The sequence below is a fragment of the Ottowia thiooxydans DSM 14619 genome (assembly GCF_000422885.1).
Taxonomy (GTDB): domain Bacteria; phylum Pseudomonadota; class Gammaproteobacteria; order Burkholderiales; family Burkholderiaceae_C; genus Ottowia; species Ottowia thiooxydans.
On record NZ_AUGX01000010.1, the window covers coordinates 345,717 to 387,079 of the forward strand.

39 protein-coding genes and 1 pseudogene (1 of these 40 only partly in view) are annotated in these 41,363 nt (G+C 57.5%); 14 read left to right on the forward strand and 26 right to left on the reverse strand.

Features of this window, described 5'->3' with window-relative positions:
* Nucleotides 1-140, forward strand: partial view of a transglutaminase TgpA family protein gene (locus tag G518_RS0109180; protein WP_028602284.1) — the end only. Its footprint begins 1,900 nt before the window's first position; the window shows 140 of its 2,040 coding nt (coding positions 1,901-2,040); its start codon lies off the left edge, out of view; its stop codon occupies nt 138-140.
* A 69-nt stretch (nt 141-209) separates the two neighbouring features.
* Nucleotides 210-1,298: a lytic murein transglycosylase B gene (mltB, locus tag G518_RS0109185; protein WP_051236280.1), complete on the forward strand. Its 1,089-nt coding sequence runs from the start codon at nt 210-212 to the stop codon at nt 1,296-1,298.
* Between the two features lie 188 nt (nt 1,299-1,486).
* On the opposite strand, the gene G518_RS0109190 is transcribed toward mltB, so the two are convergent.
* From G518_RS0109190 to G518_RS0109215, 5 genes are all read right to left on the reverse strand, one after another.
* Nucleotides 1,487-3,043: a DHA2 family efflux MFS transporter permease subunit gene (locus G518_RS0109190; protein ID WP_028602286.1), complete on the reverse strand. Its 1,557-nt coding sequence runs from the start codon at nt 3,041-3,043 to the stop codon at nt 1,487-1,489.
* 29 nt (nt 3,044-3,072) lie between these two features.
* Complete coding sequence (locus tag G518_RS34485) at nt 3,073-4,446, reverse strand: HlyD/EmrA/EmrK family protein (RefSeq protein ID WP_084651616.1); 1,374 nt, start codon at nt 4,444-4,446, stop codon at nt 3,073-3,075.
* 34 nt (nt 4,447-4,480) lie between these two features.
* Nucleotides 4,481-5,923 carry an efflux transporter outer membrane subunit gene (locus G518_RS0109200; RefSeq protein WP_028602287.1) on the reverse strand — a complete coding sequence of 481 codons (1,443 nt, stop codon included), beginning with the start codon at nt 5,921-5,923 and terminating at the stop codon, nt 4,481-4,483.
* On the reverse strand, nt 5,920-6,513 hold the full coding sequence (locus G518_RS34490) for a MarR family winged helix-turn-helix transcriptional regulator (protein ID WP_051236282.1): 594 nt from the start codon (nt 6,511-6,513) through the stop codon (nt 5,920-5,922). The genes G518_RS0109200 and G518_RS34490 overlap by 4 nt, the downstream gene beginning before the upstream one ends.
* A 333-nt stretch (nt 6,514-6,846) precedes the next feature.
* Entirely contained in the window at nt 6,847-7,458 is a 612-nt protein-coding gene (locus tag G518_RS0109215; RefSeq protein WP_051236284.1) for a cupin domain-containing protein, read from the reverse strand.
* Nucleotides 7,459-7,504: 46 nt separating this feature from the next.
* On the opposite strand from G518_RS0109215, the gene G518_RS0109220 reads away from it, so the two are divergent.
* Genes G518_RS0109220 through G518_RS0109230 form a run of 3 tightly spaced genes read left to right on the forward strand, consistent with a single transcriptional unit; the run spans nt 7,505 to nt 9,806 of the window.
* Nucleotides 7,505-8,491: a Bug family tripartite tricarboxylate transporter substrate binding protein gene (locus G518_RS0109220; protein WP_051236286.1), complete on the forward strand. Its 987-nt coding sequence runs from the start codon at nt 7,505-7,507 to the stop codon at nt 8,489-8,491.
* A 5-nt stretch (nt 8,492-8,496) separates the two neighbouring features.
* On the forward strand, nt 8,497-9,465 hold the full coding sequence (locus G518_RS0109225; RefSeq protein ID WP_036594163.1) for an alpha/beta hydrolase: 969 nt from the start codon (nt 8,497-8,499) through the stop codon (nt 9,463-9,465).
* Complete coding sequence (locus tag G518_RS0109230; protein ID WP_028602292.1) at nt 9,462-9,806, forward strand: cupin domain-containing protein; 345 nt, start codon at nt 9,462-9,464, stop codon at nt 9,804-9,806. Before G518_RS0109225 ends, G518_RS0109230 begins: the two co-directional genes overlap by 4 nt.
* A 169-nt stretch (nt 9,807-9,975) precedes the next feature.
* On the opposite strand, the gene G518_RS0109235 is transcribed toward G518_RS0109230, so the two are convergent.
* From G518_RS0109235 to G518_RS0109250, 4 genes are all read right to left on the reverse strand, one after another.
* Complete coding sequence (locus tag G518_RS0109235; protein WP_028602293.1) at nt 9,976-10,833, reverse strand: alpha/beta fold hydrolase; 858 nt, start codon at nt 10,831-10,833, stop codon at nt 9,976-9,978.
* A gap of 88 nt (nt 10,834-10,921) precedes the next feature.
* The gene (locus G518_RS34495) at nt 10,922-11,530 is read right to left on the reverse strand and encodes a cysteine dioxygenase family protein (protein WP_051236289.1); all 609 of its coding nucleotides are present in this window, start codon (nt 11,528-11,530) and stop codon (nt 10,922-10,924) included.
* Nucleotides 11,530-12,525: a Bug family tripartite tricarboxylate transporter substrate binding protein gene (locus G518_RS0109245; RefSeq protein WP_028602294.1), complete on the reverse strand. Its 996-nt coding sequence runs from the start codon at nt 12,523-12,525 to the stop codon at nt 11,530-11,532. Before G518_RS0109245 ends, G518_RS34495 begins: the two co-directional genes overlap by 1 nt.
* 49 nt (nt 12,526-12,574) lie before the next feature.
* Nucleotides 12,575-12,976 (reverse strand): RidA family protein, encoded by a 402-nt coding sequence (locus tag G518_RS0109250; RefSeq protein WP_051236290.1) that lies wholly within the window; start codon nt 12,974-12,976, stop codon nt 12,575-12,577.
* A 418-nt stretch (nt 12,977-13,394) separates the two neighbouring features.
* Between G518_RS0109250 and G518_RS0109255 the strand changes: the two genes are divergently transcribed.
* Together G518_RS0109255 and G518_RS0109260 are read left to right on the forward strand one after the other, a co-directional pair.
* On the forward strand, nt 13,395-13,649 hold the full coding sequence (locus G518_RS0109255) for an AbrB/MazE/SpoVT family DNA-binding domain-containing protein (protein WP_028602296.1): 255 nt from the start codon (nt 13,395-13,397) through the stop codon (nt 13,647-13,649).
* Entirely contained in the window at nt 13,643-13,963 is a 321-nt protein-coding gene (locus G518_RS0109260; RefSeq protein ID WP_028602297.1) for a type II toxin-antitoxin system PemK/MazF family toxin, read from the forward strand. Before G518_RS0109255 ends, G518_RS0109260 begins: the two co-directional genes overlap by 7 nt.
* 20 nt (nt 13,964-13,983) lie before the next feature.
* Here the strand turns inward: G518_RS0109260 and G518_RS38370 are convergent, their stop codons facing one another.
* The 7 genes from G518_RS38370 to G518_RS0109310 form a co-directional block, all read right to left on the reverse strand.
* Nucleotides 13,984-14,940, reverse strand: a complete 957-nt coding sequence (locus tag G518_RS38370; RefSeq protein WP_051236292.1) for a LysR family transcriptional regulator — start codon at nt 14,938-14,940, stop codon at nt 13,984-13,986.
* A 295-nt stretch (nt 14,941-15,235) separates the two neighbouring features.
* Complete coding sequence (locus tag G518_RS0109270) at nt 15,236-17,011, reverse strand: ShlB/FhaC/HecB family hemolysin secretion/activation protein (RefSeq protein ID WP_211231691.1); 1,776 nt, start codon at nt 17,009-17,011, stop codon at nt 15,236-15,238.
* Nucleotides 17,012-17,582: 571 nt separating this feature from the next.
* On the reverse strand, nt 17,583-18,638 hold the full coding sequence (locus tag G518_RS0109285) for a 2-oxoacid:ferredoxin oxidoreductase subunit beta (protein WP_028602299.1): 1,056 nt from the start codon (nt 18,636-18,638) through the stop codon (nt 17,583-17,585).
* 235 nt (nt 18,639-18,873) lie between these two features.
* Nucleotides 18,874-20,703, reverse strand: a complete 1,830-nt coding sequence (locus G518_RS0109295; protein ID WP_028602301.1) for a 2-oxoacid:acceptor oxidoreductase subunit alpha — start codon at nt 20,701-20,703, stop codon at nt 18,874-18,876.
* Entirely contained in the window at nt 20,700-22,529 is a 1,830-nt protein-coding gene (locus G518_RS0109300) for an FAD-dependent oxidoreductase (protein WP_028602302.1), read from the reverse strand. The genes G518_RS0109295 and G518_RS0109300 overlap by 4 nt, the downstream gene beginning before the upstream one ends.
* Nucleotides 22,530-22,679: 150 nt before the next feature.
* Nucleotides 22,680-23,156: a VOC family protein gene (locus G518_RS0109305; RefSeq protein WP_028602303.1), complete on the reverse strand. Its 477-nt coding sequence runs from the start codon at nt 23,154-23,156 to the stop codon at nt 22,680-22,682.
* A gap of 126 nt (nt 23,157-23,282) precedes the next feature.
* A complete protein-coding gene (locus G518_RS0109310; protein ID WP_028602304.1) occupies nt 23,283-24,155 on the reverse strand; it encodes a LysR family transcriptional regulator in 873 nt (290 codons plus the stop codon).
* A gap of 92 nt (nt 24,156-24,247) precedes the next feature.
* On the opposite strand from G518_RS0109310, the gene G518_RS34505 reads away from it, so the two are divergent.
* The 3 genes from G518_RS34505 to G518_RS0109325 all read left to right on the forward strand — a co-directional run bounded on the left by G518_RS34505 (nt 24,248) and on the right by G518_RS0109325 (nt 26,883).
* Nucleotides 24,248-24,619, forward strand: a complete 372-nt coding sequence (locus G518_RS34505) for a DMT family transporter (RefSeq protein WP_084651618.1) — start codon at nt 24,248-24,250, stop codon at nt 24,617-24,619.
* A gap of 2 nt (nt 24,620-24,621) precedes the next feature.
* Entirely contained in the window at nt 24,622-24,951 is a 330-nt protein-coding gene (mdtI, locus tag G518_RS0109320) for a multidrug/spermidine efflux SMR transporter subunit MdtI (protein WP_028602305.1), read from the forward strand.
* A 189-nt stretch (nt 24,952-25,140) separates the two neighbouring features.
* Nucleotides 25,141-26,883: a dipeptidase gene (locus G518_RS0109325; protein ID WP_028602306.1), complete on the forward strand. Its 1,743-nt coding sequence runs from the start codon at nt 25,141-25,143 to the stop codon at nt 26,881-26,883.
* Between the two features lie 21 nt (nt 26,884-26,904).
* On the opposite strand, the gene pncA is transcribed toward G518_RS0109325, so the two are convergent.
* From pncA to scpA, 8 genes are all read right to left on the reverse strand, one after another.
* A complete protein-coding gene (gene pncA, locus G518_RS0109330) occupies nt 26,905-27,531 on the reverse strand; it encodes a bifunctional nicotinamidase/pyrazinamidase (protein ID WP_028602307.1) in 627 nt (208 codons plus the stop codon).
* A gap of 291 nt (nt 27,532-27,822) precedes the next feature.
* On the reverse strand, nt 27,823-28,113 hold the full coding sequence (locus tag G518_RS0109335) for a DUF167 domain-containing protein (protein WP_084651620.1): 291 nt from the start codon (nt 28,111-28,113) through the stop codon (nt 27,823-27,825).
* An 83-nt stretch (nt 28,114-28,196) separates the two neighbouring features.
* On the reverse strand, nt 28,197-30,257 hold the full coding sequence (locus G518_RS0109340; protein ID WP_028602309.1) for an acetyl-CoA carboxylase biotin carboxylase subunit: 2,061 nt from the start codon (nt 30,255-30,257) through the stop codon (nt 28,197-28,199).
* 168 nt (nt 30,258-30,425) lie between these two features.
* On the reverse strand, nt 30,426-31,592 hold the full coding sequence (locus G518_RS0109345; protein ID WP_028602310.1) for a hypothetical protein: 1,167 nt from the start codon (nt 31,590-31,592) through the stop codon (nt 30,426-30,428).
* Between the two features lie 151 nt (nt 31,593-31,743).
* Nucleotides 31,744-32,166 carry a PH domain-containing protein gene (locus G518_RS0109350; RefSeq protein WP_036594090.1) on the reverse strand — a complete coding sequence of 141 codons (423 nt, stop codon included), beginning with the start codon at nt 32,164-32,166 and terminating at the stop codon, nt 31,744-31,746.
* A gap of 8 nt (nt 32,167-32,174) precedes the next feature.
* Complete coding sequence (locus G518_RS0109355; RefSeq protein WP_028602312.1) at nt 32,175-33,707, reverse strand: acyl-CoA carboxylase subunit beta; 1,533 nt, start codon at nt 33,705-33,707, stop codon at nt 32,175-32,177.
* 40 nt (nt 33,708-33,747) lie between these two features.
* Nucleotides 33,748-34,755, reverse strand: coding sequence for a methylmalonyl Co-A mutase-associated GTPase MeaB (meaB, locus tag G518_RS0109360; protein ID WP_425414279.1), 1,008 nt, complete (start codon nt 34,753-34,755; stop codon nt 33,748-33,750).
* Nucleotides 34,756-34,906: 151 nt separating this feature from the next.
* Complete coding sequence (gene scpA, locus G518_RS0109370) at nt 34,907-37,066, reverse strand: methylmalonyl-CoA mutase (RefSeq protein WP_028602314.1); 2,160 nt, start codon at nt 37,064-37,066, stop codon at nt 34,907-34,909.
* A 145-nt stretch (nt 37,067-37,211) separates the two neighbouring features.
* Between scpA and G518_RS0109375 the strand changes: the two genes are divergently transcribed.
* Entirely contained in the window at nt 37,212-37,853 is a 642-nt protein-coding gene (locus G518_RS0109375) for a GntR family transcriptional regulator (RefSeq protein ID WP_028602315.1), read from the forward strand.
* A gap of 57 nt (nt 37,854-37,910) precedes the next feature.
* Here G518_RS0109375 and G518_RS0109380 read toward each other — a convergent pair whose 3' ends face one another.
* The gene (locus G518_RS0109380; protein WP_028602316.1) at nt 37,911-38,417 is read right to left on the reverse strand and encodes a bacteriohemerythrin; all 507 of its coding nucleotides are present in this window, start codon (nt 38,415-38,417) and stop codon (nt 37,911-37,913) included.
* Nucleotides 38,418-38,590: 173 nt separating this feature from the next.
* Here G518_RS0109380 and G518_RS0109385 point away from each other — a divergent pair, with 173 nt between their 5' ends.
* A complete protein-coding gene (locus G518_RS0109385) occupies nt 38,591-39,409 on the forward strand; it encodes a M23 family metallopeptidase (RefSeq protein WP_051236317.1) in 819 nt (272 codons plus the stop codon).
* 22 nt (nt 39,410-39,431) lie between these two features.
* Nucleotides 39,432-40,598, forward strand: coding sequence for an acyltransferase family protein (locus G518_RS34510; RefSeq protein WP_051236296.1), 1,167 nt, complete (start codon nt 39,432-39,434; stop codon nt 40,596-40,598).
* A 202-nt stretch (nt 40,599-40,800) separates the two neighbouring features.
* On the opposite strand, the pseudogene G518_RS0109395 reads toward G518_RS34510, so the two are convergent.
* Nucleotides 40,801-41,163: pseudogene (locus tag G518_RS0109395) on the reverse strand (metal ABC transporter permease); the annotation flags it as partial.
* 63 nt (nt 41,164-41,226) lie between these two features.
* Here G518_RS0109395 and G518_RS39240 point away from each other — a divergent pair.
* Nucleotides 41,227-41,363 (forward strand): transposase (locus G518_RS39240; RefSeq protein ID WP_036594093.1); only part of this gene is annotated, 137 nt, incomplete at its 3' end.

Sequence of the window (41,363 nt, forward strand, 5' to 3'; positions counted from 1 at the left end):
CCCTGCAAGAGTGGCTTTTGGCCTTGGAGCGGGCAAGATATGCCCCCAACCCGGGCAGCATGCCCGCGCAGATCGCTAAACTGCAAAGTCAATTCAAGCAGATCGCCTGGCCGCGCCCTGCCCCACCCCGACCCGCCTGAGATAGCGTGGGTGAATCCAACATTCCGGATTCACTCGCATGTCCTGAGCAAACTCCAAAACGCACGCACATGCATCGACGTCCGTTCATCCTGTCTTCAGTGGCCGCGCTGCTCACTGCCGGCAACCCAAGCATTACATCCGCAGCCCAGCGTCAGCAAAAAAGCCGACGCACTGAAGCCAACGAGGATCCCGCGCGCCCCTACCTCTTGCGCGAAGACGCTATGCGGTTTGCCGATGACCTCGCAGAGCGGCGCGGGCTGGATCGCCAGTGGGTCAGAAGCAAAATTGGCCAGGCGCTGTTTATCCGCTCCATCCCAAGATTGATGCTGCCTCCTCCGCGCGGCACTGCAAAGAATTGGGCTGTTTACCGCAGCCGATTCATTGATCCGGTACGTATCCGCGCCGGCGTGCGTTTCTGGGCAGCCAATAGCAGCACCCTGGCCCGTGCTCAAGAGCAGTTTGGCGTTCCGCCTGAGATCATTGTTGGCATCATCGGGGTGGAAACCATCTATGGTCAAAACATGGGGAGCTTTCGCGTGATAGACGCGCTCGCCACACTGACCTTCGACTTCCCCGCTCAACACCCACGCGCCCAAGCGCGGCAAGCGTTCTTCCAGGATGAGCTGGAGCAATTTCTAAGCCTGTGTGATCGCACCGGCATGGATCCCGTCGTGCCGCTGGGAAGCTACGCAGGCGCCATGGGAATGCCGCAGTTCATGCCATCTAGCTGGGTGAAGTACGCCATTGATTTTGACGGCGATGGCCGAGTAGATCTATGGAACAGCCCTGCGGACGTCATTGGCTCCGTTGCCAGCTATTTCCAGGGTTTCGGCTGGAAGCCTGGCATGCCCACGCACTACCCGGTGCGGCTGGCTCCAGAAGCAGATATGGATGCACTGCTGGCGCCAGACATCCTTCCTTCCTTCAGCCAGGCCAGCTTTGCGGCCAAAGGCGCTGTACTGAGTGGTGCGGCACTGGATCACGTGGGGCCGCTCGCACTCATTGAGCTTCAAAACGGCAGTGCTGAGCCCACCTTTGTGGCGGGAACAGATAATTTCTACACCATCACACGCTACAACTGGAGCAGTTACTACGCCATGGCAGTGATTGATCTTGGGCGCGAAGTCATGGCGGTCAGGAACACACCTATACGGTGAGGCTCTTGCAATCTTGTTGATGTGGACTGGAGATGAATCAACCGGCCAGCCTTGGGTTCTATAGTTACTTTCAGGCGTTGAGTTACGTCGAATACTCAACACCGTTCAAGCTTGTCGAAGCTTTGCGCGGTGCTTCGACAGGCTCAGAGTGAACGGTTTATCTAAATATCCAACCTATATCTCAAGCCTCAGTGCGCTCCTGCCGCATCCGCCGAAGCCCCGCCTTTAGGCCGTTTTGCCAACCAAACAAGCGGAATCAGCAGCAGGAACAAGAACGCTGAGCCGTAGAAAATTTCCTGCGTAGAGAGCATGTAGGCCTGCTGCGTCGTCAGGCCGTTGATGTAACTCAGCGCTTGATCATGGCTCATCCCTCTGGCCTGCAACCCCTCCAGAGTAGCCATAGCCGTTTGGTTGCTGTGGCTAATACTCTCAGCCAGATTGGCATGGTGCATGGCAGCACGGTCTTCCCACATGGTGGTTGCCACTGAGGTGCCAATGGCCCCCGCAGTAATCCTCATGAAGTTAGACAGGCCCGAAGCTGCAGGAAGCCGTGAAGGCTCAATCCCTGAAAGCGTGATGGTCACCAGCGGAATGAAAAAGAACGCCATCGCAACACCCTGAATCAGGGTTGGAATCATGATGGTGCCGAAATCCGTTTGCGTGGTGAAGTGCGAGCGCATCCAGAGAATCAACGCGAACACCAGGAAGGAGAAAGTGGCGTACCTGCGTGGATCCACCTTGTGCAGCGTGAGGCCAACGATGGGCGAGAGGACAATGGCAAACAAGCCCACTGGCGCCATGATCATCCCGGCCTGCGTGGCGGTGTAGCCCATGAACTGCTGTAACCAAAGCGGCAAGATCACCACGTTGCCGAAGAACACGCCGTAACCCACCGCCGTAGCTAAAGCGGCCGACCAAAAATTGCGCCGCTTGAAAAGCGACAAATCAACGATCGGGTGCTCTTCAGTTAGCTCCCATATCAAGAAGAAGACAAAGCCCACTAACGCGACCACTGCAAAGGCAATGATCTGGCCAGAGTGGAACCAATCGAGCTCCTTGCCTTTGTCCAGCATCAGCTGCAGCGCACCTACCCATATGACCAACAAAGACAAACCAACAGCGTCTATAGGTACCTTCCTGGTCATGGTTTCGCGTTCGCGATAGAGGGCCCAGGTGGCTGCTGCGGCCAGCAAGCCCACCGGCACGTTGATATAGAAAATCCACGGCCAGCTCACGTTGTCTGTAATCCACCCGCCCAGCAATGGGCCCATGATCGGCGCCACCAGCGTGGTGATAGACCACATGGCCATGGCCAACCCCGCTTTGGCAGGCGGATAGCTTGACAGCAGCAAGGTCTGAGAAAGCGGAATCAAGGGCCCGGCGACAAAACCTTGCAGAGCGCGAAACGCAATGAGCATTCCCATGCTCGGCGCCAGGCCGCACAACCATGAGGTGAGCACGAACAGAAGCACGCTGGCCATGAAGAGCCGAACCTGCCCAACTCGCTGCGTCAACCAGCCCGTGAGCGGCACAGAAATCGCATTGGCAACCGCGAAACTGGTAATGACCCACGTGCCTTGAACAGGGCTTACGCCCAGATCGCCGGCGATCGCAGGCAGTGAGACGTTCGCGATCGAGGTGTCGAGCACGTTCATGAACGTAGCAGCGGAAAGCGCCAGCGTGCCAAGCACGCGGGCACTACCGGATAGTGGCGGATGAGCCACTGGAGCAGATGAGGAGCTCATAAAATTGCCGAGGCTGCCCTACGCCCTTTTCAGGCTGCCTTGCGAGCTGGCTTCATCTGCACATGATGCTCAGGGTTAACCTGTTGACCACGGCCTTTTACCGCCGCGGCGGATGCACCGTTTGAGTTGGCAACGGGCATTGGCCTTCCCATGTTCTTCGCGATGATTTTTCTAACCTGATCCTCAGCGCCTTCGTCGGCCTGCCCATACACCTGGGTCTGCGCAAAAGGCTCGGCACGTGTGGCTTCAGCCAGAGAGAGGCCGCTCTTATCGGCCACATCCACTTCAGCTTCCATAGACAAGCCAACACGCAGCGGATGCGCTTTGACTTGCTCTGCATTCAGTGCAATTCGCACAGGCACGCGCTGCACCACCTTGATCCAGTTACCAGTGGCATTTTGTGCCGGCAAAAGCGCTGAGGCAGACCCTGTAGCGATTCCCAAACCGGCCACCTTGCCCTCGAATTTCACCTTGCTGCCATAGGCATCAGCCGTCAGCGTGACAGGCTGGCCCACGCGGATATTGCGCAGCTGGTTTTCCTTGAAGTTGGCATCTACCCACAGCTGATCGAGCGGCACCACGGTCATCAATGGGGTGCCTGGCGCCACGCGTTGGCCTAGCTGCACATTCCGTTTGCTGACATACCCACTCACCGGCGCTGGCAAAGCCATGCGGTGTGCAGCAATCCAGGCCTCACGCACCTTTCCGGCAGCTGCCAACACGCTTGGGTGCTGGTCCACAGGCGTTCCATCGGTCAGTGCCTGGTTGCTATTGAGTTGCTCTCGGGCTGCGGAAACTGCAGCGTTGGCTCCCTGGAGCATGCTTTGCGCCGCCACGACCTGTGCGTTGGCGTGGCTAAGCTCTTCGCCAGACACCGCACCGCCTGCAACCAGTCCCTGGCGGCGTGCAAGATCTTGCTGCGCCGTCGTCAACTGTGAGCGCGCCTTGGACACATCAGACTCCCGAAGCGTGATCTGCGCGCCAAGTGAAGAATTGTTCACATACAAAGTGCGCACTTGCCGAACCGCCTGCCCCAAAGCTGCCTCCGCCTGCGCCAGCGCCACGTTGGCATCTTGCGGATCCAGCCTGATGAGCGCCTGGCCTGACTGAACACGGTCAGTTTCATCGGCCAGGATGGCAGTCACGGTGCCGCCTACTTGAGGCGTGATCTGAATCACGTTGCCCTGCACGTAGGCGTTGTCAGTTTCTTCAAAATGGCTGAGCACCAGCCAGTCGTAGGTCCCCCAGGCCAAACCGGCAAGTACGACGATGCTCGCCACCGCTATCAGCGCTGGCTTGCGTTTGGAATTCGCCGAACCCGCTTGTGGTGCGTTCTCTAGCGAAGAAGATGCGGCAGAAGCCGTTGGCGAGGGGTTGCCCTGTGCCTGATTGTGATCGGCCATGGATGTGTCCTGGAAAAAAGTCTTTGAGATGAATTCAGTGGGCGTTAACTTGGCTCTGCAGCACCGCGTGCTCAGGGCTAGGCTGCCAGCCACCGCCCATGGCTTGGGCCAGGCCCACCTGGCCAAGCAAGGCCTGCACTTCCAGATCCACCTGCTGGCGACGCTGCGCCAACACGGAGGTTTCGGCTGAAAGCACGTGGAGGTAGGTGCCCAGCCCCGCTTTGTAGCGTTGTTGGGCAATGTCGTAGGCGCCTTCGGCAGCGCGCAAGGCACGAACTTGCTCGCTTTGTTGCAAGGCAACGGCTCTCACACCTTGCGATTGATCAGAAACGTCGCGCATGGCGTCGATCACAGTGGCGTTGTAGCTCTCGATGGCACTGTCTACATCTGCGCTTTTGCCGCGCAAATTGGCACGCAACCGACCCGCTTCAAAGATTGGCAGCTTGATGGCAGGCCCCACACCCCACTGCATGCTGCCTGACTTCAACAGGTTGTCAAAGCCGATGCTCTGAACGCCCACGAAGGCCGCTAAATTAATGTTGGGGTAGAACTGCGCACGCGCCACCTGCACCTCGCCGCGCGCGGCTTCCACGCGCCAGCGGGCAGCAACGATGTCTGCCCTGCGCCCGAGCCAATCTGCAGAAAGCTCCCCCGGAATCGCCATAGGTTTGAACTGAGTCAGCTTTGGGGGCGCTATGCCGTCTGGAAGCCGCGGCTGCCCCATCAAGGCGGCCAGCGCGTTGCGGCTGGCATCGATCTGCTGGTTCAGCACAGCAATGCTGGTGCGAGTGTCTGCACGGCCCGTCTCGCTTTGCCGCACTTCGAGTTGGTTGTCCAGACCCGCCTTGACGCGGTCTTGCACCAGGCCCAGCATCTGCTGGCGCTGCGTCAGCGTACGCTCAGCCACTTCTCGCTGACCGAGCAGCCGTGCCCATTGCAAATAGGCGCGCACCACGTTGGAAGTCAGCAGTACGCGAGCAGCGTCGCGCTCAGCTTCTGCCGCCCGCACCTGCCCCAGCGCAGCCAATAACTCTCCACTGTGCTTCCCAAAGAAATCAAGCTCCCAGCCCATGCCTGCCTGAAGGTTGCCTATGTTCTGGACCGAGCCGCCCAATGGTGCGGGGTAGATGTAATTGGAAGAAAATTTCTGCCGATTCAAACTCAGCTCGCCATTGACCTGCGGCCAATCGGCTGAGCGCGCGAAAGCAACGCCTGCCTGGGCTTTATTAACCCGGGCTGCAGCCACCCGAAGGTTGGGGTTGCCGGCCAATGCCTCAGCCACGAGGCGGTCGAGTTGGGGATCTCCGAAGTTAGTCCACCAATCTGCGGCTGGGCTCAAGGCTTGTGGATCTGCAACTGCCGGTAAACCCAATTCACTGGCTCCACGCAGCTCGGCGCCAGGGCCTATGTTTTTCATATCCGCGCAGCCGGCCAACAGCAATGCGGCCACGGTTAATACGGTGAGTGTTGTTTTCATTCGGCGCGCTCCTTCGCGGTCTTGCCGCTCAATCCCTCAGCATTTCCAATCAAGCGCCCAAGCAAGTGCTGAAATGTTTTCCACTCGTCTTCGCTGAAACCTTGCAGCGCAGCGTTGTACACACGGCTGAGAACCACCGGCACTTGCTCGGCGGCCGTCACGCCTTCAGGCGTGAGTTCGATATGCACCACGCGGCGGTCGCTCTCAGAGCGCACCCTGCGACACAAGCCTTTGGCCTCCAGCCGATCCAGCAAGCGTGTCATGGCGCCCGCATCCTGTGTGCACTTGCGTGCCAGGTCAGCCACGGTATTGGCATGGCCCAGGTGCACCTTGTGCAGCGGCACCCACTGCGGAAGACTGGTTCCGCCCAGATCGGTTTGCTCGTTGACCGCTTGATTGATGCCAATCATGGCGCGGCGGAGCATGTAAAGCAGACTTTCCTGAGGCTCGTAGGTCTCTGGCGAGAAGAAACCTGGTTTCTCGTCCGTCCTCGTTCCGCTTTCAGGTAACTCACGCTCCTCCGCAGGTGAGTCAACGGCGGAAAGCCCATCGGACTTAGCGTCCGTGGGCGGGGGTATGGGAGTAGTCATTTGGAGGCCCGAGCGGCATTGAGATATTTGCCGCTAATTTATTTGCCTATGCAAACATTGTCAAAGCAGTGTTTGTAATGGCACTGTTTAAACAAGGGGTTTTCCCGGAAATTTGGGGACCGAGGGATTTTGTTGGAGGCGCTTTTTGGCACTTCTTGCGCCAAATTTCACCTGGAGCCCCCAAGCTCCTCCTCGACATGGTGACCATGAAAGAGAAGAAGATGCCGCGCGGGAGCTCGGCGATCCCAGCGACGGGGCCTGGAGTGCCCAAGTTACTCTCTCCGGGCAACGGCCAGTCTTGCTAACCGAGCCGTTCAATGCAATGCCAGAACCTCACCCCACGTTCACCCAAACAACCTCAGCAGGAATTTTTCCAACGTTTCGGAATGCGTGTGGGATAGAGCTGGAGAAGCGGAAGCTATCTCCCACCTCAAGTTGATATTCAGTGTCTGCAATACGAAGCACGATGGCCCCCACCAAAACATAGCCGGCTTCTTCGCCTTCGTGGGTATAGAGCGCATCACCGGAAGATCCACCCGGTTCGATCTGCATCACATACATCTTCAGACCGCCCTCGTTTCGAGGGGTCAGAACACGCTTGCGCGTTTGCTCCCCACGAAAAGGAATGAAGCTGCGATCCGCATCCCGGCGTACGGGGGGTTGAGGATCCGGCGAAGGGGCATCTGCCAGAAATGACACCATGTCCACGCCCAGAACTTCTGAAAACAGACTCAACTCTTTCAGCGTAGGTGATGAGATGCCCCGCTCTACCTGGCTGACGTAGCCCACAGATTTCCCGCTGGCCTTGGCGAGATCCATCAACGAAATTTTTCGTTGTTGACGAAGCGCCCTCAAGCGGGGGCCCAAAGTGATTTCCAAATTTTGGTTGATAGCCATATCTCCATTATCGCTTTCACCTACATGAAAAATATACGTCGTTTTCATGAAATTCTGCTAGACTGAATTTCACCTGCACCCACAAAGAAATGCCATGCCATTCAGCATCCAGAAGGGCTTACTGCGCGCCTTGCTCACAGTCACATTCCTGAGCATCGCGGCCATGCCGTCGCACGCGCAAGACTCCTATCCCAACAAGGCGGTACGTATCGTCGTAGGCTTTGAGCCTGGGGGCCTGACTGACATTTACGCCCGCTTGTTCGCCGCCCATCTGCAGACCAAACTGGGCCAGCCCGTCATCGTGGATAACAAGCCGGGTGCTGCCACCATCATTGGCACGCAGTTCGTGGCCAAGGCTCCGGCTGATGGCTATACGCTTTGCTTCTGTGTCAGCAACGTTTATACGAACAAGTTCTTCCGGGCACAGTTGCCTTACAAGATGGAGGACCTCACTGCAGTCGGGTTGGCGTTCCGCTCGACTTCAGTATTGATCGTGCCAGTATCTTCCCCGCTGCAAACGGCGGAGCAACTGGTTGAGTTTGCCAAGAAGAACCCTGGCAAGCTCAACTACTCCACCACGGGTGCTGGCGGCGCCACGCACATTACGGGCGAGTTGTTTTCATCGCTGGCGGGTATCCGCGCTACGCCCGTGCACTACAAAGGCGCAGCCCCAGCGTCCATGGCGGTCGCCACGCAAGAGGTTGATTTCGCCTTCTCAGCCATCGCCACCGCCAAGCCTCTGTTGCAACAGAAAAAGGTTCGCCCCTTGGGCGTCTCAAACGACGTACGAACGCCCGCATTGCCGGATGTGCCCACGCTCGCTGAAGCAGGTTTCAGCGGCATTGTGACCGGCGTGTGGTACGGATTGCTGGCGCCCACGGGAACACCCGCTTCAGTCATCAGCCTCATGAACAAAGAGCTGAATGCATTCTTTACCAGCCAGCCCATCAGAGATCGCCTTCTGGCTGGCGGCGAGACCCCGGTGGGCACGCTAACTCCGCAGCAAATGACAGATTACGTGGCGAAAGATACGGAGATGCTTCGCAAAGTCATCGAACCCTTGAACATCAAGTTGGATTGAGCACCATGAGCGTTGAATTCGAACCAGGCATCCAGGCCTATCTGGACAAGATCCGCGAAACGGTAGCCATTCACCCCACTCCCCGCAATATCGAAGAGCGGCGGCGCAACACAGACCGCACGCACTCGGTATGGCGTCGCCCTGCACCAGACACCATAGATATCGTGAACTGGTGGGTGAATTTGCCCGGGCGTGAAGTGCCCATCCGCATCTACCGCCGCAAGGACGTGAAGGGCCCAGCCCCCGTAGTGATCTATCTGCACGGGGGTGGCTTTGTCGCCAGCAGCTATGACACCCATGACACCATTACCTGGGGACTTGCGGAGGCCACCGGGGCTATTGTGGTGAGCGTTCATTACCGCCGCGCTCCTGAGAACCCCTACCCCGCAGCGCCAGACGATTGCTTTGGGGTGCTTCAGTGGGTTCATCGCAATGGCGATTGGCTTGACGCAGACGTTTCCCGGATGGCAGTGGTGGGCGACAGCGCGGGCGGCTGCCTTGCAGCTGCGCTGACCATGCAAACCCGCGATCGCGGAGGGCCTCCACTGCTCCTGCAAGCACTGCTTTATCCGGGCATAGACCCCATTAAGAACCGCCCCTCACATAAACGCGAAGCAGACCCCATGTTGCGCGCAGACATGATGGATTATTTCTGGGATGCCTACCTCCCCGGGCAGCGCCATACCCTGGACCCCATTGCGGCGCCCATACGCGCCACCCGCTTCGACGGCCTGCCTCCGGCCTTCATCGCGGTTGGTGAATATGACCCCTTGCACGACGAATCAGTTGAATACACACGCCTGCTCCGGGAAGCTGGCATTCCAACCGAGTTTCACCTGGTTCCCAAATCCATCCATGGATTCCTTCGGGCCCGTTTCGTGAGCCCAGGAGCAAGCGCTACGTTTGACGCATTGGCCACCGCCATTCGCTCCGCCTTGGGCTCCAGTGCGCCCCCAACTTCCACCACACCATGACCATCCAGCAAGTTTCCAACACCATCACAAGAGGGCTTAAAAGGATGGGGGCCGTCGGCCTGCCTCTCAGCGAGCCTGCATGCCAACTGCAAGGCGAGAAGTTTGAAATCCCAGGAAAAGAAGCTACCGACACAGGAATCTGGGAATGCTCGCCCGGCCGCTATCGTCGGCAAGTGGTGGCCGGGGAGTTCATGCACATCCTGTCAGGGCGCTGCACCTTCGCCCCGGATGACGGTCCTCAAATCACCATCGCAGCAGGTGACACCTTGTTCTTCTCCCCAAACACAACGGGTATCTGGGACATTCAGGAAACGGTCCGCAAAGTCTACGTTCTGTTGTGATTCGAAACTCGGTGGCGGGGAATTGAGCAAACTCGGTATTCACCCGGGACCACCGAGCTCTCGCTCTGCATAGCCGTGTTGGAAGAGCTCAAGCTACCGAGCAGGACCTCGGCGGCTCCAGCGTTAGCCGCTCACACGCGTTTGCAGGCAACCATAAGCGCCGAGGCATTTAAGCCGGTTCGCCCACCGAATCCAGCATCTCTACCAATGCTTTCGCCGTGAACTCTGGGTTGTCCCCCCAGATCGAGTGCCCCGCATTGGGCACGTCCACAATGCGGACGCCGCGAAACTCTTTCTTCAAGCGCTCCACGGTAGACGCGATCAACACATCGCTATCTGCGCCGCGCAAGATCGTAGTGGGCGTACGCACAGCCCGAACGGAATCCCACATATCGCGCGCAGCGCAGCGCAGGGTTTCAATGGCTGCGTCCTTCTCGTAGCGCCACTCCCAGGTGCCATTGGCATGCTGCTTCAGATCACCTTCCAAAGTACGACGATGGATCTCATCCGTAAACCGAAGGCGCTGAGGCAGAGTTTTGGAAAACGCAACGGCTTCCTCGAAGTTGGCAAAGGTACGCGGGCGCGTGACATGCGCATGCACCATGTGCTCCGATGCGGCTGTGGGCATCTCGAAACTGAGGTCGAGCAAGCCCATTGAATCCACACGCTCCGGGTGCTTGGCCGCATACAACAAGGCCACTCGCGATCCCAGTGAAGAGCCAACGATAGAGAAGTGATCCAGCTTCATGCTGTCGGCAAACGCCTCCAGATCAGCGCAGTAATAGTCGACCGTGTACTCGCCCGGTTTAGCCCGATCAGAGTCTCCGTGGGAACGCTGGTCCAGGCCAATCAAGCGGTACTCCTGCGGCAAAGCTTGCGCAAGCCAGTACCAAACCCTTCCCTGAAGCGATGTTCCATGCAAGGCAACCACAGTCTTGGGGCCATTGCCCCATTGTTCGTAATGCAGCTTCAATGCGCCAGCTTGTGCGTATCCGTCACTGTGTTGATTAATGATTGAATTTGTCATTTGGTGTCCCCATTAAAAAGTTAAACCTGTCGCAACAAGGCGGAACAGATGCCCTATCCGGGGCTCCGATTCACGCCGGCTTGAATGCCTACTTGATGCCCTGGATAGTGGGGAACGGCCTGCCCTCCCCCGATTCCAGATCAAAAATTCTTCTGTCGTTCAAATGGGCAAAGCCCTTCCCGTACAGATGAAGATGCAAGGCCTCATCAGGGCCCAGCACCTCTATGGAATGAACGTCGTCCGGGCCCATGGCGATCACCCTGCCCTGATCAACATTGATGTCGATCAAGTGCCGCACTCGAGGATGAGGCTCCGCTGGCTCACGTACATACAGCGTGTTCCGCTCGCTTCCCCTTACGCCTGCGATCGCAGCCCAGGTCGTATGGTTATGAGGAGGCTGCTGGTGACCAGGTTTCATAGCCACCGCATACATCGCATACGAGCCATCCGGGTCTTCGTGCAACTGGTAGGCTTGCCAAAGCTTGTCTTCAGGCACGGGAAAATCACCACCCACCCAAAGATCCGAATCGGCCGCTAGCCGCCCCATCAAATCGCAGATGCCTTGCGAGGTGGCGATACCGACGTCCTGGCAATCTGACACCAACGCCCTCACCTGCTCAATCGTTCGTTCTACAGCGGCCGCTCTGCGAACGGCTGGCGAGCCGGTAAGGCCGCTTGTTTCTGGCGAGCTTGCCATCACTCCACCTTCACGTTCGCGCTTTTCACGATCCGCTTCCAGGCGTCTATATCTGCGCTCACCAGTTTTTGCGTTTCTTGCGGCCCCAGATAAGCGGGAATGAAGCCCAACTGGTTCAAGTGCTTGCGGAAGTCCGGTGATGCGGCCAAGGTTTCAATAGTTTTGCTGAGGCTCCTCACCACCTCGGGATTCACTTCAGCCGGCGCGAACAGCCCCAGCCACGTGCCTTGGTGAAATGGCACCCCAGATTCAGACAAGGTGGGTACTTGCGGGAACGTGGGGTGGCGCATGGGCGCAGCCGTGGCAAGCACTCTCGCTTTACCGGCCTGCACGTGAGGCGCCATGGAAAAGGCATCCACCACACAAAAATCGAGCTGCCCACCAATGAGATCCGTGACGGCTGGTGCCGACCCCCGGTAAGGGATATGCCGCATGGGCACCCCCAGCTCGGCCTTCAGGATTTCGCCTGTCAAATGGCCGAAGGTACCTTGGCCTCCGGTTCCAAAGGTCAGCTCCTGCTTTTCCTTGGCCAGAGGGATGAGATCCTTGATCGTGCGGCAGGGGCTATTGGCTGCCACAGCCACGACCAAACCACCTTGCGCGAACACGGCAATGGGAGCCAGATCCTTCAGAGGGTTGTATTGCAAGTTCGGATTCACGGCGGTCTGCACAGAGATGGTTGCCGCAATCCCCAGTACCAGGGTCTGGCCATCCGGCTGGCTTTTCACAACGGATTGAACCCCAATCGCACCGCCAGCTCCCGCGCGGTTTTCCACAATGAAGCGATCGTTCTGTACCTTGTTCAGGGCATCCGCGAGCATGCGCGCACTCGAATCCACCGAACCGCCGGGTGCTGTAGGCACCACAATCTTCACTACTTTTCCTGTGCCCGGTTGTGCTCGAACCATGGGCGCGAAGGTAAGGGCTGCTGCAATTGCAGAAGCCTGTTTGACCCATGTGCGCCGATGAACCAACAGGTTTTTTCCGCTCTTCATGTTTTCTCTCTTCCAGTAGGTAGGGGCAAACGAGCTCGCACTGACCGGCTCATGCCGGCCAAAGCGCAGAAATGTCCACTTCAAGCCGATAGGCTGGATTGAACAACTTGGAGACAACAAGCCCGGTGGATGCAGGCCTGGCGTTGCCGAGATACTTGGCGCGAACCTTTGCGTGGGCGGGAGCTTCGGCGGGATCAACCAGGTAGGTGACCACGCGGAATATGTTGATGTAATCGAGCCCAGCCTCCCTGAGCACAATCCCTATCCGCTGCCAGACCAGCTCAGCCTGAGCCTCCATGCCTTCCGGTATGGAGCCATCTTCCCTGAGCGGCGTTTGCCCGGAGAGTTGTAGCAGTTGCCTCCCCGCGGGCACGATCACGGCCTGGGAATAGGGCCCGAGCGGAGCGCCCAGCTCCTTGGGGTTGATGCATTCAAATGGGTATGCGCTCATGGCTTTAGAAAGACTACTCTGCAACACGAATGCCACAGCTTATGCCTGTCACGCTGAATCACCATAATGCTATTTTTTGCGATCCATATGCCAAAAATGGATCACTAGGGAAAACACTCTCCTATCGTCAAGCCGTCCCTCATCGCCTTCAACGCAAAGCTTCCTCTCCCTCGATTTCTGGGAAAGTCTGAGGCGGGCGCATCGCCCGACTGGTGCCCTCCGCACCCGACGCCGTGACCCGTGAGCCGTGAGCCGTGAGTTGGTTTTACTCCTTCCCCCGCTGGGGGAAGGCTGGGATGGGGGCAAGCGGCGCATCCATAGATGCTTGCCGTTGAATGAGAAAACGTTTCAAAGTTGACACACCAACTTGGCATCCTCCCACCATGTAATAACATTGTGGCAACTAAATGAGGTTGTGATGCAAATAGCTATTCGAAGCATTGGAAACAGCAAAGGCATCGTAATTCCCAAAGCGATGCTAGCCCAGGCTGGGCTGGGTGATGTGGCATTTGCCGCTGTCGCCGTTGAAAACGGATCCATCGTGCTCAGAAAGCCCGAGAACCCCGTGCGCGAGAGTTGGGCGGCAGCGGCAGCCGCTATCGCGGCCAACGGCGACGAAGAGTTACTGATGGGTGAGTTCGGAAACGCCGACGATCAAGGAAACACTTGGTGAAGCGTGGCGAAATTTGGTTGGTCAACCTTGATCCGACAGTTGCAAGCGAAATCCAAAAGACCCGCCCCTGCGTAGTGGTGTCACCCGCTGAGCTGAATGACAACCTGCGTACCGTCATCGTGGCCCCAATGACCTCCCAAGGTTTTTCTGCTCCCTTCCGTGTACCAGTAACGCATGGTGGCACGAAGGGTTTGATCGTTCTTGATCAGCTGCGCACGGTCGACAAAGCCCGGTTGGCTAAGAAAACAGGAGCGGTTAACGCCAAAACTTTGAGCGGCATCTTAAAAACCCTGCAAGAAGTGTTTGCTGAATAAAGAGGGGGAGCTACTCACCCCTACGGTGCCGCCTGCCCCACAAGCCGCTTTAGTGTTTCCAAAAAGGCCATCATTGCAGGCGGATGGCTCGTGTCCTTGCGCACTGCCACCACGTGCGGACCCAAGGGGCTGCCCAGCGAAAGGGGAAGAATGCGCAGCACACGCCGCTGCTCATACGTTTGAGCCACCGTGCGTTGCATGAAATTCAAATACCCGTATTGCTCAATCAGCATCAGGTTGGTGGCCAGTGAAGTCGTCGATTCCACCACGTTAGAAGGTAGCCGCCCTGCGTGAGTCAGAAACACTGCACGAACATGTTCATACAGAGCGCTACCCGAATGGGGCAATACCCACGGCACATCCATGATGTCATCCCAGACGATGCTCTTCGCCTTCGCCAGCTTATTCGTACGACCACAAACCAGAACAAAGTCATCGTCGAACAACACCGTCTGCACCAGTTGTTCGGCCACGCTCTCATTGGTCACCACGCGGCACAAGATGACATCAAGGCTCCCCTCCCTCAATCTGGTAATCAAGGGAGGCTGCGGTAGTTGCTCCAGCGAAATGCGTAAATTGGGGTGCTGCCGCTTGACCTCGCCAATGGCCATGGGCAACAACTTCACCGCAGACGATAGCAACACCCCCACTCTCACAAGCCCATGCGAGCCTGATCGTAGCGCCTGAATTTCCTCATGCGCGCGCTGAACGTCAAATAGAAGCTGGCGTGCATGCCGAATCAATGCCTCTCCGAACAAGGTCGGTGCCATGCCACGATGTGAGCGCTCAAAGAGAAGAACTCCGAAGGCAGACTCCAACTCCGCTATAGCTCGCGTGGCCGCCGGCTGCGTGAGATTGGCTACCTGAGCGGCCTTTCGCAAAGACAGCGATTCCCCCAATGCGTCCAGCAGCACCATGTGCCTGAACTTGAGCCTGAAAGGAAGCGCCGCCACGTCGGGAGAAAGATTGGTGTCCATAAGCCAACACAATCTAATTCAAATATTGATTGCCCGCACTAGCACCCTTGTGAAGGAGCGTGCATCTACAGACAAAAACCTGGGTTGAAATCTTCAAACGCCGCTGCAATTGGACGCGCCCGATAGCAATCCGGAAGCACTCGGGAGTCTCGCTCGGGTCGCTAAATTCCAGCTTGGCGCTGCGGCGCTTGCAGTGGTCTGGAATACTTCGATAGGCGGAATTAGTGGAAATTCAATACCAAATATACAAAGATCGTTGAGATAAAAACGAAACGCAGCACGGGTGCTGCTCAACTCAGAACACGTACGACAGAGATAGGTAGGGAGACAGGCGGGCGCTTCGAAATCCTGAAGGCTTGGAAAGCGGCATGGCCAGGGCAGCATCAAATTGAAGCTGGCGCCATTGCGAGCGTACGCCTAGCGCGGCTCCAGCCAGGCGCTTACCGATGAGTTGGCCGCTGGAAGGCCCCCAGACCCGGCCGATATCGACTGCCAAATATCCCAAGGCAGGCAAGCTGCCGATTTGCATCGGCATCATCAATTCGTTACGCCAAACAACACCGTTTTCAGCGAGCAGAGAGCTGGCGCCATCAAAGCCGCGCACAGAGCCTCGGCTGCCTATGCTGAATTGGTCGATCGTGAGCGTGGTGTCTTTGGTGTGCTGGAGCCGCACGCTGCTGCGCAGACCTATAGCGCGCACTATTTGCCCGGGTTGGGTTCGTGCGCGCCGATTGAATAGGTCCGGAACATCAAGGGCAATACTGGCATTCCAGATCTGTGGACGCAAGGTCAGGCCCTGAGAAACCACGGAGTCGAAATCAGGTTCAGCGCCAAACCACCCCAAGCCTTTGCGCAAGGAAAGCTCTACATCCAGGCTAGCGCGCCTGAAGAGGTGTTTGTAGTGGACGCCCAGATTGGCAAAGCTGTTTCGGCGTTTCTGCACGACCAGCTCAACGTCGCCCAAGAAGCTGTTTGAGCGCCGAATCGACGCACCGGCGAACACGCCCATCTTGCTGGATTGGTTGCGCCAGATCGTGTGGTCCCAGCGCAGATCCAGACCTTGGCTGCGGCCGCTTGAAACCACGGCTGCCGTGGTGAGCTGAATCTGCTGCGCGAATCGGGTGGTATTCGCACTGAGTGTGAAGAGGTTGTATCCCCAGGGAATGCTGTAATTCAACGCCAGCGATTGGCTGCGGTGATCAGCGGCCAAATCCTTCAGATTGGTGTTGATGCTGGCGCTGATGAGATCATTCAAGCCTGTTGGGTCATCGAAGGCCAGGTGGGTGCTTAACTGGGGCCGACCCAAGGCAGGAGAACCAGAGTTATCCAGGGTGACGCCGCCTCGCAATCGGGAACCGGTAGGTTTGCTTTGAATTCGGACAATGCTGGTGTCCGGCTCAGTGCCTGGCTCCAGCTGGGTCTGCACCGTGCGGCTGGGCAGCCTGTTCATCTGCTCTACGCCTTGGTCGAGGTCTCGAACGTTGAGCAGATCACCAGCAGCCACGGGGAACGCGCCCGCCCACAGCAGGCCGGGCGTGCTTTCGACGACACCAATACGCCCCGCATGCAAGTTGATTTGCAAGCTACCGTCTGCCATGTTTTGCGGCGGCAAGGTCACTTTGCTGGTGACAAAACCGGCCTCCAGCAGAGCGGCATCCAAGGCCGAGGTGAGCTGGCCTAAACCTTTTACGCCCAGGCAATGATTCATCCATGGCTTGACGCGGCTGTACAACCAGTCGAACTCCTTGGCCATGGAGCCCTGCAACTGGATGCGCTGAACATCAAAACACGGTGTCTCCTGAGGAATCTCGTTAGGAACCGCTTCCGCCTCCGCAGGGCGCAGTGCATCGCGCACCGGCTCGCTGGCTTGTTCCTGCAGGCGCTGAGTCTCCCGCCGCAAGCCTTCTTCAATGAGCCGAGCGGGTGGCAGAGGCGGCAACTCTTGGGCCAACGCTGGCGTGATGACGCAAGCTATCGCCAAAAACCGGATGAACGCGGCTAGCGGTTGATTTGACCGTGCCTTGGGATTTATCCACTGACTGGCGGTATCGGGACAGCTTCTGGAATTCAAAATGAAAGGAGAGAGGGGTACTTTTGATCTACTTAAGAAGAAGCCGCTCTTTCATTTCATTTTTTAAAAACTTTTAAAGTAATTTTATTGAAATCAGCCCTAGATGATTGAGTAACAATGAATATAAAAGAGTTCCAAATATTTTTCACCTGCTGAGAGCCATCGATGATCGGCACTCAGGGACACAGGAACGCAACTCCAGGCGTGCTTTGGGGCAGAGTGGCAGAGGAACCTGTGTCTGCACCAATAACCAAGACCTTTTGCACGCCTCGTTCTAGGGCGGTTTCAAAGTGAGTAAGCGGGGCGAGATGGAAGAGGTCCAAACCCACATAGCAGGCTTGATGCCGAAACGCGCCGCGCAAGGCTTCGACAAGCTCAGCCCGAACGGTTTTTAATAATTGACCGAAACCATAGGACCCCAGCGCGAACGGGTGTCCCGAACGACAACCGGGAGCTCGGCGGCCCCAGGTTCGCGCAGCATAGGCTCCATGAAGCCAACCGGGCGCTGGCCATCGTGATCACCCATCCGTGAGCTAGCCAATAAGGGCCAGCCAATATTGCGAGAGACGCTCTAACGGAACCCTACGTTGATCTTCTCCAGGGCGGCGGCACCTGGGCACAAATCGGCGGTCCCCAAAGTGTTGAGGGGCTTGGTGGAGGTGTTCAGGGACACATGCAGATCGTCTGTCTCGCCTTCTATGAACAGCAGGCCCGTCAGTAGTTCGCCCTCTGCGGCCCGGGCGTTCATGTAGCTCATGGCGCTCAATCGATCGGTGGGATCGTAGTCGGCATGCAGTTTGCGCAAGCGCAGTACTGTGCCGTCGTGCTGCTCCACATCTCTGACTTCACCCGGGGCTATGGTGGCGGTGATTTCTTCACGTCCGGTGATGAAGTCTATGCGGCTAACGGCCTCGTTGTGCTCGCGTACCCAATCGTAGCTGCGGGTGGACCCGGCATGATTATTGAAGGTGACGCAGGGGCTGATGATGTCTATGAAAGCAGCGCCGCCATGGCCGATCGCAGCTTTGATGAGGGGCACCATCTGTGCTTTGTCGCCAGAAAAACTGCGGGCCACGAAGCTGGCGCCCAGTTGCATGGCCAGGCCCACCAGATCGACCGGGCTGTCGTTATTGACCACGCCTTTCTTGCTCTTGCTTCCCTTGTCTGCAGTGGCGGAGAACTGGCCTTTGGTCAAGCCGTAGACGCCGTTGTTCTCCACGATGTAGACCATGTTCACGTTGCGCCGCATGGCGTGCGCAAACTGGCCCAGACCGATGGAGGCGGAATCACCATCGCCAGAGACTCCAAGGTACAGCAGGTCGCGGTTGGCCAGGTTGGCACCTGTGAGCACGCTGGGCATACGGCCATGCACGGTGTTGAAACCGTGGCTCGCGCCCAGAAAATAATCCGGCGTTTTTGAAGAGCAGCCAATGCCGGAAAGCTTGGCGACGCGGTGCGGTTCTATGTCCAGCTCCCAGCAGGCCTGAATGATGGCCGCTGAAATAGAGTCGTGTCCGCAACCGGCGCACAGAGTAGACACCTTACCCTCGTAGTCGCGCCGGGTGTAGCCCACCTTGTTGCGCGTGAGCGAGGGATGGTGCAGACGTGGCTTGGCAATGTAGGTCATAGCTGAACCTTGAAACGGTAGTTGAACGCGCTCGTAAGTGCCGTGATCGGCGCGCTAGGCAAGGCGTGAGGACGCGGCAGGCTGATGCCTGTTAGAACGAGCAACGCAGCATCGCGCGGCGAACGCGGCGCTTCCGAGTGCGTAGCGCTGTCACTCAAGTAGTGAACGTCAGCAATGTAGAGAGAGCCCGTTCTCATCCGATCTTGATAACGACATCGAGCGGTCAACTGCCGTTTCAAGGTTTTACCTCCTGAGGCGCCACAACGGCTTCGTGCACGTGATCGGTGATGCGTGTGGTAATGAAGCGGGCGGTGATTGGCGTGCCGTCGTAATGCAGCACCTTCTGGAGCTTGGCTGGGTTGATCTCCAACTCATTGACGAGCATGGAGCGCATCTGCGCATCGCGGTTCTGCTCCACCACGAACACCAGCTCATGCGCGTCTATGAACTCTTTCACTGAAGCCGGGAATGGGAATGCGCGCAGGCGCAGCGCATCTACATGAATTCCTTGAACAGCCAGAACGTCCAGCGCCTCATGCATAGCGGGGCTGGTGGAGCCAAAGAAAATCACCCCAAACCGCGTGCGCTTGGCCGCTGGGCGCGGAACCGGCTGCGGAACGAGTGTGGCGGCAGTGGCAAACTTGTGTAGCAGGCGCTGCACGTTGTAGATGTAATCCTGCCCTCGTTCTGAATACCTTGCATAGGCATCCCGCGTGGTGCCCCGGGTGAAATAGCTGCCACGTGTAGGGTGCGTTCCAGGCAGCGTTCTCCAGGGAATGCCATCGCCATCGACATCTTTGTACCGGCCAAAATCCTTTTGCTCCAGATCTTCAGCGGTCATCACTTTGCCGCGATCGTAGCTTTGGCTGTCATCCCACGTCAGTGGCTCACACAGCCGCTGGTTCATGCCGACGTCCAAATCGGTCATCACAAACACCGGTGTTTGGAGCCGATCAGCCAAATTGAGCGCCATCGCCGTGTGCTCAAAGCATTCACGCGGATCTTCGGGTAGCAACAGCACGTGCTTGGTGTCACCATGCGAGGCGTAGGCGCATGCGGCGATATCGGCCTGCTGAGTGCGCGTAGGCATGCCGGTGGAGGGGCCGCCGCGCTGCACGTTGACGATGGTGATGGGTATCTCGGCAAAATAGGCTAGGCCAATGAACTCGGTCATCAGCGAAATGCCAGGGCCAGAGGTGGCCGTGAAGGCGCGGGAGCCATTCCAGCCGGCGCCCACCACCATACCTATGGAGGCCAGCTCGTCTTCACCCTGCACGATGGCGTAGTTGTGTTGGCCCTGTGCATCTACACGGAACTTGGCGCAGTACGCCATGAAGGCCTCGGCCACCGAAGTAGACGGTGTAATGGGGTACCAGGCGCACACCGTGGCTCCGCCATACACCGCCCCCAGACCCGCAGCGGTATTGCCGTCAACAAAGATCTTCTCACCCACGCGGTGGGCTTTCGCCACTCTGATGGGCAACGGGTGTTTAAGATGCTCCTTGGCGAAATCACGCCCAAGATTGAGCGCCTGCACATTGGAGGCAAGAAGCTTTTCCTTGCCCTTGTATTGCTCCGCCAGTAAATCTTCAATGACCTGCGCATCCATTTCCAGCAGCACGGAAAGCGCGCCCACGTACATGATGTTCTTGAAGAGTTGACGCTGGCGCGGATCGCTATAGACCGCGTTGCAGATCTCGGTGAGCGGCATGCCGATGACGGTGATGTCATCGCGAAACTCCGCAGGGGGCCGCGGGCGGGTGCTGTCGTAGAAGAGATAGCCACCAGGCTCGATTTCTTCCAGATCTGCCGCCCAGGTCTGCGGATTCATGGCCACCATCAGATCAATTCCACCGCGCCGGCCAAGATAACCTTTCTCGCTCACCCGCACCTCATACCAGGTGGGCAAGCCCTGGATGTTGCTCGGGAAAATATTTCTTGGGCTCACGGGAACGCCCATGCGCAAGATCACCTTGGCGAACAGCTCATTCGCGCTGGCCGAACCCGAACCATTGACGTTGGCGAACTTGATCACAAAGTCGTTCGTGGCTTCTACCTGCTTCATACCGGCATCCTTTCTGCCGAAGCGGAGATAGGGTTGAGCTGGCTTCCAGCCTTCGCCGTGGTCAGCAGGAATTTCTGCATATCCCAGGCGCCCGTGGGGCAACGTTCAGCGCAAAGACCGCAATGCAGGCACACATCTTCGTCCTTGACCATCACCCTCTGGGTCTTCAGTTCAGTGGAAACGAAGAGATCCTGATCGAGGTTATTTGCCTGGGCGTTCAGTTGTTGGCGCAATTGCGGTTCATCGGCATTACCGGTAAAGGTAATGCAATCCATGGGGCAGATGTCTACGCAGGCATCGCATTCAATGCATAGCTTTGGTGCGAAAACGGTCTGCACATCGCAGTTGAGGCAGCGGCTGGCTTCCTTGAGCGCAGTGCGTGCGTCGAATCCCAGCTCCACTTCGATCTTGATGCTGGAAAGCGCCTTTGCTGCATTGGCCCATGGCACTTTGTAGCGCAGGTCATTCGAGGGATCTTGGTCGTAGCTCCACTCGTGAATACCCATCTTTTGAGAGATGAGGTTGGTGCGGGGCCCAGGGCGCGCGTTCACGTCTTCGCCATTCAGCATCAGATCGATCGAGACCGCCGTTTCATGCCCCTGCGCCACGGCAGTGATGATGTTCTTGGGGCCAAAGGCCGCATCGCCTACGAAGAATACCTTGGACTGCGAAGACTGAAAGGTGCCTTCGCCAAGCACGGGCAAGCCCCATTTGTCGAACTCGATGCCGCAATCAGACTCGATCCAGGGAAATGCATTTTCCTGGCCTACGGCGATGAGCACTTCATCGCAGGCAAAGAAAACCTCAGGCTCGCCAGTAGACACCAGTTGGCGGCGGCCCTTGTCGTCGTGTTCGGCGCGCACGACATCGAATGTCATCCCCGTCAGCTTGCCGTCTTCGTGCACAAAGGCTTTGGGCACATGCATGTTGATGATAGGGATGTCTTCATGCTGGGCATCTTCCTTCTCCCAGGGAGAGGCCTTCATCTCCTCAAAGCCGGAGCGCACGATGACTTTCACATCCTCGCCGCCCAGACGCCGGGCAGACCGGCAGCAATCCATGGCGGTATTGCCACCTCCCAGGACGATCACGCGCTTGCCGACCTTGCTCACGTGACCGAAGGAGACTGACGCCAGCCAATCAATGCCAATGTGAATATTCTCCGCAGCTTCCTGCCGGCCAGGAAGTTCAAGATCACGTCCACGCGGTGCACCGCTGCCCACGACGATGGCGTCGTAGCCTTCAGCCATCAGCGCCTTCATGGATTCGATGCGATAGCCTGCCTTGAACTCAACTCCGAGCGCGAAGATGTAGCCGGTTTCTTCATCGATCACGCTCTCAGGCAAGCGAAAACGAGGGATCTGCTGGTGCATGAAACCGCCAGCCTTGTTGCGGCTATCAAACACCGTGACCTCGTAGCCCAGCGGAGCCAGATCCCGCGCCACGGTGAGCGATGCAGGGCCAGCGCCCACGCAGGCTATTCGCCTACCGTTCGATGCAAGGGGCCGCGGCATGCGAGGCACCACATCTTCCTTGAGATCGGCTGCCACGCGCTTCAAGCGACAAATGGCCACGGGCTCAGGCTTCTCCGCGTTCTGCTCTTCGACCCGGCCGCGCCGGCAAGCCGGCTCGCAGGGGCGGTCGCAAGTGCGGCCCAGGATGCCTGGAAATACGTTCGACACCCAATTGACCATGTAGGCATCGCCGTAGCGGCCCTGGGCAATCAGGCGGATGTATTCAGGAACGGGAGTGTGCGCAGGGCACGCCCATTGACAATCAACGACCTTGTGAAAATAGGCCGGATCAGCAGTATTCGTTGGCTGCAAGTCTTGTCTCCTAGCCCCGTGGGAATTGCCGCGTTAGCGCGGTCTATATTGGCGGAGCAAGACATAGTCTACGCCTAAGAATTCGCAATCCAGGCTAGACAGGAGACGATTGAGGGAAATCCCTCAGAGCAGACCTCGCAGAGTGTCCTCTCAGTGTTGCCCGATCACAGCGAACGCGTCAATAACTTCACGCGGCGCCTGCACGAGTTCGATCAGAACGCCCTCGCCCGCTATGGGAAATTCTTCGTTGGCCTTTGGATGCAGGAAAGTGATGTCGTAGCCTGCCGCACCCTGGCGTATGCCACCGGGTGCGAATCGCACACCCTGGGCCGTGAGCCATTCCACGGCCTTGGGCAGGTCATCTATCCACAAACCGATGTGGTTGAGCGGAGTGGTGTGTACGGCGGGTTTCTTTTCCGGGTCTAGTGGCTGCATCAGATCAACTTCCACCTTGAAGGGGCCGGAGCCCATGGCGCAAATGTCCTCGTCCACGTTCTCGCGCTCGCTCCTGAAAGTACCGGTCTTCTCAAGGCCCAGCATGTCTACCCACAAGCGCTGAAGCTTGATTTTGTCTGGGCCACCGATGGCAACTTGCTGGATACCTAAAACCTTGAAAGGACGAGTCATTAAATCTCCTTGAATTCGACTGTTGAATATTCACACTTTGCTAACTTTAACGCCGACGGGAACCGGGCTGTTCACATTGGGACAGGGCCGAGCCAATGGCTCCCCCCTATCCCGATGAAATGCCCGTTAAGCCAGCTCTTGCAGCAACTCCCTCAAACGGTTTTCCACCCACCCTGCAGCCCTCCCCAACGAGCGCCCTTGTGACCAGAGCATGCGCACCGAAAGCAGCGGTAACGCCAGTGACGGACAGACGACTTGCTTCAATGGTGTGGCATAGCCATCTGCCGCAACGTTGACGGGCAAGATGGCCCAGCCGAGGTCGTCCGCAACCATCTCGGCGATCGTGTAGAAACTGTCAGAGCGCCACACCTTGGTGGCCAGCACAATCTCTTGAATGTCTTCCGCGCGCAGAACCAGTTGGCGATAGCGTGCAAGGTCAGTGCGCCGAACCACGGCTTTTTCCAACAGCGGATGCCCGAGAGGTACGAAAACTCCTTGAGCCAAGACCCCCACATGGCGTTGGTCAAAGCTGTCTCCGAGCGGCCCACGGTCCAGGTGGAAGGCGAGATTAGCGCGTTCCTGACGCACGTAATCTGCCACTTCCGTGGCGGTGCCATTGAGCAGGGTTAGCTCAAGGTCCGGGAAGTTTTTCGAAATATCGCGAATCAATGATTTGATGGCGCTGTATGGCAATGCCTCATCCAGGGCCACACTCAACTTCGCTTCGCCCCCCATGGCTAAGGACTGAGCGCGTTGATCCAGCGCGTGGGCCTGCCGAAGAAGCTCTCTGGCTTCAAGAAGCATGAGCTGCCCCGCATCTGACAAGGTCGCCTTGTGCTTCGAACGATCAAACAGCTCCAAACCCAGATCCGCCTCCAGCAGCGCAACGGCCGTGCTCACGGCTGATTGCGCTTTTCCAATGCGCCGGGCGGCAGCACTGATTGACCCCTCTTCAGCGGCCGCCACAAATTGGCGAAGTTGATCAAGATTCCATTGCATGAGCTAATCTATCAATAAATTAGATAGATATCAACTTTATAAATCAATACTTCAGCTTGAAAATCCACCAACACCTGTTTCAAGAAGAATTAATGCAACGTTCCTGGATATTTCTCTCAGCCGCTATCACCTCTGAGGTGGCCGGGCTCACCGTGATGAAGATCGCGTCTGAATCCGACTCGCTCTTCGCGCTGCTTTTCATGTACACGCTGATCGGCTTGTCTTTCTGCTTCTTTTCGGTGGCCGTCAGGCGCTTGCCACTGGCTTTGGCTTACGCTACTTGGGAAACGCTTGGCCTTCTCAGCATCACTGCTATAGGGTTTCAGTTTTTCGGAGAGCACCTGACCCCGCAAAGATTGCTCGGCGTATCAGCCCTGATAGCCGGCGTTCTAATGCTTAACTTCAGCCCTGCTCCTTCCGACACAGAAGGTACGGATAGTGGCGCACCAAAGCTCGAAGGATAAGTATGCAAAACGCTGAATTGAGTCACTACGTATTCATGGCTATCGCCATAGGCCTTGAGGTCGCCGCGAACCTTTTCATCAAATACTCAGATGGATTCCGCAAACGCAGCATCGGCGTGATGGGCATCGTCTCCATCCTGGCCTCGTTCACAGCGCTATCGCAAGCCGTGAAGGGGATCGACCTTTCCATTGCTTATGCACTTTGGGGAGGTACAGGGATCATCTTCACTGCATCAGCGGCACGCGTTCTCTTCAAGCAACGCTTGAGCCGAATGGGCTGGTCTGGGATCCTAGTGATCGTGCTGGGAATGATCACACTCAAGCTTTCATAAGCTGCATTGCGCGGAAACACCCTCGCTGCCGTGCGTCCGCGTATTCGAACGTGCTCGGAGGTCTTCGCGATCCAATTGATTCGCCGTTGAGTTGAGGGCGATTTGATACGAAAAAACCAAGCCATTCGGCCCTTTGGCTACGGTAAACGACTATTCTTTTAGTTTTGCAAAAAATAAGAGATCGCGTCCATGAAAGCCAAACTCCACCACACCGTGCTTGCCATCAGCATGGCGCTGGCCTTTGCAACCGCCCAGGCAGACACGCTGAAAAAGCCAGCACTCGACGCGATTGCTTCCCAGGCGATCAATGCGTCCGTGACCTTCCCGCAGTTCTTGCAGAACGTCGCCAAACAGGAATCTAGCGTGGAAGGCGCCGTCAAGCGATATGCGGCGGGAGAGGCACTGAAGGGCGATGACCTGACGAATGTGGCGCGTTTACTGGGCCTGTACACCCGGCTGACGCAAGAGACCCAGGTACTGCGCAGCATCACCGAGATGGTTGCTTTACCCACGGTGCGCGACGCCAAAATTCCACCCTACGAGCACAAAGCCATCATCGACTTTGGCGTGATGGTGGAAAAAATGGCCAAAGACTTCGGCCTGCAGTACCGCAACGTGGACAACCGAATTTTCGAAGTCACGCTACCAGGTACGGGTGCCGATGAATTCGGCATCCTGACGCACGCTGATGTGGTGCCGGTAGTACCCTCCGAATGGGTGTTGGAAGGCCAGCAGCTTGACCCCTTCAAAGTCACCCGCGTGGGAGACAAGCTCTATGGCCGCGGCACCATCGATGACAAGGGTTCAATTGCCACCGTGCTGTATGCAATGAAGGCCGTAAAGGAAGCCAAGCTGCCTGTGCAGCGGAGCATCCGTCTGATGATAGAAACGACGGAGGAAACCGGTGGCGATGCGATGAAGTACTACCGTGGCAAGACCCAACTGCCTGAATACAACATCGTGCTGGACAGCAAATACCCTGCCGTAGTGGCCGAAAAGGGTGCTGGCGCCATCAAGGCATTTTTTACCGACGTGAAGACGGATGCGCAGCGGCCCGCGATCACCGCGATGGCTGGCGCCGCATCGTCCAACGCGATTGCACAGACCGCCACCGCTTCCATCGAGGCGGGCGACGCAGCCATGCTGGCAGCCCTGGCACAGAAGCTTCAGGCAGCCAAAGACGACTTTGTGGCAAAGAACCTGGGTTCTGGCAAGTTCAGCATCGATATTCTGCCGGGCGCAGGCAGGATTGAAATCAAGGTGACAGGTAGCTCCGCCCATGGATCGCGACCGGAAGAAGGCGTAAACCCTGTGCCGCGGCTTAGCCTGTTTCTGCAGCAGGCCCTGCAACTGGATGGGAGCCAGCCCTTGGTGCAGACCAATCAGTACAGCCAGGCCCTTCGCTACATCAATGGCGTTTACGGGCTGGATTATTTTGGCAAGGGTCTGAACGTTGCCTATGCCGATAATTTCATGGGGCCATTGACGATTTCGCCCAACTTCATTAAAGCCGGGAATGGCCAGCTGGAAGTGACAGCCAACGCCCGCATGCCACGTGGAAAATCGCCAGAGCAACTAAAAGCAGAAATAGAAAAGGGGATCGCCAGCTGGAGTGCCGCTGCCCAGATTCCTGTGAAAATTGACTACACCCAAGGCAACTGGATGGCACGCGATCCCAAGGGGGCGTGGCTCACTACCTTGTTGAATATTTTTGGCGACACCACTGGCCTCGATGCGCAACCGGTGCCCACTGCAGGCAGCACTACCGCGAAGTTGATGCCCAATGCCATCAACTTCGGCCCTGCGATGCCGGGCAAGAAGTACACCGCGCACAACGCGCTGGAATACAAGGAGTTGCCCGATCTACAAGCCGATATGCAGATGTTTACCGAGATGCTGGTGCGTATTGGCAATCTGCAGAAAATGCAATAGTTAAGGGCGCGCTGCGGGCGCTTAACTTGCCAAAAGCTGGGCTGAGGTGATGCGCCCTACTCCCGCTTCGGTCATGGCGTGCCAGGCTTTTTGAAGCGAACCGTTCAGATCAATGGCCCGGCATGCGTCTTCAATCACAGCAGCTTCAAAGCCTGCGGAGCGGGCATCCAATGCGCTCCAGGCCACGCAATAGTCAGTGGCTAATCCACACAGATACACGGAGGTGATGCCCCGCGCCTTTAGGTAGGCAGCCAGGCCGGTGGAAGTTTTTCGATCAGCCTCCATGAAGGCCGAATAGCTATCTACATCCCTGTGGAACCCCTTACGAATGATCAGCTGCGCTTGCGGTACTAGCAGATCATCATGCAGGTCAGCATCGCGGGTTCCCTGCACGCAGTGCGTGGGCCATAGGATCTGCTCGCCGTAGTGCAAGGAGATTGTCTCGAAAGGCTGGCGCCCCGGGTGGTTCGAAGAAAATGAAACATGATTGGCCGGGTGCCAATCTTGTGTGAATACTGCGTTTTTGAAAAGCGACGCCACACGATTGATAACCGGAACGACCGCATCACCATCGGCAACGGCCAAGCCTCCGCCTGGCATGAAACCGTACTGAACGTCGACGATAAGTAGTGCAGTGTTGGAATTCATGCCTTGACTGGAAAGATGTGCGACGGAACCTCAAAACACCGTTCCCGCTGAGCCAGTCGAAGCTTTGCGCGAGGCTTGGACAGGCTCAAAAATCCGTTCGCGCTGAGCTTGTCGAAGTGTCGCGCAAAGCTTCGACAAGCTCAGCCCGAACGGCTTTAATGCTTGATCGAAACCATAGAACTTCAGCCCGAACGGTGTTTATCGATTAAGCGCATTTTGGAATCTGAAGTTGACCCTCATCTCTCGATGATGTATTGAATCACCATCTTACTGAAGTCGCCCCCTGGAACTTCATTCCGCCATCCACAGAGCCAATAGGGTCTGAGCTGCGACCAGTTCGGCCTTGGTTTCAAAATCAATTCCAAGAAGTTTTTGTCGGCTTGTTTCGCCGTGCAGCAACTGGACTCTACGCTTTGGAACTGAGAATGCATTCGCAGCCCATTCAATAAGCGCTGCATTGGCCTTGCCGTCCACCGGAGGAGCAGCCAGCCGTACACGCAGCGCCTCAGCGTGGGCACCCCCAGCTTGTGTGCGCTTGGCGCCCGGCACTGCATGAATAGAAAGTTTCAGCTCGTAGGACATGCAACCAAGTAAGCGCATGGATAAGCGCCGCTAGGCGTTTTCACGCCTAACGCCCAACTCCAGCCGCCCACGCGGCTCTGAGACTATTCGAACTCCACAATGGCCTGATCAACGGCAAGACTGTCGCCTTGTTGTGCTTTGATCTCTTTGACAACGCCATCCGCAGTGGCAAACAAAACGTTCTCCATTTTCATGGCTTCGATCACGGCCACGCGCTCCCCCGCCTTGACCTCTTGACCGGTCTGCACGGCCACCTGGACCAGCAGACCAGGCATGGGTGAGAGCACATACTTGCTCATGTCAGGTGGTGCTTTGTATGGCATGAGCTTGTGAAGCGCGGCCGTATCTGGATGCATGACGATCGCATCCACCTGGGTACCGTTGTGAACCACACGAGTCACCAGCGGATTGCGGTTCTTTCCGCGCTCCATCTGGGCGGTGAACGGTTCACCATTCACGCTTCCGACCACTCGGGCATCGCCTATATCTTTTTCAACGGCAAGCTTGTAAACCCGCTCGCCTTCCGCGGTTTGCACTGTCACGACCATGGGTTGCTCTGGAACAGCGTCTCCTACGCTGGCGTTCACATACTCGTTAGCGCCTTCCTTACCCAAAATGCAAACGGTGAAGTCGCGCTTATGCACGCGTTTGAAACCTTCCCAAAATTGGCCCCCAAGCCCCTGAGCCCGGTCGCGATAGCGCATGTGCAGGCTGGCAACAAGGGCCACCAGGAAATGAGGATCCTGATGCGGCACGTCTTCGGCGCGGAAACCTTTCGAGTAGTGCTCAGCAATGAACCCGGTATTGAAATCGCCACTGACGAACTTGGGATGTGCCAATAGAGCAGCTTGAAATGGGATGTTGCTCTGCACGCCTTTGATGACGAAGCCATTCAGTGCCTCACGCATACGGGCAATCGCGTCCATCCGATCCTTGCCATGCACAATGAGTTTGGCAATCATGGAGTCGTAGTGCATGGGGATCTCACCACCATCCACCACACCGGTATCCACGCGCACGCCCTCTTGCGTTGTAGCTTGGCCCTGGAATAGCTGCTGCGCCGGTGGATCAAATCGCACCAAGCGGCCAGTTGAGGGCAGGAAGTTGCGGAACGGATCTTCCGCGTTAATACGGCACTCCATGGCCCAGCCGATTTTCTTCACATCAGCTTGCGTGAAGCTGAGCTTCTCGCCGGCAGCGACTCTGATCATCTGCTCCACCAGATCCAGGCCAGTAATGAGCTCAGTGACCGGGTGCTCTACCTGCAGACGCGTGTTCATCTCCAGGAAGTAAAAATCCTGGTCCTTGCCGACCACAAACTCCACCGTGCCCGCGCTCTGGTAGTTCACCGCTTTGGCCAAGGCCACTGCCTGTTCACCCATGGCTTTGCGAGTGGCGTCGCTGATGAAGGGAGACGGCGCTTCTTCAATCACCTTTTGATGGCGGCGCTGAATGGAGCACTCACGCTCGTTCAGGTACAGCACATTGCCAAAGCCATCCCCCAACACCTGGATTTCAATGTGGCGCGGTTGTTCGACGAATTTTTCAATGAAAACGCGATCATCACCAAACGAGTTACGCGCTTCGTTGCGGCATGAATCGAAGCCCTCATGGGCTTCCTTGTCATTGAAAGCCACGCGCAAGCCCTTGCCGCCACCGCCAGCGCTAGCCTTGATCATCACGGGATAACCAATGCCTTTGGCTATCTCAACCGCACTCTCGGCAGTTTCGATGGGATCGTTGTAGCCAGGAATAGTATTGACCTTGGCTGCATTGGCCAGCTTCTTGGAAGCAATTTTGTCGCCCATGGCGGCAATGGCAGCATGCTTAGGCCCGATGAAAACCAAGCCCTGCTCTTCTACTTTGCGCGCAAACGCTTCGTTCTCACTCAAAAATCCGTAGCCCGGATGAATGGCTTCGGCGCCGGTTTGCTTGGCTGCTTCGATGATCTTGTCACCCAACAGATAAGACTCCCGCGAAGGTGGCGGCCCCAGGCGCACGGCTTCATCCGCCAGTTGCACGAAGCGCGCCTGCGCATCCGCGTCAGAGTACACCGCCACAGTGGCGATTCCCATTCTCTTGGCGGTGGCAATAACACGGCAGGCGATCTCGCCGCGATTGGCAATGAGGATTTTTTTGAACATAAGGACTTTCAATCAAGCTAAGCAGGTTGACTATGGATGCCGGGACTCAATTCGTCCGGCGCCGTTTTTTCTAATACTTCATTCACACCAAATTGGTAAACACACGGGGCGCCTTGTCCTCGGTTTTCATCGATTTGGGAAAAATCAAACATCTTGAGACCACCCCACTTAGGGCGTCTGCCCGTCTTGTAAAGGGCTGGGCAGGCGCAGCCGGTCGCTGCAGTCGCGCTGGGTACAGGCCTCGCTTCCGACCAGTTGCAAACGGGCCAGGCCCTTCAGATTTTCTTCCTCGATACGCCCTTTCACCCGCACAGCCACCAGTCGCGGACCCGCAGTCCACTGGCTGATGCCTTGCGCCGCTGTAGCGTCGATGACCACATCCGCTCGGCCGTAACTCCCAACCCGCGCCTCCACCAGAGCGCGCGTGGGAGAGAGCACTTCATTTAAATAAACTGCTGTGACCACCACGCGGTCCGCATAGCGGAAAGGGTTCTGCGCAATGTCTCCCAGATGCGCCCAACCCTGGGCCTGGTGGGCTTTAAAAAAGGCTTGCAGCTTCTGCAAGTTAGCTTGACGATCGCCGCTGTCTTGCGCTCGCTGTTGCTGTGCGCGCTGCTGCGAAGCAGCCTGGTTGGAATACCGCTCGATGGCCGCGCCGGCCTGCATTGGCGCAAAAGCAGACGCCACCACTGAGCCGGGGTTCCCATACTGGTCGGATTCCAGCTCCGGCGTGCTGACGGCACGCACTTCCACCAGTGGCCGTTCCACTTCTCGTTTGCCGGTCTGGCGCACCGCGTTGCTGCAATGGGCTTTGAGTTTGTCACCGGCCGACAACAGCAGCGCCTTGGCCACATCGTCGGAGGCCATGGCGGCGGTAGGTGCGTTAGTCACCCACAGACGGCGCGGCATGCACGGTTCAGGGAAATCGGTGAGGGACGATGTGGCTTCCACCTGCACCCGCGCCGCTGCAATGCCAGCCAGTGCCGGCAAAGGGCCCAGATCAAACAGAACGGTACCGGAACCACGCTCGGGTTGCCACTCGCGGGCACGCACCACGCCTTTGGGCGGCGGCAAATACACACCATGATCGAATTGCCCCTCCCACACCACGGGCTTGGCCGAAGGGGCATAACGCAATGTCCATGTGGCCTTGCCCGCGCCCTGAGCCAGACCGTCCTTGCAGCCACCTTGGTAATGGAATATGTAATCGTTGCTGCCAAGGTAGCGCTGGGCCACCACACCGCAGCCGCTAGTGGGGTCCTTTAGTGGGGCGGCATGAGTCAAAGCGCTGAGTGAACACAGCAATGCACCACAGGCTAGAAAACTCGATTTCATAGCGTTGACTTTGAATAAGGCACAAGCAAACGTTCTAAGGCAAACAAGCCCGCGCTGCGGCTCAGTGTCTCCTGAGTCAGTGCAATGGCTTCGCCGAATCTACGGGCTGAGTGAATTTGGTTGGGCACGAAGATATCGCCTAAGAATTCGGTCAGAAACCTTGAACTCGAATTTGAGGGTTGCGCTGCTGAAGCGCTTGAATAAAGGCCTGCTTCTGTTTGGGCGAGACAAGCGCCTGCCCTACACGGCCATGGTGAATGCACAGTCGGTCTAGAGATAGCGCCGGGGATGAAATCCAGCTTCTCGAAGGCTCCACAGCACGAATGCTTTGAAGCGGGATGCGCCAACGCAGGGGACCACTTTGGATCGTCAGGTTCGTCTCGTCCACGCGATAAACGGTGCTCACGAGCAGCCAGAGGGGCAATCCCGATCCGAGCAGCACCACAGCCACCATCACGAATTTGCCTGGAAGCCATGCGGCACGCGGCCAAACGACTGCGACTGACCCCAGCACGAATAACGCGCTGATCAGGATCACTGCGGCAAGCCATGGATCGACCTTGGAGCGAAACACGTCGTGCCTCAGAGGGGGATGTTCCCGTGTTTGCGCCAAGGGTTTTCCAGCTTCTTGTCTTTCAGCATGGCCAAGCTACGGCAGATGCGCTTGCGTGTTTCGTGCGGAAGGATCACATCGTCAATGAAGCCTCGGCTACCGGCTACGAAGGGGTTGGCAAAGCGGGCTTTGTATTCGGCTTCGCGCGCGGCCAGTTTCGCGGGGTCATTCTTATCCTGGCGGAAAATGATCTCCACCGCGCCCTTGGCGCCCATCACCGCGATCTCGGCGTTCGGCCAGGCGAGGTTGACGTCGCCGCGCAGGTGCTTGGAACTCATGACGTCGTAAGCACCGCCGTAGGCTTTGCGCGTAATGACGGTGATTTTTGGCACCGTGCACTCTGCGTAGGCGTAGAGAAGTTTGGCGCCGTGTTTGATGATGCCGCCGTATTCCTGCGCCGTACCAGGCATGAAGCCGGGTACATCCACGAAGGTGATCACAGGAATATTGAACGCATCGCAAAAGCGTACAAAGCGTGCTGCCTTGATGCTGCTCTTGATATCCAGGCAACCGGCCAGCACCAGCGGCTGGTTGGCGACTATACCCACGACCTGCCCATCCATGCGGGCCATACCAATCACGATGTTGGCAGCGTAATCAGGCTGCAGTTCGAAGAACTCGCCATCATCGACCACCTTGGAGATGGCCTCCTTGATGTCGTAGGGTTGGTTCGGGTTATCTGGCACCAGCGTGTCCAGGCTCATGTCGATCCGGTCAGCGGGGTCTTGAGAAGGACGAGACGGCGCTTTCTCACGGTTGCTGGCGGGAATATAGTTAAAGAAGCGCCGCAGCATGAGCAGCGCCTCCACATCATTTTCGAAGGCCAGATCGGCCACGCCGCTGCGGGTGTTGTGCGTCAGCGCGCCGCCCAACTCCTCTGCGGTCACGCTCTCGTGCGTCACGGTTTTCACCACCTCGGGGCCGGTGACGAACATGTAGCTGGTGTCTTTCACCATGAAGATGAAGTCCGTCATGGCCGGGCTGTACACAGCACCGCCGGCGCAGGGACCCATGATCATGCTGATCTGCGGGATGACTCCGCTGGCCATCACGTTGCGCTGGAAAACATCTGCGTAGCCGCCCAGTGACGCCACGCCTTCCTGGATACGCGCGCCGCCTGAATCGTTGAGACCGATCACCGGTGCGCCCACCTTCATGGCCTGATCCATCACCTTGCAGATTTTCTCGGCATGGGCTTCGCTCAAGGCGCCACCGAACACGGTGAAATCCTGGCTGAAGACGAAGACCAGGCGGCCGTTGATGGTGCCGTAGCCGGTGACCACGCCATCACCCGGAATGTGGCTTTCATCCATGCCGAAATCAGCACAGCGGTGTTCGACGAACATGTCCCATTCTTCGAAGCTGCCTGCATCAAGCAGAACCTCTATGCGTTCGCGCGCGGTGAGTTTGCCTTTGCCGTGCTGCGCTTCAATGCGCTTGGTGCCGCCACCAAGACGGGCCGCTGCGCGCTTTTGCTCGAGTTGTTCAAGGATCGGTTTCATGGTCCGGTGTTCACTTCCTATGTTGATCGGTCTTGATCGTTCAAACTGGGTTGGCAGGCAATGCCGCCAGATCTAACAGACGCCGCGCGGCGGTGGATGGAGCCAGTTGTCCCTGGGCCACAGCCTGCGTGGTGTCAGACAGCGCTTCGCGCACGCCAGCATGTTGGCGGAAAGCAGCTTTCAAACCAGCGTTAATGCGCTCCCACATCCACGCCAAAGCCTGTTGCTGACGGCGCTGCTCCAGGCGTCCGTTGGCTGTCTGCAAAGTCTTGAATTCAGTCACGGCAGTCCAAAAGTCATCTAGCCCTTGACCCTTCAGGCCGCTGATCTGGATGACGCTCGGGTGCCACACCTGCGTATCGTGGTGGTCATGATCCGGGTTGCCGTGCATACCGAGCAGACGCAGCGCTGATTGGATTTGTGCACGGGCGCGCGTAGCGGCTGCAGGGTCGATGTCTGCCTTGTTGATGACCACCAGGTCAGCCAGCTCCATCACGCCCTTTTTGATAGCCTGCAGATCATCGCCAGCGTTGGGCAACTGAAGCAGAACGAACATATCTGTCATGCCGCTCACAGCGGTCTCGCTCTGGCCGACGCCCACGGTTTCGACCAGTACGACGTCGTAGCCAGCGGCTTCGCATATCAACATGGCTTCACGCGTTTTCTCTGCCACACCGCCTAGGGTGCCGCTGCTGGGACTGGGGCGGATGTAGGCGCCGTCCAGCAATGAGAGGCGTTCCATGCGGGTTTTGTCGCCAAGAATTGAGCCGCCTGACACCGTGGAGGATGGATCGACAGCCAGCACCGCCACGCGGTGACCGCGTTCGATCAGGTAGACACCCAGCGTTTCAATGAAGGTGCTTTTCCCCACGCCAGGCACGCCGCTGATACCCAGGCGCAAAGCCTTGCCCGTATGCGGCAACAGGGCAGTGAGCAGCTCATCGCCTTTGGTGCGGTGATCCGCCCGGGTCGATTCGAGCAAGGTGATGGCCTTGGCAATAGCCCGGCGCTGCGCGACGGCTTCACCATGGACGATGGCTTCAATCACAACTGTTCTCCAGACGTGACTCAGGGCGTGGGGAGACCATGGTCAACGCCAAAGCGAAGTGCAGCGCCTGATTGCGCTGCATGCATAGAGGGGCAGGCACGGAAATTGACGACCGCCAAAGGGCCTTCACGGTCGTATGCGCACGCCAGCGTCATGCCTTGATCGCTCCTCGAATCTGCTCCAGCACATCCTTGGCACTGGCCGGTATGGGCGTGCCTGGGCCATAGATGCCTTTCACGCCAGCTTCGTACAGGAAACCGTAATCCTGCCGGGGAATCACGCCGCCAACGAAGACGATGATGTCGTCAGCGCCTTGTTTTCTCAGCTCAGCAATGATGGCGGGGACCAGTGTCTTATGGCCGGCAGCCAGAGTGCTCACGCCTACGGCGTGTACATCGTTTTCGATCGCCTGGCGGGCGCATTCCTCCGGAGTCTGAAACAGGCTGCCGATATCGACGTCGAAGCCCAGATCGGCGAAGGCCGTGGCGACAACCTTGGCGCCACGATCATGGCCATCCTGGCCGAGTTTGGCGATCATCACGCGCGGGCGGCGGCCCTCAGCTTCAGCGAAATCGCTGATCTCCTGCTTGAGTTTGTCCCAGCCTTCGGCGCTGTCGTAAGCCGCGGCATAAACTCCCGTGACCTTTTGCGTGTCAGCGCGATGGCGCCCAAAGATTTTCTCCATGGCGTCAGACACTTCTCCTACGGTAGCCCGAGCACGGATGGCATCAATGGCAGCAGCCAGCAAGTTACCCTGCCCTGTTTCCGCAATTTTGGTGATGGTTTCAAGCGCTTGGTTCACGCGTTCGGAGTCGCGCTCCTTCTTGATGGAGTTCAAGCGTTCGATTTGCGAATCGCGCACCTTGACGTTGTCCACCTCCAGGGTTTCGATGGGGTCTTCCTTGGCCAATTTGTATTTATTGACACCCACAATCACGTCTTTGCCAGAATCGATCCGCGCCTGCTTTTCTGCGGCGGCAGCCTCAATCTTGAGTTTGGCCCAGCCGGAATCAACCGCCTTGGTCATGCCTCCCATGGCATCTACTTCCTCAATGATGGTCCAGGCGGCGTCTGCCATGTCCTGGGTGAGTTTTTCCATCATGTAGCTGCCGGCCCAGGGATCAACCACATTGGTGATGTGCGTTTCTTCCTGAATGATGAGCTGCGTGTTGCGCGCAATGCGGGCAGAAAACTCCGTAGGTAAAGCAATCGCCTCATCAAAGCTATTGGTGTGCAGCGATTGCGTACCGCCAAACACAGCCGCCATGGCTTCGATGGTGGTACGCACCACGTTGTTGTAGGGATCTTGCTCAGTCAGGCTCCAGCCGCTTGTCTGGCTGTGCGTGCGCAGCATCAAACTCTTGGGGTTCTTGGGGTTGAACTCTTTCATGATGCGGCACCACAGCAGGCGCGCTGCACGCATCTTGGCAATTTCCAGGTAGAAGTTCATCCCGACCGCCCAGAAGAACGACAGCCGCCCGGCGAAAGCGTCTACATCCATACCTTTGGCGAGCGCGGTCTTGACGTACTCCTTGCCATCAGCCAGCGTAAAAGCCATTTCCAGCGCCTGATTGGCGCCAGCTTCTTGCATGTGATAGCCAGAAATGGAGATCGAGTTGAACTTGGGCATGTTCTGCGCCGTGTACTCGATGATGTCGCCAATGATCCGGATGCTGGGCTCTGGAGGGTAGATGTAGGTATTGCGAACCATGAACTCCTTCAGGATGTCGTTCTGGATCGTGCCTGCGAGCTGGTCTTGAGGAACACCCTGCTCTTCCGCTGCCACCACGTAACCCGCCAGGATGGGCAGCACCGCGCCGTTCATGGTCATGGATACGCTCACCTTGTCCAGCGGAATACCGTTGAACAAGATTTTCATGTCTTCCACGCTATCGATGGCCACCCCGGCCTTGCCTACATCGCCCGTGACACGGGGGTGATCACTGTCATAGCCGCGATGGGTAGCCAGATCGAACGCGACACTCACACCCTGTCCACCCGCTGCCAGCGCTTTTCGGTAGAAGGCGTTGCTCTCTTCTGCGGTGGAGAACCCAGCGTACTGGCGAATGGTCCATGGTCTGACCGCATACATCGTCGCTTGCGGTCCGCGCAAGAACGGCTCAAAGCCCGGCAGCGTATTGGTGTACGGCAGGTCTTTCACATCCTCGGCGGTATAGAGCGGCTTAACGGTGATGCCGTCAGGTGTACGCCAGCTGAGCGCTTCGACGTTGCCAGCAGGTGCAGATTTCGCAGCGGCTTTGTCCCAGTCAGAGATGCTGGCGGGTTTGAACGAGGGTGTGTTGGAACTCATGGCAGATCCAGAAGCGGACAAATGAACGGAAGGCAAATTGCCTGATGACCGGCTCGAACTCCCACCATTGGGTGTCTTCGCCCATCCGTAATTATTAATGCAAAACCGGGTCTTATGCTTACAATCGTCAAAAAATGATCTCTACATGACCTCAGCATCCGCCCGCCTATCCCCCCGAGCTCTCTATGAAGAAGTGGCGGAATTGCTACGCCAGCGCATTTTCAGCGGTCATTTGAAGCCGGGCGACTGGATAGATGAGCTGAAAATTGCCGAAGAATACGGAATCAGCCGCACGCCTTTGCGCGAAGCGCTCAAAGTGCTGGCTACAGAGGGCTTGATCACGATGAAAGTGCGGCGCGGCGCTTACGTGACCGAAGCCACACCCAAGGATCTTGCCGATGTCTATCACCTGCTGGCCTTGCTGGAAACGGATGCGGCAGAGACGGTGGCTCGGCAAGCCACGGATGCAGGTTTGGCGGAGTTAGCCGCCCTGCACCGGGAATTAGAAGCGAGCCTGCCAGATACCGCGCGCTTTTTCACCTTGAACGAGGCGTTTCATATCCGTATGCTCGAATTGGCTGACAACCAATGGCAACTGCAGATGGTCCAGGACCTTCGCAAGGTGATGAAACTGCACCGTCAGAATTCACTGCAAAAGGCTGGCAGACCCGAGCAATCGCTTGCAGAACACCGCGAACTGATGGCGGCGCTGGCCGCTCGCGACGGTGCAAGAGCCGCAGCCTGCATGCGCACACATATGCAGGGTGGGCTGGAAGCCGCCAATTAGGGAGCCGAGCGGCAAGCCGCCGCTGTACACGAAAGTGCTCTAAGGCGTGAACACACCCTATGCACTGAACAAGCGCGCTAGCCAACCCTTCTTTTTTTGCCCGCTTAGTTCCTGCAAAACCTCAGCGCGTATCCGCTCCTTTTCCATATCTCGCTTATGGGTCACCATGCGCAGATAGGTATTCACCGAATCAATATAGCCGTGGTCTTCGTTGCGGATATGGTTGAAAAGCCAACGCGACAGCATTCCGTGCAGTTCGTTGGTGACATCTTCGCCACCGTCGAAACGGCTCTGCATTTCGGCCACTTTGCGAGTGAAAAGCTCATGCACTTTCTTGTGCGGGCCAGCAAACATGTACCCCGCGTTCTCGATCATGCTTTCTTCAAATGCGAAATGAGAGATGGTGTAGTCCACCGTCTCGGCAATCACTTCACCCAGCAGCTCACGGTCATGGGTGTCTTTAAGTTCGTGCAGCTTGTTGATGTAGTCCACGATCCGTTTGTGCTGAACATCGATTTCCGAGATGCCAGTGTCCAGTTCTGGAACCCAATGAAGAATACCCATAACGCCAACCTTATTTTTAAGATGGGTCTGAGTATCAAGCCGCAACAACGAGAACGTTTTGACTCATGTCAAGGTCTGGCGAACGGGGTGTACCAGCCAGGACTTGAAGCGGGGATGTTCAAAGGTCATAAGATCGGAGGATGAACTCGCCCCAGGATTTTTGCTCCAATTCGATGCGTCGCCTCCTCTTGCTGGGCGGCGTGGCCATCAGCCTGCCGTGCTCCGTGCGCGCAGCTGACCCACAGATCTGGCCGCGTGCCTCTGCCGTTCCCGGCGGTGTGGCGCGGATCGATCTGGGGCCGGCAATGGAGCGCCCCCGAGCAACCTCTGGTGGCGTGCCGCTACTCGTAGTGGGCGACCCCATCGTCTGGACGGCGCTCGTAGGCATTCCGCTCTCTGCGGAACCAGGCACAGCCCAAATCGATGTTCATACCGGCACTGCCCGTTCATTGGCCTACACCATTGAAAACAAACGGTATAGCGAACAGCGACTGAAGGTATCCCCCAGAACGGTAGATCTTTCGCCCGAAGACTTGAGCCGCCACGAACGTGAGCGCGCTCATCAGGTGGGGGTGATTGCCACCTTCACTGAGCCACTGCCGGGCGCCTTCAAGATGCAACAGCCCACACCCGGCCGGCGGAGCGGTTCGTTCGGACTGCGCCGCGTCTTCAACGGCCAACCGCGAAATCCGCACAGCGGAATGGACATCGCAGCGCCAACCGGAACGCCCGTGGTTTCGCCTCTACCAGCTACGGTGATCGACAGGGGCGACTACTTCTTCAATGGGAACACTGTCTGGCTGGATCACGGAGGCGGCCTGCTCAGCATGATGTGTCATTTGAGCCGCATTGATGTGAAACCTGGCGATAAGATCGCGGCCGGGCAGCGCGTCGCCGCTGTCGGAGCCACAGGGCGCGTGACTGGTCCGCACCTTCACTGGTCCATCAGCCTGAATCGAGTTATGGTGGATCCGGCGCTGTTTCTAGCTTAATTGCCCGCTTCAGATTCAAACCATGCCCATACCTGCTCGCCCAGCCCCACTACCCTGGATTACCTGGGGTAAAGCAGGTGCCTCGCAACTGATCGTCTGGCACCATCTGGTGCACTACGGACCCTTGGTAGAACGAGCAGAGCGTGTAGCGCCGGATTTCGTCCGCTGGCTTGATACCCAGGCGCTCATGGCAGTTCAGGTATTTCTGGTCATTGCCGGCTTTCTGGCCACCAAGAGCCTCTGGCCAAGGCCGGACGCTCCCGGCGTGGTGCTCTCTGAATGGCCCCAAAGGGTATGGGCACGCTATCGGCGGCTGGCGCCGCCTTATCTCGCTGCCTTGGTGGTAGTGGTGCTTTGCTCCGCCCTGGCACGCGGGTTGATGAATGACGCCGACACCCCTGCCGCCCCTAACGTGGCGCAAGCCGTGGCGCACGCGCTGATGCTGCAAGACATACTGAATCAGCCAGCGCTTAGCGCTGGCGTCTGGTACGTCGCCATGGATCTACAGCTATTCGCTTTACTGGCGTTGCTAGCCAGTTTGGTCCCGAAAAAAACCAGCCTGCAGACAGGCAACTCGACACCTCGCCTGTCGATTGCGGCGTATATACCGGTCATTCTTCTAGTGAGCGCTGCGCTTACGTCGCTGTGCGTATTCAATCTGAACCGCAGGGGCGATATCTGGGCGCCCTATTTCTTTGGCGCTTATGCCTTGGGTGTGCTGGCGGCCTGGGGTACAAACAAGTCTTTGCCCGGCCACAAGTTTGGCTCTACGTTGTTGATTGGCGCGCTTCTAGCGATTGCACTGGCGCTTCAATGGCGTGACCGCATTGCCCTGGCAGGGCTGACCGCGATTGTCTTGCTTTGGCAACCGGGGCGCTGGGCTTTGATCCGATCACCGATCAATCCCTTGATGGAATGGCTGGCCAAGATTTCATATTCGGTCTTTCTGATCCACTACCCGGTGATCCTCGCGGTCAATGCCCTGGTGATTCGCCTGTTGCCTGATTCCACACCCGTCCATGTGGCTGGCTTGGTAATGGGGTGGCTATTGAGTCTGGTTGGCGGTTGGCTGCTTTGGCGGGGCACGGAATTGCATGGCGCCAAGGAAAATGGTGTGAAGCGAGACGCACGCCTGAGCCCGGAGGCACTGGAAAATGGGCAACTCGGAGGTCTGGGGCGTACGCAGTAGGTTTTCCGTGAGTCAGCTGGCGTGCCTGCATTAATCTCTCCCGCCTGTGGGGGCAAATCATGCGTGCCAATGGAGACTTATTTGGGATGGATGCGCCTCCCCTCACCCCGCCCTCTCCCCTGGCCGGGCGCCCGCATGCAAGAGAGGGAGAAAAATCCGACAGCCGCGGAGCAGGCCATGCGAGGACGCGAGGATGCCTGCTTCAAGCCTCTAAAGAAGAGTTGAACTCAAAGTTATCGGTTATCTCAAGCGGCTGGACGGGGGCGATGCTTTCCCGTTCCCCAATTTGCTGCCGCCACATGGCGTAGTACAAGCCCTTTTGCTCCACCAACTCCCCATGGCTTCCGCTTTCCACGATGCGGCCACGCTCCAGCACATGGATGGTGTCTGCGTGCATGATGGTGGAGAGGCGGTGGGCAATCATGATGCTGATCCACGAGTGGCTGTTCGATAGCGCACGCACCGTTTCGGTGACCTGTTGCTCGGTGAGTGAATCCAGCGCCGAGGTGGCTTCATCGAATATCAGCAGACGCGGTTCACGCAGCAATGCCCGTGCAATGGACAAATGTGCTGGTCTAATTTCGAAAGACATCCCGATAAGGGAAATCAATGTCTCACAGGAATAGAAATGATCAAAGCCAAGACCAGGCGATCGTTCGACGCGGCGTTCAAGCTGCAGATCGTCAAGATGATTCGAGAGCAGCACCTGAGCGTGTCTCAGGTCTGCCGTGATATGGAGCTGACTGATAGCGCCGTCAGGCGCTG

Excerpts from the sequence above, each read along its gene's own strand:
- G518_RS0109310 (WP_028602304.1), bottom strand. The coding sequence starts at position 24,155 with ATGCAATGGAATCTTGATCAACTTCGCCAATTTGTGGCGGCCGCTGAA.
- G518_RS0109230 (WP_028602292.1), top strand. The coding sequence starts at position 9,462 with ATGACCATCCAGCAAGTTTCCAACACCATCACAAGAGGGCTTAAAAGG.
- G518_RS0109215 (WP_051236284.1), bottom strand. The coding sequence starts at position 7,458 with ATGAAAACGACGTATATTTTTCATGTAGGTGAAAGCGATAATGGAGAT.
- mdtI (WP_028602305.1), top strand. The coding sequence starts at position 24,622 with ATGCAAAACGCTGAATTGAGTCACTACGTATTCATGGCTATCGCCATA.
- G518_RS0109375 (WP_028602315.1), top strand. The coding sequence starts at position 37,212 with ATGACCTCAGCATCCGCCCGCCTATCCCCCCGAGCTCTCTATGAAGAA.
- G518_RS0109295 (WP_028602301.1), bottom strand. The coding sequence starts at position 20,703 with ATGAAGCAGGTAGAAGCCACGAACGACTTTGTGATCAAGTTCGCCAAC.
- G518_RS0109355 (WP_028602312.1), bottom strand. The coding sequence starts at position 33,707 with ATGAAACCGATCCTTGAACAACTCGAGCAAAAGCGCGCAGCGGCCCGT.
- G518_RS0109385 (WP_051236317.1), top strand. The coding sequence starts at position 38,591 with ATGCGTCGCCTCCTCTTGCTGGGCGGCGTGGCCATCAGCCTGCCGTGC.
- G518_RS34490 (WP_051236282.1), bottom strand. The coding sequence starts at position 6,513 with ATGACTACTCCCATACCCCCGCCCACGGACGCTAAGTCCGATGGGCTT.
- G518_RS0109255 (WP_028602296.1), top strand. The coding sequence starts at position 13,395 with ATGCAAATAGCTATTCGAAGCATTGGAAACAGCAAAGGCATCGTAATT.
- G518_RS0109305 (WP_028602303.1), bottom strand. The coding sequence starts at position 23,156 with ATGACTCGTCCTTTCAAGGTTTTAGGTATCCAGCAAGTTGCCATCGGT.
- G518_RS0109380 (WP_028602316.1), bottom strand. The coding sequence starts at position 38,417 with ATGGGTATTCTTCATTGGGTTCCAGAACTGGACACTGGCATCTCGGAA.
- G518_RS0109225 (WP_036594163.1), top strand. The coding sequence starts at position 8,497 with ATGAGCGTTGAATTCGAACCAGGCATCCAGGCCTATCTGGACAAGATC.
- G518_RS0109245 (WP_028602294.1), bottom strand. The coding sequence starts at position 12,525 with ATGAAGAGCGGAAAAAACCTGTTGGTTCATCGGCGCACATGGGTCAAA.
- pncA (WP_028602307.1), bottom strand. The coding sequence starts at position 27,531 with ATGAATTCCAACACTGCACTACTTATCGTCGACGTTCAGTACGGTTTC.
- G518_RS0109285 (WP_028602299.1), bottom strand. The coding sequence starts at position 18,638 with ATGACCTACATTGCCAAGCCACGTCTGCACCATCCCTCGCTCACGCGC.
- G518_RS0109325 (WP_028602306.1), top strand. The coding sequence starts at position 25,141 with ATGAAAGCCAAACTCCACCACACCGTGCTTGCCATCAGCATGGCGCTG.
- G518_RS0109235 (WP_028602293.1), bottom strand. The coding sequence starts at position 10,833 with ATGACAAATTCAATCATTAATCAACACAGTGACGGATACGCACAAGCT.
- G518_RS0109220 (WP_051236286.1), top strand. The coding sequence starts at position 7,505 with ATGCCATTCAGCATCCAGAAGGGCTTACTGCGCGCCTTGCTCACAGTC.
- G518_RS34495 (WP_051236289.1), bottom strand. The coding sequence starts at position 11,530 with ATGGCAAGCTCGCCAGAAACAAGCGGCCTTACCGGCTCGCCAGCCGTT.
- G518_RS38370 (WP_051236292.1), bottom strand. The coding sequence starts at position 14,940 with ATGGACACCAATCTTTCTCCCGACGTGGCGGCGCTTCCTTTCAGGCTC.
- G518_RS0109345 (WP_028602310.1), bottom strand. The coding sequence starts at position 31,592 with ATGAAATCGAGTTTTCTAGCCTGTGGTGCATTGCTGTGTTCACTCAGC.
- G518_RS0109250 (WP_051236290.1), bottom strand. The coding sequence starts at position 12,976 with ATGAGCGCATACCCATTTGAATGCATCAACCCCAAGGAGCTGGGCGCT.
- G518_RS0109200 (WP_028602287.1), bottom strand. The coding sequence starts at position 5,923 with ATGAAAACAACACTCACCGTATTAACCGTGGCCGCATTGCTGTTGGCC.
- G518_RS34485 (WP_084651616.1), bottom strand. The coding sequence starts at position 4,446 with ATGGCCGATCACAATCAGGCACAGGGCAACCCCTCGCCAACGGCTTCT.
- G518_RS34505 (WP_084651618.1), top strand. The coding sequence starts at position 24,248 with ATGCAACGTTCCTGGATATTTCTCTCAGCCGCTATCACCTCTGAGGTG.
- G518_RS0109340 (WP_028602309.1), bottom strand. The coding sequence starts at position 30,257 with ATGTTCAAAAAAATCCTCATTGCCAATCGCGGCGAGATCGCCTGCCGT.
- mltB (WP_051236280.1), top strand. The coding sequence starts at position 210 with ATGCATCGACGTCCGTTCATCCTGTCTTCAGTGGCCGCGCTGCTCACT.
- scpA (WP_028602314.1), bottom strand. The coding sequence starts at position 37,066 with ATGAGTTCCAACACACCCTCGTTCAAACCCGCCAGCATCTCTGACTGG.
- G518_RS0109335 (WP_084651620.1), bottom strand. The coding sequence starts at position 28,113 with ATGTCCTACGAGCTGAAACTTTCTATTCATGCAGTGCCGGGCGCCAAG.
- G518_RS0109190 (WP_028602286.1), bottom strand. The coding sequence starts at position 3,043 with ATGAGCTCCTCATCTGCTCCAGTGGCTCATCCGCCACTATCCGGTAGT.
- G518_RS34510 (WP_051236296.1), top strand. The coding sequence starts at position 39,432 with ATGCCCATACCTGCTCGCCCAGCCCCACTACCCTGGATTACCTGGGGT.